This is a genomic window from Pseudoalteromonas sp. SWYJZ98 (genome assembly GCF_015864495.1).
GTDB lineage: Bacteria > Pseudomonadota > Gammaproteobacteria > Enterobacterales > Alteromonadaceae > Pseudoalteromonas > Pseudoalteromonas distincta.
The window spans coordinates 1-57,671 of the sequence record NZ_JADYXA010000018.1 but is presented as its reverse complement, the minus strand read 5'-3'; the positions used below and the strand labels follow the sequence as shown (position 1 = coordinate 57,671).

General features: G+C 38.7%; 41 protein-coding genes, 1 tRNA gene and 2 pseudogenes (1 of these 44 running past the window's edge). 11 read left to right on the top strand and 33 right to left on the bottom strand.

Going from position 1 to position 57,671, the window contains the following annotated elements:
* The 5 genes from I6F10_RS11945 to I6F10_RS11925 all read right to left on the bottom strand — a co-directional run.
* Window positions 1-277: the start of an exopolysaccharide biosynthesis polyprenyl glycosylphosphotransferase gene (locus I6F10_RS11945; protein ID WP_165744765.1), read on the bottom strand. It extends 728 nt beyond the left edge of the window; the window shows 277 of its 1,005 coding nt (coding positions 1-277); it begins with the start codon at window positions 275-277; its stop codon lies off the left edge, out of view.
* A 176-nt stretch (window positions 278-453) separates the two neighbouring features.
* Window positions 454-1,410: a Wzz/FepE/Etk N-terminal domain-containing protein gene (locus tag I6F10_RS11940; RefSeq protein WP_165744767.1), complete on the bottom strand. Its 957-nt coding sequence runs from the start codon at window positions 1,408-1,410 to the stop codon at window positions 454-456.
* 108 nt (window positions 1,411-1,518) lie between these two features.
* Window positions 1,519-4,197, bottom strand: coding sequence for an SLBB domain-containing protein (locus I6F10_RS11935; protein WP_197098885.1), 2,679 nt, complete (start codon window positions 4,195-4,197; stop codon window positions 1,519-1,521).
* A 122-nt stretch (window positions 4,198-4,319) separates the two neighbouring features.
* Window positions 4,320-5,102, bottom strand: a complete 783-nt coding sequence (locus tag I6F10_RS11930) for a DUF481 domain-containing protein (RefSeq protein ID WP_024596589.1) — start codon at window positions 5,100-5,102, stop codon at window positions 4,320-4,322.
* A 186-nt stretch (window positions 5,103-5,288) separates the two neighbouring features.
* Window positions 5,289-6,107, bottom strand: coding sequence for a mechanosensitive ion channel family protein (locus I6F10_RS11925; protein ID WP_197098884.1), 819 nt, complete (start codon window positions 6,105-6,107; stop codon window positions 5,289-5,291).
* Window positions 6,108-6,391: 284 nt separating this feature from the next.
* On the opposite strand from I6F10_RS11925, the gene I6F10_RS11920 reads away from it, so the two are divergent.
* The 7 genes from I6F10_RS11920 to I6F10_RS11890 all read left to right on the top strand — a co-directional run bounded on the left by I6F10_RS11920 (window position 6,392) and on the right by I6F10_RS11890 (window position 20,139).
* Window positions 6,392-6,467: transfer RNA gene (locus I6F10_RS11920), tRNA-His, on the top strand.
* Between the two features lie 322 nt (window positions 6,468-6,789).
* The gene (locus I6F10_RS11915; protein WP_197098883.1) at window positions 6,790-8,115 is read left to right on the top strand and encodes a surface lipoprotein assembly modifier; all 1,326 of its coding nucleotides are present in this window, start codon (window positions 6,790-6,792) and stop codon (window positions 8,113-8,115) included.
* 12 nt (window positions 8,116-8,127) lie between these two features.
* Window positions 8,128-9,249: a FecR family protein gene (locus tag I6F10_RS11910; RefSeq protein WP_197098882.1), complete on the top strand. Its 1,122-nt coding sequence runs from the start codon at window positions 8,128-8,130 to the stop codon at window positions 9,247-9,249.
* 39 nt (window positions 9,250-9,288) lie between these two features.
* Complete coding sequence (locus I6F10_RS11905) at window positions 9,289-15,417, top strand: beta strand repeat-containing protein (RefSeq protein WP_197098881.1); 6,129 nt, start codon at window positions 9,289-9,291, stop codon at window positions 15,415-15,417.
* A gap of 9 nt (window positions 15,418-15,426) precedes the next feature.
* Window positions 15,427-16,260, top strand: a complete 834-nt coding sequence (locus I6F10_RS11900; RefSeq protein WP_197098880.1) for an MBL fold metallo-hydrolase — start codon at window positions 15,427-15,429, stop codon at window positions 16,258-16,260.
* Between the two features lie 128 nt (window positions 16,261-16,388).
* Window positions 16,389-18,500 (top strand): CHASE2 domain-containing protein, encoded by a 2,112-nt coding sequence (locus I6F10_RS20465; protein WP_331461829.1) that lies wholly within the window; start codon window positions 16,389-16,391, stop codon window positions 18,498-18,500.
* The gene (locus I6F10_RS11890; protein ID WP_197098879.1) at window positions 18,472-20,139 is read left to right on the top strand and encodes an HD family phosphohydrolase; all 1,668 of its coding nucleotides are present in this window, start codon (window positions 18,472-18,474) and stop codon (window positions 20,137-20,139) included. Before I6F10_RS20465 ends, I6F10_RS11890 begins: the two co-directional genes overlap by 29 nt.
* A 289-nt stretch (window positions 20,140-20,428) precedes the next feature.
* Here I6F10_RS11890 and I6F10_RS11885 read toward each other — a convergent pair whose 3' ends face one another.
* The 13 genes from I6F10_RS11885 to I6F10_RS11825 all read right to left on the bottom strand — a co-directional run bounded on the left by I6F10_RS11885 (window position 20,429) and on the right by I6F10_RS11825 (window position 33,606).
* Window positions 20,429-21,856 (bottom strand): NAD-dependent succinate-semialdehyde dehydrogenase, encoded by a 1,428-nt coding sequence (locus I6F10_RS11885; protein ID WP_024597118.1) that lies wholly within the window; start codon window positions 21,854-21,856, stop codon window positions 20,429-20,431.
* A 247-nt stretch (window positions 21,857-22,103) separates the two neighbouring features.
* Complete coding sequence (fdx, locus tag I6F10_RS11880; RefSeq protein ID WP_002958430.1) at window positions 22,104-22,442, bottom strand: ISC system 2Fe-2S type ferredoxin; 339 nt, start codon at window positions 22,440-22,442, stop codon at window positions 22,104-22,106.
* Window positions 22,443-22,453: 11 nt separating this feature from the next.
* The gene (hscA, locus tag I6F10_RS11875) at window positions 22,454-24,316 is read right to left on the bottom strand and encodes a Fe-S protein assembly chaperone HscA (RefSeq protein ID WP_002958429.1); all 1,863 of its coding nucleotides are present in this window, start codon (window positions 24,314-24,316) and stop codon (window positions 22,454-22,456) included.
* 41 nt (window positions 24,317-24,357) lie between these two features.
* Entirely contained in the window at window positions 24,358-24,885 is a 528-nt protein-coding gene (gene hscB / locus I6F10_RS11870; protein ID WP_024597117.1) for a co-chaperone HscB, read from the bottom strand.
* 82 nt (window positions 24,886-24,967) lie between these two features.
* On the bottom strand, window positions 24,968-25,291 hold the full coding sequence (gene iscA, locus I6F10_RS11865; protein ID WP_002958427.1) for an iron-sulfur cluster assembly protein IscA: 324 nt from the start codon (window positions 25,289-25,291) through the stop codon (window positions 24,968-24,970).
* Window positions 25,292-25,303: 12 nt separating this feature from the next.
* Window positions 25,304-25,687: a Fe-S cluster assembly scaffold IscU gene (iscU, locus tag I6F10_RS11860; RefSeq protein WP_002958426.1), complete on the bottom strand. Its 384-nt coding sequence runs from the start codon at window positions 25,685-25,687 to the stop codon at window positions 25,304-25,306.
* A 41-nt stretch (window positions 25,688-25,728) separates the two neighbouring features.
* The gene (locus tag I6F10_RS11855) at window positions 25,729-26,946 is read right to left on the bottom strand and encodes an IscS subfamily cysteine desulfurase (RefSeq protein WP_002958425.1); all 1,218 of its coding nucleotides are present in this window, start codon (window positions 26,944-26,946) and stop codon (window positions 25,729-25,731) included.
* A gap of 24 nt (window positions 26,947-26,970) precedes the next feature.
* A complete protein-coding gene (iscR, locus tag I6F10_RS11850; RefSeq protein ID WP_002958424.1) occupies window positions 26,971-27,462 on the bottom strand; it encodes a Fe-S cluster assembly transcriptional regulator IscR in 492 nt (163 codons plus the stop codon).
* A gap of 237 nt (window positions 27,463-27,699) precedes the next feature.
* Window positions 27,700-28,425 carry a tRNA (cytosine(32)/uridine(32)-2'-O)-methyltransferase TrmJ gene (gene trmJ / locus I6F10_RS11845; protein ID WP_002958423.1) on the bottom strand — a complete coding sequence of 242 codons (726 nt, stop codon included), beginning with the start codon at window positions 28,423-28,425 and terminating at the stop codon, window positions 27,700-27,702.
* A gap of 249 nt (window positions 28,426-28,674) precedes the next feature.
* Window positions 28,675-29,430 carry a class I SAM-dependent methyltransferase gene (locus I6F10_RS11840; RefSeq protein WP_197098878.1) on the bottom strand — a complete coding sequence of 252 codons (756 nt, stop codon included), beginning with the start codon at window positions 29,428-29,430 and terminating at the stop codon, window positions 28,675-28,677.
* 57 nt (window positions 29,431-29,487) lie between these two features.
* Entirely contained in the window at window positions 29,488-30,666 is a 1,179-nt protein-coding gene (locus I6F10_RS11835; RefSeq protein ID WP_165735298.1) for a response regulator transcription factor, read from the bottom strand.
* Between the two features lie 139 nt (window positions 30,667-30,805).
* The gene (gene prlC, locus I6F10_RS11830; RefSeq protein ID WP_197098877.1) at window positions 30,806-32,845 is read right to left on the bottom strand and encodes an oligopeptidase A; all 2,040 of its coding nucleotides are present in this window, start codon (window positions 32,843-32,845) and stop codon (window positions 30,806-30,808) included.
* An 86-nt stretch (window positions 32,846-32,931) separates the two neighbouring features.
* Window positions 32,932-33,606, bottom strand: coding sequence for a DUF2461 domain-containing protein (locus I6F10_RS11825; RefSeq protein WP_024605447.1), 675 nt, complete (start codon window positions 33,604-33,606; stop codon window positions 32,932-32,934).
* Window positions 33,607-33,684: 78 nt separating this feature from the next.
* Between I6F10_RS11825 and gorA the strand changes: the two genes are divergently transcribed.
* The 3 genes from gorA to I6F10_RS11810 all read left to right on the top strand — a co-directional run bounded on the left by gorA (window position 33,685) and on the right by I6F10_RS11810 (window position 36,883).
* On the top strand, window positions 33,685-35,046 hold the full coding sequence (gene gorA, locus I6F10_RS11820; RefSeq protein ID WP_024605448.1) for a glutathione-disulfide reductase: 1,362 nt from the start codon (window positions 33,685-33,687) through the stop codon (window positions 35,044-35,046).
* 254 nt (window positions 35,047-35,300) lie between these two features.
* Window positions 35,301-35,939, top strand: coding sequence for a hypothetical protein (locus I6F10_RS11815; protein ID WP_231619945.1), 639 nt, complete (start codon window positions 35,301-35,303; stop codon window positions 35,937-35,939).
* A gap of 107 nt (window positions 35,940-36,046) precedes the next feature.
* Complete coding sequence (locus I6F10_RS11810) at window positions 36,047-36,883, top strand: mechanosensitive ion channel family protein (RefSeq protein ID WP_024597410.1); 837 nt, start codon at window positions 36,047-36,049, stop codon at window positions 36,881-36,883.
* Between the two features lie 153 nt (window positions 36,884-37,036).
* Here I6F10_RS11810 and tldD read toward each other — a convergent pair whose 3' ends face one another.
* The 12 genes and pseudogenes from tldD to I6F10_RS11755 all read right to left on the bottom strand — a co-directional run bounded on the left by tldD (window position 37,037) and on the right by I6F10_RS11755 (window position 52,746).
* Window positions 37,037-38,476, bottom strand: a complete 1,440-nt coding sequence (gene tldD / locus I6F10_RS11805; RefSeq protein ID WP_024597409.1) for a metalloprotease TldD — start codon at window positions 38,474-38,476, stop codon at window positions 37,037-37,039.
* The gene (locus I6F10_RS11800; protein ID WP_024597408.1) at window positions 38,473-39,312 is read right to left on the bottom strand and encodes a carbon-nitrogen hydrolase family protein; all 840 of its coding nucleotides are present in this window, start codon (window positions 39,310-39,312) and stop codon (window positions 38,473-38,475) included. Before I6F10_RS11800 ends, tldD begins: the two co-directional genes overlap by 4 nt.
* Window positions 39,309-43,166: a YhdP family protein gene (locus I6F10_RS11795; protein WP_197098876.1), complete on the bottom strand. Its 3,858-nt coding sequence runs from the start codon at window positions 43,164-43,166 to the stop codon at window positions 39,309-39,311. Before I6F10_RS11795 ends, I6F10_RS11800 begins: the two co-directional genes overlap by 4 nt.
* Complete coding sequence (rng, locus tag I6F10_RS11790) at window positions 43,166-44,638, bottom strand: ribonuclease G (RefSeq protein WP_182196160.1); 1,473 nt, start codon at window positions 44,636-44,638, stop codon at window positions 43,166-43,168. Before rng ends, I6F10_RS11795 begins: the two co-directional genes overlap by 1 nt.
* Before the next feature lies 1 nt (window position 44,639).
* Window positions 44,640-45,209, bottom strand: a complete 570-nt coding sequence (locus I6F10_RS11785) for a Maf family protein (protein ID WP_002958404.1) — start codon at window positions 45,207-45,209, stop codon at window positions 44,640-44,642.
* On the bottom strand, window positions 45,209-45,688 hold the full coding sequence (mreD, locus tag I6F10_RS11780) for a rod shape-determining protein MreD (protein ID WP_002958403.1): 480 nt from the start codon (window positions 45,686-45,688) through the stop codon (window positions 45,209-45,211). Before mreD ends, I6F10_RS11785 begins: the two co-directional genes overlap by 1 nt.
* A complete protein-coding gene (gene mreC / locus I6F10_RS11775) occupies window positions 45,681-46,523 on the bottom strand; it encodes a rod shape-determining protein MreC (protein ID WP_173400216.1) in 843 nt (280 codons plus the stop codon). Before mreC ends, mreD begins: the two co-directional genes overlap by 8 nt.
* Window positions 46,523-47,566, bottom strand: coding sequence for a rod shape-determining protein (locus tag I6F10_RS11770; RefSeq protein ID WP_002958401.1), 1,044 nt, complete (start codon window positions 47,564-47,566; stop codon window positions 46,523-46,525). The genes mreC and I6F10_RS11770 overlap by 1 nt, the downstream gene beginning before the upstream one ends.
* 133 nt (window positions 47,567-47,699) lie before the next feature.
* Window positions 47,700-49,748, bottom strand: coding sequence for an SUMF1/EgtB/PvdO family nonheme iron enzyme (locus tag I6F10_RS11765; protein WP_197098875.1), 2,049 nt, complete (start codon window positions 49,746-49,748; stop codon window positions 47,700-47,702).
* Between the two features lie 121 nt (window positions 49,749-49,869).
* Window positions 49,870-50,784, bottom strand: a pseudogene (locus I6F10_RS20245) (DUF6701 domain-containing protein).
* On the bottom strand, window positions 50,751-52,340 hold the full coding sequence (locus tag I6F10_RS20240) for a DUF6701 domain-containing protein (RefSeq protein WP_231619943.1): 1,590 nt from the start codon (window positions 52,338-52,340) through the stop codon (window positions 50,751-50,753). The pseudogene I6F10_RS20245 and the gene I6F10_RS20240 overlap by 34 nt, the downstream one beginning before the upstream one ends.
* The gene (locus I6F10_RS11755) at window positions 52,324-52,746 is read right to left on the bottom strand and encodes a hypothetical protein (RefSeq protein WP_197098874.1); all 423 of its coding nucleotides are present in this window, start codon (window positions 52,744-52,746) and stop codon (window positions 52,324-52,326) included. Before I6F10_RS11755 ends, I6F10_RS20240 begins: the two co-directional genes overlap by 17 nt.
* Window positions 52,747-52,822: 76 nt before the next feature.
* Between I6F10_RS11755 and I6F10_RS11750 the strand changes: the two genes are divergently transcribed.
* Window positions 52,823-53,731, top strand: a complete 909-nt coding sequence (locus I6F10_RS11750; RefSeq protein ID WP_165742880.1) for a 1-aminocyclopropane-1-carboxylate deaminase/D-cysteine desulfhydrase — start codon at window positions 52,823-52,825, stop codon at window positions 53,729-53,731.
* Between the two features lie 3 nt (window positions 53,732-53,734).
* Here the strand turns inward: I6F10_RS11750 and I6F10_RS11745 are convergent, their stop codons facing one another.
* The 3 genes and pseudogenes from I6F10_RS11745 to I6F10_RS11740 all read right to left on the bottom strand — a co-directional run bounded on the left by I6F10_RS11745 (window position 53,735) and on the right by I6F10_RS11740 (window position 57,550).
* Complete coding sequence (locus I6F10_RS11745; RefSeq protein ID WP_197098873.1) at window positions 53,735-55,423, bottom strand: EAL domain-containing protein; 1,689 nt, start codon at window positions 55,421-55,423, stop codon at window positions 53,735-53,737.
* A gap of 180 nt (window positions 55,424-55,603) precedes the next feature.
* Window positions 55,604-55,819 (bottom strand): annotated as a pseudogene (locus I6F10_RS20235) (NADPH-dependent FMN reductase); the annotation flags it as partial.
* Window positions 55,820-56,065: 246 nt separating this feature from the next.
* The gene (locus I6F10_RS11740) at window positions 56,066-57,550 is read right to left on the bottom strand and encodes a response regulator (protein WP_231619942.1); all 1,485 of its coding nucleotides are present in this window, start codon (window positions 57,548-57,550) and stop codon (window positions 56,066-56,068) included.
* Between the last annotated feature and the right edge of the window lie 121 nt (window positions 57,551-57,671).

Genomic DNA, 57,671 nt, shown 5'->3' with positions numbered 1-57,671 from the left:
TTCTCTGTTCCTTTGTCAAATAATCGCTTTGATAATGACAAACTATCTTTTTAGTAAAATCTTTAACACTGTAATCATTTATAATGATATCAAACGAATAATCTTCAATGATTCCACCTATTTTAGAAGCACACTCAGGAGGACAAAAAACGTAGATAACATCTTGTTTTAAAGCTTCTTTTTTAGATTTAAAGCTTTCAGTTATAAATATACCGTCTAACTGTTCAGAGTTACTTGCCACCTCATCAGCTTCTTCTATTTTGACCTTACTGGCCATTATAATTCTTCCCCATAGATAGAATTAAAACTTTGAATATAATTCATTATCAAAACCTCAGAAACAATCGTTATTAACTCGAAATTCCAGCCTTAAATTCCTTTTAAACACATTAAGCTGAAAGTGACACCACTACTAATAAACTAAGAAAAATAAATAAGATATAAATTAGTTAGTTATTTTTTAAAAAAATGTCTTATAAGTACTAATATAATACCTAGTAAACCACCTAATGTGACACCGAGCATCACAATAAGAGCCCTTTTCGGTTTACTTTTTTCCTCAGACACTAGTGCGGGATCAATCGTTTTAAAAACATACTCATCCCGTACATTTGCAAACATAATAGTTTTTGCTTGTTCTTCTACTAATTTATATAACACACTACGAATATCAGCTATTTTTGTTTCCTCTAATTGCTTAGTCAAAAACTCTGTACTTCTATTCGCTTCCAAAACATCTCGCTGTTTCATTTCATCGTTTAGATCTTGAATTAACCAATTAACCCATTGCTTAGCAATAAAAGGTGATACATGCTCTACTGATATTTTTACCATCCCAGTTTCTACATCAGTACTTGTTGAAACTATCTGTATAAACTCTTTATAAGCTTCTTGCATTGAAGGCTTTGGTTTACGAGGTGCCTTTACGGCTCGCAACCATTTTCCATTTTCATCGTCATAAAGTTCTTTATCGTATTCTATAGTATTACTACTTAGTTCCCATGATTTTACAGCCATCAAATCAGGTAATATTTCATGTCTTTTTATAAACTCACTAGTAAATATTCTTGACTTTAAAACCTCTAATGCAAGCTGTGTTTTATTTGCACTTTGACTACCTAAATTGACCCCTGCAAGGCTTGCTAAACCACCGAATTGACCAGCTATACCTGATAGCCCACCACTACTTTTAGTTTCGGCTGGAGCTAAAAGAGCCTCCGATTTATAAATATTTGGTTGTTGTATTGCATAATAAACAGAGCTTATAGCCATTAATACAGTAATAATTGCAACAGTCCATTTTCCTTTCCAAATAACATTAAAGACTTCACGTAAATCAATCTCATTATGATTTTTTTCATGCTTAGGAGGAGTAGTATCCAGCTCAATTGTTTTAATATCATTTGACATAAAAATTTTAAGACCTTTAATATAACTTATTCAAACTATTCGATAAACGATAGCGAGCAGGTTGAAATTATATAAGTCTTCATCACTGAAGACTTATTACTTAACTTTTTACAAACTACCAATCGCTGCAACTGCCACACCAAGCTGATAAAGAATCTGCGTTGCTGTGCTCCAAAGCGTTAGCTTGTCCATGTGTCCTGCGTCCATTGGTATTACTATTGTGTCGCCTGGTTCTAACTGGTCAGCATTATTTGCTGCAAACCAGCCACCTGTATTTGGTATTTTCACTGAACCATTGGCTTTAATAATGTAAATCCTGTCTTCAGCGGCACGCTCTTTAAGGCCACCACTCAAAGCAAGATAATCATCAACACTCACCCCAGTTTTATATAGGTGCGATGTTGAGTAATTAACTTCACCAATTACGCTAATTGAATCACGCTTGCTTGGTACATAAAGCGTATCACCATCTTGTAATACTAAGTTTTGTTGATTATTTACAATTAAAGGTAAATCAATTACTAAACGTCCTACGGCTTCAACACTCGCGAGGTCGTTTAACAGCTTGTTCATTTCTTCATATGAAAGTGTGCTACTGCTTACAGAGTTTTGGAAGCTCTTAGAAGCTATATCACGGCGAAGCTCTGTAGATAAACGTGCTAACTGCTTTTCCTCTTGCTCTTTAATCGACGTACGGGTAAATACAGCTGCTTTTTGCTCTGCAAATTTTGAAAAACCACCCGCGCGTTCAAGTAATTCAGTTAGCGTTTCACCTCGGCGTATCGTGTAAGTACCCGGAAATTTAAGCTCACCTTTTAATTCTACTTTTACATTTTCTTGCCAATTTGGAATAGCGAATACGTTTATGCTGTCTTTACTTTGTAATGTAATATTACTTTGAAGGTCGCCTTTCATGGCGCTTTCAAGATCAAATCGTAAGTGTTCTATTTTAGAACCATCACTCGCTACTATTCGCGTAATTTCAGCTTGTTTTATGTATGCTGACTCCAGCAAGCCACCTGCTGCTGTTATTAAATCACTTACCTCACCACCAATCATTAGTGGATAAATACCAGGGAAAGTAACGTTTCCGCTAATCTCAACTAATTGCATTGCTTGCTGCACTGATGCTTGCTGCTTAAATTTAGCAATAATTGGCGCTAATAAATTATGGCGGCTAAATAACGCGTAATCTTCAGGTTTGAGTTCTTGGTCTTCTTCTTCTTTTGCTTTGCGCTTAGAAATTTCACCAATAGTGAGTATTTTATTGTCTTCAAGAACAAGTTCTTCGTCTTCTTGATTAACGCCAATGTATTTTTCGAACTCTTTTTGTTCAAACTTATGCCATTGCTCTGCTTTTTGTTGCTGCTCTTGTTGCTCTTGACTAAGGGCCATATTTGCTAGAGTTGATTGCTCTAATTCTTTTTCTTCAAAACGGCTAAATACAACAATTTTGTCATTAGCTTGAAGTTGTAAGTTATTTTCAGGATTTTTAATAATCGCTTGAGCAACGTCAAATTGGTGTGCTTCTATATCGCCGTTTATATTTATTTCGCGGATTACGAGTCCATAGCTTAAATCGGCTTGCGGTAGTAAATCACCACGTACTGATTTAAGTACATCTGAAATGCGCTTGCCTTGATGCCACTGATAATTGCCTGGGCGCGCTACAGCACCAATTAAGCTAACTGAGTTTTGATATTGCGAGCTAACTGAATTAAAGCGAATACGGTCGCCATCTTGTGGAATATAGTTAATTTGCGATTTTGAAAAATCGACCGATAGCACTTCTTTGCGATCGAAGTTAAAGCGCTCTACAATTGCGCTTTTGGCATATGCATTTGGTTTAAGGCCTCCGGCCATTGCTAATAACTGCTTAGCAGACTCACCTTTTTTAAGTTCAAAGATAGCTGGGCGTTTAACCGCACCTTCAACTCTTACTTGAGCGCCAACTGATGGAATAAATACAGCATCGCCCGGCTTTAATACGATATCGTTACTGCTATCGCCATTAATAAGTAAGTCGTAAAGGTCAAAGTTTGCAACTACGTTGCCTGCTCGTTTAACTTGAATATTACGAAGAGAGCCAATGTCAGACACGCCACCGCTTACGAATAATGCGTGCGAAACGGTTGTTAATGATGAAACACTGTAGCTACCAGGCTTGTAAGCCTCTCCTAGCACTAAGATACGCATGCTACGAAGCTGACCAAGCGATACAAACGCTTTTACACCTATTACCTCTTGCTCTACTTTTACTTTTACTAATTCTTTAATTTCAGCAAAGGTCAAACCGGTCACTTCTACAGGGCTTAAATCTGGAATACTAATACGTCCTTCACGGTCAACTATAACTTCAAAACTGTCACTTTCTTTACCATAAAAGTTTATTTTTAATTGATCGCCAGGGCCCACAATATATGTATCTGGTACTGCGGCATTTTCGCTTGGCATAAATGTAGTTGGTTCACCTGCAAACAATTCGTAACCGTACGGCTTTAATTCGTCTGTTTTTGGTTTAAAGCGCTCTTCATCTGTAAGCTTTTCTTTTTCGGGTTCTGCGCGCTCACCAATACTATTTTGCTGCTGTGTATTATTTTGATTATTAGATTGGTTTGTACCAGTGATCGTTGATATATCAACACCATACTGTTTTGCGAGGGCTTCTTGTTGAGCTTTAGGTAACTTTTTAAATTGCTCAATTTGAGACGCTGTTGGCGTAAAAGCCAAAGTACTAAAACTACAAAGTAGAATAAAAGCACTAATAAATTGTGTAAAAACTTTCACGAGTAGGTATATCCCTAGGTCTACAACCAAAATTGGCCGCTATAATACCTTAATTTTAAGAAAATAAAAAAGGGACTTTCGTCCCTTTTGTCACTTTAATGTCATTAACTTAACTACATTGGTTAAAAACTGTAAACCAACGTGAATGACGTTTCTGTGTCAGTGCTTTCTTTATCGTCAGCAACATCTGAGTTGTTAGTGACATTAAAAGCGACTTTCATTTGTAACGAGCCGTTTATTTTTGCAAGTAATGCAGTTTCAGAGCGAGTTTTAGTGTTTGTATCACCGTACTCAACAGCAACTAATTGAGTAAAACGTGCATTCTCAGAAATTTGCCAGTTGTAATCTAACTTACCCAAGGCAATTACTTCGCCTTCAAATTCACCAGCAAGAGAGTTACCGTTGTCATCAACTTCAGTGCTGTCATCTGGGTATTCAAAGTATTTATAACCAGGACCAATTTCAGCACTTAGCCACATAGTTTTTTCGTTTAATAAACGTAAACCGTAACCTGCAGAAATTACTGACTCACTTCTATACGCTCCAAAATAATCTGAAACGTGTGAACCATAAATGAATAAATGAGAATGATCTTCATTTAATTTGTAATTACCTTGTGCAGAAATTGAATACTTCTCGTTAGTGCGCTGCTTGTTTTTGTCACCATTAGCATCTTCAACTTCATCTTCTTTGTAGATGCCGTCTAGCTTGTATTCGTTGTTCCAGTGTTCAAGGTTGTGCTGAACTTTAATGCCACCTTTAAGCGTGGTCGTTTCTGTATTACCACTTGTGACAATAGCACCTAGTTCACTGGTAACTTCCCATGTTCTTTGTTCTGCGTCTGCAGCAAATGCGTTTGTTGCAGCAGAAGCCGCAACTAAAACTGATAAAAGCTTTAATTTCATTAAAAAATAACCTTTGTATAAATGTACATCTATTTTATTAAAGCATTACTTGTTAGAGCAAGCTAAACAGCTAAGTAATAATGTAAAAAATTTTCATGCAGCAAATACCGCATAAAAATTTTATGTTTAATAGCTCTTTAGCACTATAACAATTAAAGATAACTTTAATTAAATAACTATTTAAAATTAGTCTTGCTTGTGAAAGTGAACATCCATTTGTGGAAATGGGATAGTAATATCTGCATCATCTAATGCGATTTTAATATTTTCCATTAATGACCAGTAAGTAGGCCAATAATCAGCAGCGTTAACCCAAGGACGAACAATAAAGTTAACACTTGAATCGCCTAACTCATTTACAGATACATTGTAAGCTGGATCTTTAAGTATGCGTGTTTCTGCATCTAATACAGATTTTAATACTTCTTTTGCGTGACGTAAATCAGCATCGTAGCCAACACCAATAACTAAATCGATACGACGAGTAGACTCTCGTGAGAAGTTAGTAATAGCACCAGACATTATTTGAGAGTTTGGTACGATAATTACTTTGTTATCTGGAGTACGTAGTTCAGTTGAGAATATTTCGATTTTTTTAATCGTACCCATTTTATTACCTGCTTCAACAAAGTCACCAGACTTAAATGGACGAAGTAAAATAATTAGTACGCCTGATGCGAAGTTAGATAATGAACCTTGTAATGCTAAACCAACAGCTAAACCGGCAGCACCTAAAATAGCAATGAACGAAGTTGTTTCAATGCCAATTTGCGAAAGTGCCATTAAAATAGTTACAGCAAATACAAGTGTGTACACAATACTTGAAACAAATGAAGCGACAGCTTTATCTACTTTCTTTTTAGCAAAACCTTTTTCAGTTAAGTTAGAACAAAACTTAGCAACACGACTACCAAGTAAAAAGATAACAAGCGCAACAACAGCTTGTATACCGTAGTGTAAAATTAGGCCTGAGTTATCGTTAAGCCAATTAAGTACTGAATCCATATTTACTCCAAATGTTTTTTATTAAGCGTTTTCGGGCATTATTATACATTAATTTACAATTTACTCTCATGAAACAATGAATTAATACTATTAAATGCAAGTATATTCTATTTTTTAGAGGCATTTATGCGATAAAACATAGCCTACTTTGAAAAAATATTAACGACTAAATACTAATTATATTTGCCTGATTTAAATTATTTTAATTTATTTCACTTTTGGGCTTCACAACAATTATTATTTTATGTATTATGCGCGCCACACCAAACAAGGTGTGTGTAGTGGCGGTTGTAGCTCAGTTGGTAGAGCCCCGGATTGTGATTCCGGTTGTCGCGGGTTCAAGCCCCGTCAATCGCCCCACTTTTTTATCTTAGTAATATCCTATCTTTATATTGAATAATCTCCCTTACTTATCTCTTTTAATATCCCGTACAGCAAACCAAAGCTTTATCACCTGAATTAATTAATATTTTAAACTAAAACAGTTTTTCAGCAACCTTCCCTATTTAAATTAGTTTAGCGCGAAGATTTATTAAACAAGTATCCAGCCTGCAATTAAATTACATTTATTTAACCAATGTGATTGTACTGGCTGTACTTCAATACAAAAAGTGCTAGGTTTCTAGTACTAACATCATTTTATTACAAAACATCAAACTTCTACTGGGATATAAAATTAAGCATGATTAAACAGGTTTTAGGAAATTTACTGTGTAGTTGTTTAGCTGTAATGAGCTTTAACTCATTGGCTCAAAGCAATGATGAATACAATAAGCTATTGATTGAGCTTCAAAAATTAGTTTCTGAAAAAAAATACACTCAGGCTTATCAAAAAAGTAATAGCGAATACCAGTACCTAGGCGAACCCGTATACGACTTTTTATTAGGGGTCAGTGCACTTAAAACAGGCCATGCGGCGCCAGCTGTATTTGCCTTTGAACGCGTGGTTGAAAATAATCCTAGATGGTATGAAGCTCGCTTGTACTTAGTTCGCGCTTATTTAACAGTTAATAATTTACCTGCTGCCGATACTCAAGCTTTAATACTAATCAACTCACCTGACACACCTAATAATATAAAGTCTTCAGCACAGTCATTGCTAGAAACTGCAGCACTTAAGCAACAAGAGGCTGGACGCTCTTATAAACAAAATATTGAGCTTGCCCTTGGCGTAGATGGCAACGTAAACGCAGGTACTGCAGAAAATACGATTATAATTCCTAATATTGGTGAGTTTTTGTTATCGCCAGAAAGTAAAAGTACGCAGGACAACTATGCACGACTTAATTACAGAGGAAAGTACTCTCACCCTATTGATCAAAAAAGCTTAATCACTTTAAGTATTGATACCGGGTGGTACAAGTTTGAAGAACTCAGTCAATACGATCGTATAAATGCGCACATTAATGCCGCCTATCAATATAAACAAAATGACATAAGTTGGTTTGCACGAGTTGCTACCACTCCGTTGATGCTTGATGGCGAACTTTATCGTACTGAATCAGCTTTAACGGCCGGAGCTAATTTTACGCTAAATAAACAAGTTAATTTATTTAGCTCTTTGACTGCAGGTGTTTTAAACAATAGATTTGATGAAAAGCTCGATAATTCATTTTATGCGGTAAATACAGGTGCTAGCTATGCAGCTAAAAATTGGTTTCAAAGCTTAAGCATTAACGCTAAAAGCGAGGAAGCTGACATTACTGAGGGTGAATTTAATAGCCGTAATATTACGAGCTTGTACTACCAAGTGAACACTCAGTTGGCTCAACATTGGCAGTTGTTATCTCTTGCTGGATACCAATGGATTAATTATAAAGATGATCACCCTTTATTTTTACAAGAACGTGCCGATAACCTCTTTATGTTCTCAACTTCTGTTCGCTACTTAGTTAATCGCGATTTAGCCATACAGTTGGCTGCCAACTATCAAGATAAATCCAGTAATATTTCTTTATTCGAATATGACCGTTTAGATATAAATTTAAGCGCTTCTTACTCATTTTAATTTAAGGTATTTATGAAACATTTACTCCCTGTAATTACCACTTTACTTTGTGTAAGTTTTTATACACAAGCAAACGACCCTGCTGGTAAAACTATTTTAGCACGAGGCTCTGTACTCGCGGTTGATGGAAGCAATGAACAACAACGACAGTTGCAGCGCAGAGATACTGTTTTTGGCGTAGATCGCATTATGACTGGAGAGAAAAGCAAAGCGCAATTTTCGATGTTGGATGGTGGTTTAATAGCCTTAAAAGAAAACTCAGAATTAAATATTGCTAACTACGAATTTAATGACAATACCCAACAAGGCTCTGCTTCTATTGAGTTACTTAAAGGCGGTTTGCGCTCTATTTCCGGCGTAATTAAAAAAAATGGCGGCTCTTATAGTGTAAAAACTCCCGTAGGCTCTATTGGTATACGCGGAACGCATTTTGAAGTTCAACTGGTTAAAGGCGATGTATTTTTAGCGGTATGGGATGGCGCAATAGATTTAACGTTAGAAAATAATAACGTGGTTTCTTTGGGTGATAACGAGGCATTTTCGTTTGCACAAATTACAGCCACTGGTGAAGTCTTTAAAACAACACGTGCGGCACGCGTGTTTGATCAAAATATAGTAGCAATTGATCCTAAAAACGACAACGAAGAAGAAACTGAGCAAGCATCGGTAACTGAAGTTGAAGTAAATGCTTTTGAAGCTGATACAGGTGTTATGGATATATATTCTGAACAACAATTTCAAACTGTTAGCAGCGCATCTTTAGTCGATCAAATAGCTCAGCGCCAAGGTGTATTTAACTATGAGGTATCAAGCTTTAATGTAAATTCGAGTGTGGGTGCTGTTACTGACTTTGCTATGACTATGGCAGTTGATTTTGATAATGGCACCGTGCCTGATGGCGAAATTAGTTTTAATGACGCCGGTGGAAATTGGTATGCAGCTTACAGCGGCTTAATAAATTTAAGCGAACTTGAGCTGGCCGTTACATTTGCATCCCATGGTAACAATAAAGCCGAGGGCGATGTTGATGCAATATTTTTGAATGACTTAGACAATATTACTGGCAACTTTAATCTTAATGAAATAAATAATCCTGATGTAAATGCTAGCGGTTCTTTTAAATTAGAACCATAAACACATTGGATACAAAGCTTTTATTATGGAGTATTTAAAATGACAGCAAAAAATATATTTTTGCTTGGTTCTGTGGTGTTTTTGTTAAGTGCCTGTGGAGGCTCAGAAGAAAGCCCCACTCAAGAGGCAATACAATCACCTACGGCTGAAGTAATACCGCCAACGGTGACTAGCTATATAAATTTGGCTGGTGTTATAGCGAGTAATCAAACCAAGAGTACAAAAGTTTTAGGTGCTGTCACTTCAAGTAGAGGGGTTGTTGGAGCAAGTTTAGCTAATACTCGCGCTAATATTGTTTTTTCACAAACAAACGACACCGTACAAGGTAATGTTTCTTTTTTACTTGAAGCTTCGGATACTGATGGCATTGCTGAAGTTAATTTAGTACTCCCTAGCGTTAATAAAAGCATATCACTTTGTTCTTCTGATTGTGGTGTTGACTACGAAAAGTCAATTATAGGCCTCAGCCCTGCGCTTTATGGCGCAACTCCAGGGGAAATACGCCTTGAAATATGGATAACTGACACTTTAAATAATCAAGCACTTGCTGATGCAATCACTTTTAACTGGCAACCATATCAAATTGAAGGTGTTACAGCACAACGAGACGAAGATAATATTAATCTTTCGTGGCAAGCCAACCCCGAACTTAATCGTTACAACGTTTATATTGCAACTCAAGCTGGAGTCTCATCTACTAATATTAATGAATTAGAGAATGGGCAACAATTTTTAAGTATTCAAGATACTGCATTAAGCATTACCGAGTCACTTACTAATAAAAGTTACCAAGTACTTATTACCGGTGTTGATGGCAGTGGTGAAAGTGGTTTTGCTAATATAATAAACATAGCGCCAGTGGGTGGAGAGCTTGCATTTGCACCAGAGGCAAATGCCGATCAGTTTCAGATAAGTGAAGATCAAACTCTGCAAGGTAACGTGCTAACAAATGATACGAATCAATACAGTGGCGATTTACGTGTAAATGCAGATGCATTAATTCTACCGCAGCATGGCACTCTTAATATAAATGAAAATGGGGATTTTACTTATATCCCTATTGCAAACTTTAATGGTGAAGATGCCTTTAGCTATCAAGTTGCTAACGAGCTAGGTATGACAGACACCGCAGTTGTAGAGATAACCATTTTAGCTGTTAACGACGCTCCTATAGCGCTTGATAATACTTACAGCGTTACAAACAATGGAACCTTAGTTGTCCTATCGCCAGGCTTACTTATAAACGATAGCGATATAGACTTAGATGACTTAACTGTTGATACAACGCCGGTTAGCGAACCAACAAGAGGACAATTAACCCTTTTTGATAATGGTGGCTTTGAATACCAAGGCGAGCAAAATATGCAAGGCCAAGACAGCTTTCAGTATAGAGTTGTTGATGCTCAAGGTGCTCAGGCTATTGCAAATGTAACTATTGTAAGCTCAAACACTAACGTAGCCCCTGTAACAAAAAATGATAGCTATAGTTTAAGCGAAGATGAAACACTTGTGGTTACAGCAGCCAATGGTGTGCTTAGTAACGATACTGACCCAAATAATGACAGTTTTTCAGTTGATGAAACGTTTATGGTGGCACCCACACATGGCCAACTATTATTAGCAACTGATGGCAGCTTTAGTTATGTGCCGGATGCTAATTTTAATGGTGTTGATCAATTTCAATACCAAGCTATAGACTCATTAGGTGCAACCTCTACAGCCACAGTAACTTTAGTAATAAACAGCGAACCCGATAACCCTGTTGCACAAAATGATGCCTATCAATTTAGCAAAAATAAACTATTTGAAGTAACAGTACAAAATGGCTTGTTAATTAACGACTTTAATATTGAGGCTGGTGATTTATCGGTTAATACCACGGCAATTAATACAACTCAAAATGGCGAACTAACATTAAATGCTGATGGCTCGTTTACCTATCAGCCAGACTTAGGTTTTATTGGTGTAGATAGCTTTACCTATTCAATTTCAAATGAGCAAGGTTTAACTGCAACAGCTCAAGTAACCTTAAGTGAAAGCGGCGTTAATACTTTCCCAGAAGCCAATGACGATCAATATACGTTAGACGAAGACAGCTCTGCATCTTTATTAGATGTGCTAGCTAACGACACTGATGCAGATGGCGATACAATTACTATTTCTAATATAGAAAATACTGCTGGTGAAGCGACTATTGTCGCCGGAAAAATACAGTTTACTCCACCAGCAAATTTTTCAGGTGAGATAGTACTGACTTACACCATTACCGATGGTTATAGCACTGGTAATGAAGGTATAAACGACAGAACAGCAAGTGTGACGATTACTGTTACACCCGTTAATGATGCCCCTACTGCAAATGCTGACTCAGCAACGATGAACGAAGATGCTCCTGCGTTATTAGTTAACGTATTAGCTAACGACTCCGACATTGACGGCGATACTCTTGTGATAATAGCCGCTACTGCAGATAGAGGTTCTGCATCTGTTGTTGATAATAAAATCCAATATACGCCTGCTCCTAATACAAACGGAACAGCAATTATTAACTACACAATAAGTGATGGTAACGGCGGTACTGCAACTACTAACTTAACAATTACTATTATTCCCGTAAACGATGCTCCAATAGCAAACGCAGACTCAGCTACGATAGATGAAGATGCAGCGCCAATACTAATAAACGTATTAGCCAATGACTCAGACGTGGATGGCGACAGCCTTACCATAAGCGCAGCATCAGCTAATATTGGCTCTGTATCAGTGGTTGGCAATCAAATTCAATATACACCGGCAGCCGACTACAACGGCTTAGCAACAGTTACTTATACTGTAAGCGATAGCAACGGCGGTGCCAGTACAACAACGTTAACTATCACTATTACCCCCGTAAACGATGCTCCAATAGCAAACGCCGATTCGGCTACCATGGCTGAAGATGCAGCGCCAATACTAATAAACGTATTAGCCAATGACTCAGATGTAGATGGCGACAGCCTCACAATTAGTGCAACCTCAGCTGACATTGGCTCGGTCTCAGTAGTTGGCAATCAAATTCAATACACCCCTGCACCCAATGCAAATGGACTCGCAACTGTTGTTTATACGGCAATTGATAGCAACGGTGGTGCCAGTACAGCAACACTATCTATTACTATTACTCCCGTAAACGATGAACCCATTGCAAATGCCGACACGGCGACTATGGATGAAGATGCTGCGCCGCTACTCATTGATGTGCTGGTTAATGATACAGACGCGGATAGTGATAGCCTAAGCATAACAGCAGCGTCAGTCGATAGCGGTTCAGTATCCGTTGTCGATAACAAACTACAGTACACACCGGCTGCAAATACCAACGGTATTGTTGTTGTCAGTTATACTGTAAATGATGGGAATAACGCTACAGATACTGGTAGTTTATCAATTACGATTACTCCAATTAACGATGCTCCAGTTGCGTCAAACCAAGGTTTTAATATTAGCGAAAACGCAACCGATGGTGACACTATTGGGACTGTTAGTGCCTCAGACATTGAGAACCAAAATTTAAGTTACACCCTGCTCAGTGGTGCCCCCATATTCGAAATAAATAATGATTCTGGCTTATTAACTGTAAAAGGTGAAAGCCCGTTTGATTTTGAAACAACTCCTCAGTACATATTGAGCCTAGCTATTACTGACGATGGTACGCCTAACGAAACAACTACTATTGATATAATAATTGATGTCACTGATGATGCGGAGCCTCTAGTTCCTGTTGAAGATGAAACATTTGGTCGCCCTATAACAGGTGAACTTGAGCTTTCGGGTGTTTTTTCAAGTGGTGAATTTAATGACAGTATTGAGCTAAATAATAACCTTTACTTTGTAGGTTTTAGTAATAACAGCGACAAAGATATTGTTATTGCATCCTATACAACGAGTGGTGTGATAAATACAGCATTTAACAGTGATGGCGTTAAGGTATTAGATTTAGAAAATGATGAAGAAGCAACTGCTATTATCTCTGATGGTACAAGCCTCTTTGTTGCTTACACTAGTTTTGATGGCACAAATACCGAAGCATGTTTGTTGAAAATGAATACCGCTGGCGTATTAAGTAATAACTCTGGAGATAATAATTCAGGTATTCACTGTACCGCATTAGCAAGCACTCTCGTTATTAATGACCTTGAGTTTAGCGACAATAAAATTCAAGCTGTTGGTAAGTCATTTAATGGTAACGACGACGATAGCTTATGGATAAAATACGATATATCTACACTCGCTTATGAAGCCGGAAGCCCTAAAATAGTCGATGTGAGCGGTGCTAATAGAGATGACGAAGCGTTTGCTATTAAAAACTTTAATAGCTCTGATCTTATGGTTGCCGGCAGTGTAACAAGTGCAACTGGCGATAAAGACGTACTTATTCGTTATTTAATTTCTGATGGTGAAAACAACGGAAGTTTTAATGGTAGCGCAGCATTATCGTTCGACTTGTCTGAGAATAATAAAGATGACGAATTATTTGCAATTGGCGGCGCTAAAAACACCGAATTTACAGCTTTTGCAGGTGGTTACATAACTCGTAACAGTGGTGAAAAAGAAGCCGTGGTTTTGGCTATTGATAAAACGGGTACTCTTATAACGAGTTTTGGTGATGCAGGTACTGCTATTTACGATATTGATGGTAACGGTGGTGCAGGTAATGGTGGCGCGAACGTAACAGGCGTAAAATACGAGCCAATTAAAAATGGAATTACTTTATCTGGCACTACCGGTGTTTCAGCTAACGAAAAGTTATTTTCTGCCCGTATTTTAACTTCAGACGGCTCACTTGATAGTACTTATGGTGCATCAGGTATTAATATCATTTCAGATATCAATGGAAAACAATTTGCCAAATCAGCAACTATAGATGCTAATGATACTGTATGGATATCGGGTGTTGTTGACGACTCAACCACCAAACCATTTGTTGCTGCAGTTGACGAGCAAGCCACATTATTTACCAACTTTGCAGACGTTGGTTATCTTGCTTTTGATACTATAAGCGCAGAATCTGACGATCAATCAATGCACGTTTTACAACTTAGCAATGACCCTCATGCCGGTAAGTATATTCTTGCATCAACGGCTAAATCGGACTCAATTACTAAGTTAGTATTAACACGCTTTACGAGTGCGGGTGCTATCGATACTAGCTTTAGCGAAAGTGGCCATAAAGAAATTGCCATAGATTTAAGCGCATCTAATATAGCGTTGGTTGAACACAATAGCGGAAGCTTATTTATTGCGGGATCTAAAAGCAAAACTGACGGTGAAGAGGGCTTTATAGCTAAAGTTGATCAAAATGGTAATTTAGATACCTCATTCGCCAGTGATGGTATTTACTATACTACTATTTCAGGTGCTGAAAAGCTTAACTTAACTGATTTAGCACTTCATGATGGCGACATTGTTGCAGTTGGCTCTGTAGTTATAGCTGATACCCCTAGCTCGTTTATCATGATGCTAGATTCTGACGGTACACTTGACGATAACTTTGGTAGTAATGGAACAATTATAGGAATACCTTTTGAATATTATGAAAGTGTTTTTATTAATGATGATAATATTTTTATTGGTGGTAAATCTGTATCAGGTGCCAGTTCAGAATTAGTAGCATTAAAGCTCGACTCCGACGGCGAGCAAACCTACAAATACACAGGTGAAACAACCACTGATACCAAGAATAAAATGGTAAAAGTTTTAGTCGACGAATCAAATAAATTATATTTAATTGCAAACGTTGTAGATACACCTAATAAAGCCAGTATTACGCGATTACTTGCATCCGGAGTAATTGATGACAGCTATCCGTTAGGCCAATACGCGTTAGCTTCAACGGGAGATACCGAAGTAAAAAGTGCCGTTTTTGATAGCAACAACAATATTGTTTTAGTTGGTATGGGCAATAATAAAGGTATGTTGGCACGTATTTTAGCTGATGGCACAATTGACGATACGTTTGGGCCGAATAGCAGTGGGTTTTACGAAGCAAGCCAATGTACCAGTACACATGTATTTACTTCAATCATCTTACAAAATGACACCCAAGTAGTTGTAAGCAGCACCTGTAATGACACTAACTCTAACAATGTTAGTATTTCTAAATTCAATTTTGTAGAAGATGGAGCTTAGCCTTAAATTATGAAAGTTGAATTTTTTGGTGTTAGAGGCTCAATGGCTTCAGCAGGAAGTAATACACACATTTTTGGAGGAAATACCTCATGTGTGTACATCGAACAAAATAATGGCAAAGATCTCATTTTAGACTCTGGTACCGGTATTGTAGAACTCGGTATGCGTTTACTAGAAACACAAAGTCCTATCAATATTTTGCTAACGCATAACCATTGGGACCATATTCAAGGGTTTCCTTTTTTTAAACCTATTTACCAACCCAACCGTGATATAACTATTACTGTGGGTAACGTTGATGATAAAAAAAGCCAAGATGCCATATTAAAGCAAATGAGTGGTTCGTACTTTCCGGTGTGTTATCAAGATTTACCTGCCAGCATTACGCTTAATACTGATTTATCGTCTCAAAAGCAATTTACACTTAATGGTTTTTTGGTTTCGACTGCTCCACTAAATCACCCTGGTGGTGGTACTGCTTATTGTATTAAAGCAGATGAAAAAAAGGTGGCTTACGTTACCGACAATGAGCTAAATCCGCCAGAAAAAGCAAACACAAGTATTAGCGAATGGGTCAACTTTATTGAAGGCGCTGATTTACTAATTCATGATGCTCAATTTATAGATGCAGACTTGCCTCTTAAACATGGTTGGGGGCATAGCACCATAGATCAGGTGGCTGAGCTTGCTATAAAAGCGAGTATTAAAAATGTGGTTATTATTAGCCACGATCCATCAAGAACCGATGAACAGTTATTAGCTATAGAAAAATATTTACACACGCAGTACGCTCAACAGGTAAAAATAGAATGCGGCCGAGAAGGACGAGTTTTTGATTTTTAGTCTATCAAGGAGCGTTACTCATTAGCTCCTTAAAACCAATTACTTCAAAGCACTTTTTCATTGGCGCTGTTATTACATTATTAATTGCATCAATAGAGCTATTTTCAACTGGGTCGCTTGCAAAGTTAGTGAACCGCGTAGAAGGTATAATATACGACTCTCGTTTATTACTAACGCTTTCAGAGACGCCTAGGCGTATTGATGAAACCGTTGTAATAATTGATATCGATGAAAAGAGCATGCAAGAACAAGGACGCTTTCCTTGGAGTCGATCAAAAGTAGCTGACCTTGTTACAAAGCTTACTGATGCAGGTGTTATTGTTATTGCATTCGATATATTTTTTTCTGAACAGGAAGAAAACCCTGTTACAAAAATTATGTCTGAAATTCCTGATTTATCAAAAAAGTACACCATCCCCTTTGCTGAAATTACTAAACAAGTCGATGCAGACACAAAACTAGCAAGCGCATTATCTAAAAATGATACTGTTCTTGGTTTTTTATTGATTGATGAACAACTCACTAATCAAAACTTGCCAGCTAAAAGCAGTGTTATATGGGCAAATGCGGATCATACTAATTCACAAATAAACCAGCTTCCTGGTGCTATTGTAAATATTCCACAGTTACAAAATGCTACAACGGGTACCGGTTTTATCAATGCACATAGCGATGAAGATGGTTTTATACGTAAAGCAGCTCTTATAAATCGAGTTGGCAATAAGCTCTACCCTTCTTTAGCACTTGAAGTTGCTCGACTTTATACTCTTGCTGAAAACATAGAAACCCGTTCCAATATATTAGATGGTATAACATTATTCGAAGGTATAAAGTTTCAAGATAAGTGGATTCAAACTGATGAATATGGGCAAATATTAATTCCTTACAAAGGGCGTGCACATAGCTTCCCTTATTATTCGGCTACCGATATTTTAACCAAAAAAATTGGTTTAGAGGAATTAGAAGGCACTGTAGCCTTTATTGGCACATCGGCAATTGGACTCGCTGATTTAAGATCAACACCTGTTGGTTTACAGTATCCCGGTGTTGAGGTACATGCCAATATATTTGAAGGGTTAATGCACCCAGAGCTACTGCCATCTAAACCTAATTGGTCACTGGGAGCAAGCTTACTCATCATTGCATTAACGGGTAGCGTACTGTCGTTTTTTAGCCACGGTAAGAGCGCACGTTTTATTATAATTTTGTCTCTTACAGTCAAAAGTGTCGTTATATTTTTAAACGTTTATTTATGGTCAGTGCAAAAAATTAGTTTACCTTTATTAATGCCCCTTTTACTCATCATTATATTAGCGGGTTATTACATCATTGTTGGTTCTATCGCTGAAATGAAGCATAGCCGAAAAATAAAATCTATGTTTGACCAATATATGCCTCCTGAGCGTATAAACCAGATGATACTACAGGGTAAAAGTTTATCTCAAAAAAGTGAGCGAAAAAATATGACGGTGTTGTTTGCCGACATTCGTAGTTTCACTTCACTATCAGAAAGTATGTCGCCTCATCAGTTAAGTGAATATTTAAACGAATATCTTACGGCTATTACCAAAATCATATTTGATCATAACGGGACTATTGATAAGTACGTAGGCGATATGGTGATGGCATTTTGGAATGCTCCACTAAAAGATGAAAACCACGCTCGCCATGGTGTTGAAGCCGCAATGGGTATGATTAACGGGTTAACGCAAATAAATCAGTTATTTGCAGAAAACAATCAGCCTGCAATAAAAATTGGTATCGGTTTAAGTACTGGCGATATGAATGTAGGTGATATGGGTTCGGTTTACCGTAAAGCCTATACAGTTCTTGGTGATACTGTTAATTTAGGTGCTAGAGTAGAAAGCTTGACCAAATTTTATGGCGTAGCTATTCTTGTTACAGAAGAAACGATGAACGAATGCCCTCATATTTCATTTCGTTTAATAGATAAAGTACAAGTTGTCGGAAAAACAACGGCTATACGGTTGTTTGAGCCTATAAATTTTACAGATAAGCTCGATGAAGAACAGTTAAATGAAGTTAAAAAATCACAGCAGGCCATGACGCTTTTTTATAATAAAAACTGGCCACAAGCGCTTAGCTTATTTAAAGAACTACACAGCACGACCGTATTTAGCTCTGACGTTTATACCATTTTTATCGAACGTATTAAGGGCACTGATTTGCAAACACTAGCTAAGGATTGGAATGGTGCCTTCAAACATACTAAAAAGTAGTAAACATATGCGACAGCACATTAAAGACAAAACAAACCTTCAGCATTTTATCGATATTAGTATTAGGCTAACAACAGAAAAAAACTCGTCTAAGTTACTTGATGAAATACTGCAAGTTGTGATGTCGATAGCAAATTCTGATGCTGGCAGCATTTACTCTATTACCCCAAACAAACAACTCAAGTTTGAAACGGTAATAAATAAGTCATTAAATCTTTATTTAGGTGTAGGTGGCACTTTAGGGAGCCCTGTAGATTTTCCTAATATAGATCTTTTTATTGATGGCAAACCAAACGAAACAGCTATTGTTGCCCACTCTGCAAATTCCGGCGAAGTGATTAACATTCCTGACGTGTATGATGCCCTGCCCTTTGATATGAGCGCAGCTCGCAAAATGGATGCCCGCACGGGTTACCGCTCTGAGTCCATGCTAACAATTCCTTTAAAAGATCATGAAGATGACATTATTGGTGTAATCCAGCTTATAAATGTAAAAGATGCGCAAAATAAAAATATCCCTTTTAGTGAAGAGCTTGTCACTCTAATTCGATCTTTTGCCTCTTTAGGCGCTATTTCACTAACTAACTCGACACTAATTAAGGGAATGGAAGATCTTTTTTCGACCTTTGCTGAAACAATTGCGATGGCAATAGATGAAAAGTCTCCTCATACCGGTGGCCATTGTAAACGAGTGCCAGCACTCACGTTAATGCTAGCTGATGCCGTTAATGATATAAATAAAGGCCCTTTGGCTTCATTTTCTATGAGTGAAGCTGACCGACATGAGCTTGATATAGCAGGCTGGTTACATGACTGTGGGAAAATCGCGACTCCCGATCACATTATGGAAAAGTCGACAAAACTAGAAACTATTTTTGATCGAATAAAATATGTAGATGCTAAATTTGAAATAATTAGCCGAGATTTAAAAATAGCGTATCAGCAAAAAATCATCTGTGCGATGAAGCTGCAAAAACCTATCGAAGTTCAACAATTTGAACGCCTACTTGATACCGAGCTTAAACAGTTGGCATTAGACCGTGCATTATTACAGCGTGTGAATGTAGGGGGCGAGTTTTTAGGTGATGCAGAACTTGAGCACATTGAACGCATTGCAAACAAATACCAACTCGTTATAAATGATATTAATACACCATTGCTCTCAGCTGATGAAGTTGAAAACTTAACAATACGAAGAGGCACGCTAACCGAAGCCGAACGTGAAGTAATGAAACGTCATATGGATGTAACTAAAAATATTTTAGATGCCCTGCCGTTCCCTAAACACTTAAGCAATGTGACTGAATATGCTTTAGGTCATCATGAAAAACTTGACGGTACTGGTTATCCAAGAGGTTTAACCAAAGAGCAAATGTCGGTGCCTGCAAGGTTAATGGCTATTACGGATATTTTTGAAGCGCTATCTGCGGTAGACAGGCCCTACAAAAAAGCAAAACCGGTCAGTGAGTGTTTATTTATTTTAGGCTCAATGGTTGCTAAAAACCATCTTGATGCTGACATTTTTGCTATTTTTATTGAGTCGCAAGTCTATAAAAATTATATCAATGAATATGCTAACCCAGAGCAGCTAGATGAGGTAGATTTTGATAACTTACCCGGTTACACACCTATAAGTTAGCACCTATAAAGCCATGCCTTTATTCAAAATACGCTTATTACAGCCTATACTTATCCAAACAAAAAAATGCCACCTTACGGTGGCATTTACACACGGGGTTATTTCTACTTATAGAAATCCTTTTACTTTTTATTTGTTTTTTTATGTTGTTTTATTAACAAAAAATATGGCTCCAAAGGTAGCATTTAGTGCTCTGTGTAGCAACAGTAAAAGATAAAGTTCATATATCTGCCATATTAACGTCATAAAAAAGCGCGAAGTAAATTCGCGCTCGTATACTTAACGGGCGTTATATTTTAATACACACGTATTTTTCTTCTAGGTACTCATCCAGCCCTTGATGCCCACCTTCTCGGCCCAAACCAGATTGTTTAACGCCACCGAAAGGCGCTACTGGGTTTGATATAACACCTTCATTTACACCTACCATACCAAATTCAAGCCCTTCACTAATTCGGTAAATTTGCTTAATATTTTGGCTGTAAAAGTAGGCTGCTAGACCAAATGGTACATCGTTAGCAAGTGCAAGCACTTCACTTTCTTCATCAAAAGGAATAACCGTTAATACTGGACCAAATACTTCTTCGTGGTAAATATCCATCTCTGTCGTTACGTTGTTTACTATTAATGGGTTTTGAAAGCTGCCACCTAAGTCACTATTATCGCCAATCAACGTAGCACCTTTATCGAGTGCGTCTTGTACTAACTGTTGTACTTTCTCTTTGGCTTTAGGGTAAATGAGTGGGCCAATATCAACATCGTCTTCAAAACCATTTGCCACTTTTAACGCTGCAACCTTAGGCGTGATTTTTGACAGTACTTTGTCGAGAATATTACGCTGTATAAAGATACGGTTTGCAGCAACACATGCCTGCCCACTATTTCTAAATTTAGCCGCCATTAGCCCTTCTACAGCTTCATCTAAATCTGCATTATCAAAAATGATAAAAGGCGCATTGCCGCCAAGCTCCATCGAGGTGCGTTTAATTGTGTCTGCACATTGCGACAGCAACTGCTTACCTACACCGGTAGAGCCGGTAAATGTAAACTTACGCACGATTTCTGAGTCAGTCAGCATTTTACCTACTGTTTTGGCATCTTGTGAAACCAGTACATTAAATGCACCTTTAACAAAACCAGCTTGATCGGCCAGATAAGCAAGTGCGATAGCGCATAGTGGCGTATGTTCAGAAGGTTTAAGTATAAAGCTACAGCCCGCAGCGTAAGCTGGAGCTACTTTACGAGTAACCATAGCAATAGGAAAGTTCCACGGTGTAATCCCAGCTACAACACCGACAGGCTGCTTAAAGCTAGTTAAACGATGCGAGTCATCTGTTGGCGGAATTACATCTCCGTAACTACGTTTGGCTTCTTCTGCAAACCATTTGATAAAACCTGCACCGTAGTTAATTTCGCCAAGGGATTCTTTGAGCGGCTTGCCTTGCTCTTTGGTCATAAGCTCTGCAAGTGTTTGTTTGTGTTTTATAACTAGCTCATACCAGCGCATCAAGGTTTCGCTTCGCTCAGTGGCATTTGTCGTTTTTAACTTAACAAAAGCCCCTTGAGCTGCGGTTATTGCGCTATTTACACCCTGCTCGTCAATATCGCTTACTTCAACAATACTTTTTTCGGTAGCGGGATCGTTAACGCTAAAGCGCGTATCGGTTTTATAAAATTCGCCGTTAATAAATGAGTCTGAGAAAATAAGATTACTCAAAATAAACCTCCAAAATAGATTTTAGGGATTGGGTTGAACTCGTAGCAGCGGGTTTACCCCGCGTTTATATAATCTGAAAAAATACGTGATCATTTTGATGTTCAAGTTTGAGATTAGAAAAATTTAACTTAAAACGTTTGAGATTTAAAAACGCGACATAAAGTCGCTGCTACGTATTTATAAATGCTTTCTTGAAACAAAAAAGCCGCTGTATCAAACAGCGGCTTTTAATATATATCGTTAAAAACTAGTGCTCTTCATTAACGATATTGAGATTGTACTTAGGTATTTCAACCACTAGGTCTTCATCTCTTATAATTGCTTGGCAACCAAGGCGTGACTCAGGCTCTAAGCCCCATGCTTTATCTAGCATGTCGTCTTCTAGCTCATCACTTTCTTCAAGTGAGTCAAATCCTTCACGAATCACTAAGTGACACGTAGTACATGCACAAGACTTTTCACAAGCATGCGCAATGCTAATACCATTTTTAAGCGCAGCGTCGAGTACCGTTTGACCTGTAGGAGCTTCAATTGCAGCGCCGTCAGGACATAATTCAGGATGTGGAAGAAAAACAATTTGTGGCATTCTAATCTCTCTTAAATGTTGTCTACTGACTGCCCTGTAAGGGCCTTTTTAATTGATGCATCCATTCTACGCGATGCAAAGTCGCTACTCGCATTATCGACTTTTTCGATAGCTGCTTTAATTTCGCCAGGCTCTTGTGCATTTTCGCGCACTTTTACCAGTTCTGCAATTTCAGCGCGTAAGTTAGCTAGTTGCATATCGTCAAGTAATGCACCATCGGCTTCAAGTGATGCGTTAAGCGCTTCTATTACGCGCAACGCTTCTACTTGTTGCTCTTTAAGCATACGCGCTTGCATGTCGCCTTTAGCGTTGCTCATTGATTCTTTTAGCATGTTAGCTACTTGGTCATCAGATAAACCAAACGAAGGCTTAACTTGAATCTCAGCTTGTACACCTGTTGATTTTTCCATAGCTGAAACACTTAATAGGCCATCAGCATCAACTTTAAAGGTTACACGAATATGCGCAGCGCCTGCCGCCATTGGTGGAATACCTTTTAAGCTAAACTTAGCAAGCGATCGACAATCATCAACAAGCTCACGCTCACCTTGCAGCACATGTAATGACATGGCTGTTTGACCGTCTTTAAACGTTGTAAATTCTTGTGCGCGTGCTACCGGAATCGTTGTATTACGCGGAATGATTTTTTCAACCAAACCACCCATAGTTTCAAGGCCTAGCGATAACGGTAATACATCAAGCAATAACATGTCAGAATCGGGCTTATTGCCAATTAACACGTCGGCTTGAAGCGCGGCACCTAAGGCTACAACACGATCAGGATCGATTGAAGTTAGCGGCTCTTTATCAAAAAAGCTTTGTACTTGGCTACGTACCAATGGCATACGGGTTGAACCACCTACCATAATAACTTGCAGCACTTCTTCGTTTTCAATGCCAGCATCTTTTACAGCACGACGACACGAGCGCAGCGTTTTTTTAATTAGTGGCATAGCCATTTCATCAAACGTTTCGCGCGTTACTTCAACGGTGTATTTTTGATCGTCAAACTCAAGGCCCACGTTTACTTTAGCGTATTGGCTTAATGCTTCTTTACACGCTTTTGCTTTATTGATAAATAAACGTAAAACTGAAGGTGATAATGCTGACACACCTGTTTGCTGCTTAAAGTAATCAACAAGGAGCGAATCAAAGTCATCGCCGCCGAGGCTAGAGTCGCCACCGGTTGCCATTACTTCAAACACACCTTGGTGTAATCTAAGTACTGATATATCGAACGTACCACCGCCTAAATCGTAAACAGCAATAATACCTTCTTGACCTGAATCTAAACCATAAGCAACCGCTGCTGCTGTTGGTTCATTTAATAAACGTAGTACGTTAATACCAGCAAGCTCTGCGGCATCTTTAGTACTTTGGCGCTGTGCGTCATCAAAGTAGGCCGGTACTGTAATTACAGCCCCTAAAATTTCTTGGTTGCCAAAACTTTGCTCAGCTCGTGCTTTTAATGCAGCTAAAATATGGCTTGATGCCTTAATTGGACTAATTTTACCTGCCGCAGTTTCTATTGCTAGCGCACCATTGTGCTCACAAAATTCATACGGTAGTTGCCCATAACTTTGCTCTATTTCAGCCTGAGTTTTACCTAAAAAACGCTTAACCGAAATAAGTGTGTTAGCAGGATCTTGCGTTGCTGCTTGTGCAGCTTCTGCGCCAACAGTAATACCGCCTGCTTGATAACGAACAACCGACGGTAACATAGCCGCACCAAGATCATCAGTTAACGTGCGGGCTTCGCCACTTTGCACTGTTGCAACTAATGAATTAGTTGTACCAAGGTCAATACCAATTGCTAGTTTATGTTCGTGTGGTGCCGCGCTTTGCCCCGGCTCAGCAATTTGCAATAATGCCATAATGCTCTTTAAACTCGTGTTGCTCGCTTTGCAGCAAGTAATTAATCGTCAAATAAACTGTCTTCGATACGCTCTAGTTCTTCACGTAACTTATAAACAAACTTCAGTTTACGAATATTATCTGCGGCAAGTTGATATTGCTGCTCATCGTTACTTGCTAATTGCTCAGCAAGTTGTGCACTGTATTGCGCATTTAATTGCTTAATTTGTTTTTCAAAATTTACAATGGCGGTATCAGGATCGCTAGCTGATGTTAGCTCTTCAAGTTCTTCGCGAAGTTCCATTTGCTGCATTAAAAACATTGGATCTTGCAAGGTTTGCTGCTCTGCACGAATATCAACGCCTAGCTCACTCAACATATATTCGGCACGTTTTACTGGGTGCTTTAATGTTTGTAGCGCATCGTTAATTTCGGCGGTGCTTTGCACAGCCATTAACTTATCGCGGCTGCTCGCATTCGCGTGGCGATCAGGATGTACAGTACGCTGTAATTCCAAGTAGTGCTTGTTAACCGTTGCTAAATCAATATTGTAATCAACGGGGACTGCAAATAATTCAAAGTAACGCATAACTTCAACCAATAATATTCAGAAATAACAAAGCCCTACATTAACTGGCAGGGCTTATTTATACTACAAAGATATTTAAAGCTTAAACGGTAAAGCTTTCGCCACAACCACACTCATCTGCTTGATTAGGGTTATTAAATTTAAACCCTTCATTTAAGCCTTCTTTAGTGTAGTCGAGCTCTGTGCCATCGATGTAAACTAAGCTTTTAGCATCAACAATTAATGTGACACCTTTAGCCGCAAAAGTTTCATCGTCTTCGTTTAAATCGTCAACAAACTCAAGTACATAAGCAAGACCTGAACAGCCCGTCGTTTTAATGCCAACGCGCAGGCCTAAACCTTTACCGCGGTTTGCTAAAAATGATTGTACGCGGTTTGCTGCCGCATCTGTCAATGTCACTGCCATGAGTTTCTCTTCTTACTTCGCTTGTTTGCTTTTGTAGTCTGCAATTGCTGCTTGAATTGCGTCTTCAGCTAAAATTGAACAGTGAATTTTCACTGGTGGCAACTCAAGCTCTGCACTGATATCAGTGTTTTTAATTGTCGCTGCTTCGTCTAGCGTTTTGCCTTTAACCCACTCTGTTACAAGTGAAGAAGAAGCAATTGCGCTACCACAACCGTAGGTTTTGAATTTTGCATCTTCAATAACGCCAGTGGCAGATACTTTAATTTGCAGTTTCATTACGTCACCACATGCTGGTGCGCCTACCATACCCGTTGCCACTGACGGATCGTTCTTATCTAGAGTACCTACGTTACGTGGGTTTTCTACGTGGTCGATTACTTTATCACTATAAGCCATTATTCTATCCTCATTACCTGCTAGGGTATGTGCTCACACTATTAGTGGTGAGCCCATTCAACTGAATCTAAATCAATACCTTCTTGATGCATCTCCCAAAGTGGAGACATCTCACGTAGGCGACCGATAGAGTTTTTCATTAATTCGACGGTGTAATCAATCTCTTCTTCGGTAGTAAAGCGACCAATACTAAAACGAATTGAGCTATGTGCTAATTCGTCGTTACGGCCAAGTGCACGTAATACATAAGAAGGCTCTAAGCTTGCAGATGTACAGGCTGAACCTGACGATACTGCAATGTCTTTTACTGCCATAAGTAACGACTCACCTTCAACAAAGTTAAAGCTGATGTTTACAATACCCGGTACTGATTGGTCTTGTGTGCCGTTAAAGTATACTTCGTCCATATCAGCCATAATGCCGTCGATTAAACGATTACGTAAGGCGCTGATGTGTGCGTGATCTTTTTCGAAATCTTGCTTAGCAATTTTAAACGCAGTACCCATACCCACTAATTGGTGAGTTGCTAGTGTACCAGAGCGCATACCGCGTTCATGTCCGCCACCGTGCATTTGCGCTTCAAGGCGAGCACGTGGTTTACGACGAACGTAAAGTGCACCAACACCTTTAGGGCCATACACTTTATGTGCAGAGAACGACATAAAATCAACTTTAAGCTGTTGCACGTCGATTAATACTTTACCTGCGCTTTGCGCTGCATCTACGTGGAACATAATTTTACGTTCACGACACATTTCGCCAATAGTCGCGATATCTTGAATTACACCTAGCTCGTTATTAACGTGCATGATGCTTACAAGTACTGTGTCGTCACGCATTGTGTCGGCAAGTTTTTGTAAATCAAGTAGGCCGTTTTCTTCAACGTCCATGTAAGTTACTTCAAAACCTTGGCGCTCAAGCTCACGACATGTGTCGATTACAGCTTTATGCTCAGTTTTAGCGGTAATAACGTGCTTACCTTTTTTCTTATAAAACTGTGCTGCACCTTTAATAGCAAGGTTATTTGATTCTGTTGCACCCGATGTGAAAACAATTTCACGTGGGTCTGCATTAATTAAATCAGCAATATCTGTACGCGCTTGGTCAACAGCTTCTTCTGCTTGCCAACCAAAACGGTGTGAGCGTGACGCAGGATTACCAAACTTACCGTCCATTGTCAGGCATTGCATCATTTCTTTAGCAACACGTTCGTCAACAGGCGTGGTCGCTGCGTAATCTAAATAAATCGGTAACTTCATTTCTCTCTCCGCTGCAGGTCAACCTTAAAGTTGACAGCTTACTTGAATGTTTTCCAACTGCTTAATTGCATTATTAATACTGTTATCTTGGCGCGATGCTATTTCTTTCACATCTGATTTTTCCACCAATTCAGCAAGGGTAATATTATTCAAAAATTCTTCTATGCGTGCGCTTAAGTCTGACCACAAATTATGTGTTAAACAACGCATACCACTCTGACAGCCGGTATCGGCACCTTGGCAACGTGTTGCATCGACCGATTCGTCTACGGCGCTAATAATATCGCCAACAGAGATAACGCCCGCTTCACGCCCTAGTAAATAACCACCACCAGGTCCACGAACAGAACTTACTAGGCCATTTTTACGTAAACGAGCAAATAATTGTTCAAGGTAAGACAAAGAAATTTCTTGTCTTTGTGAAATATCAGCAAGGGCTACAGGACCTACACCTGTGTGTAGTGCAACATCCAGCATAGCTGTAACGGCATATCTGCCTTTTGATGTTAACTTCATAACGCCCCCTGCACAAAAGAGTGCAAATTTTAATTACCAGAGTAAATTAGTCAAGTATTATCACTTGATAAAAATTTGATTTATAAACTCTTACTTTTTAAATTGTAGAGTTAACAAACTTTCAATACTTGACCTCTTTGGTCAAGTATTACAGCCATTGTAATTACCTGAGTATTTTAGTCAAGTATTAGCTAGTTATTTACCCATTGGTTTTTATAACTAATAGCTATACCTAAGTTACTTAGGGATAGACTTATTAATTGAGGTAAGAATACCGCGTAAAATATTCATTTCGGCATCTTCTGGGTGAGCTCGGTTAAATAAACGACGTAATTTAGTCATAACTAAACCAGGGTGCTGTTTGATAATAAAACCGGTTTTGAAAAGCGTCTCTTCAAGGTGCTCATAAAACAGTTCTGTTTGTTTTGAGCTTGGGTAAACGGCATCGTCTTCTTCAACCTTTTTAGGTTGTTGATTTAAAAACGCCATACGTGTTTCGTAACTAAGTGTTTGTACGGCCATAGCTAAATTAAGCGAGCTATACTCTGGATTAGCAGGAATACATACGTGGTAATTACAAAGCTGTAACTCTTCATTAGTTAAGCCACTGTTTTCACGACCAAATACTAGCGCTACAGGACCATTTACAGCTTCAGCAACGAGTTTTTCACCACATTCACGTGGTTCAACCATTGGCCACGAAAGCGTACGAGAACGCGCACTTGTGCCAATTGTTAATGTACAGTCAGCGATAGCTTCTTCAACAGTACCTACAATAACTGCATTGCCTAAGACATCAGTTGCGCCTGCAGCTAAAGCACTTGCTTGGCTGTCTATTTCACAAGCAGGATCAACTAAATAAAGCTTTGATAAACCCATGGTTTTCATGGCGCGAGCCGCCGAACCAATATTGCCCGAATGTGACGTGTTAACTAAAACAATGCGAATATCATCTAAGATCATTACTGTGCTACTTTGCTATGCCAAAAAATTGCGCAAATTCTAACATGAAAATGTAATAAGATCCTAGATTCAAAAGGCTAGATCCTATGATCAAACCCAATATAACGATTCTTACATGGATAAGTTGTCGCTGCAAATAAAGTATGGTTTCAGCGACATAAGTTGTCGCTGCAAGCAAACTATGGTTTCAGCGACATAAGTGTCGCTGCAAGCAAGGTATATATCTATACCACCAATTTGTTTTGATGTTTAAACCATTGCCGCCTTTACATAAACATCAAAACGGTTCTTTTTGGTTTTAATTTGCATACTTGGGGTTTTTTCGTTTAAGAATGGCGCATAATCGGGGCGTTTTACAACGACACGCTTACTGGCAAGTGGATAGGCAAAATCAAGTAGGTTGTCAGCGTCGTTGTCTGCACCAACAAGCTCTTGGAATACGCGCATTTCTTTTTTAACTAATGCAGATTTTTCGCGATGCGGGAACATGGGATCTAAATAAACAACATCAGGCATGCTTTCGCATTGAGAGAGCAAAGTATGACTTGAGCCAAATATTAGGCTCATGTTTTCTTTCATCCACACACCAATTTCAATATCGCTATAGGCTCGCTTTAAACCATCGTATAAAAGTGCAGCTACAACCGGGTGACGTTCATGTAATATAACTTTGCACCCTAGCGAGGCAAGTACAAAACCATCTCGCCCTAAACCAGCGGTAGCATCAAGTACAACAGGCGTTGCGCCTTTATTTAAACCCACCGCTTTGGCAATTGCTTGCCCTTTACCACCGCCAAACTTACGCCTATGGGCGGCAGCACCGGTTACAAAATCAACGTTAATTGCACCCAGTTTAGGCTCGTCGGTTTTAAATAGACTTAACCCTTTATCATCGTAATGTAAGCTAAAGCCACTGCAATTTTGCGCCCATTGGGCTAAACCAAAGCGTGTTTCTAATTCATTTAAATAAGGGCGTAACTCTTTAAAAGCACACTGAATAACCACAATAAACTCCGACGATAAAATACGCCTGTAGTATATCAACCGCTTTACTTTAAAGCACTAAAATAGCTCTATATCACTATGATGATTCGTATTGACCTTTGCGGCTTCCGCTTTAGTACGTAAATTAGATATAAGTTCATTGCGGCTTTCGGCAACTTGTTTAAGCTGATATTTGATAAAGGCTAAATCACTATTAGCCGATACAAATAACTGCATTGTTTGATCCAATTGAGATATATATAAAGTGAGATCCGCAGGATTTGCTTGTGTTTGTTGTAGCTTAATAGCGCAGTCAAGTTCATGTAGCTGCTCTATAAACTCTTTAGTACTTTTGTTTTGCTCTACATTTTGAGTAGTTAACTGCTTAACAATATCTTGAAGGGCTGTACTTATTTGAGCTGCCTGCTCATAACTGCTTTCGCTTCTTTCCATGGTAACAACCTTCTCGTTGGTTACTTCTAATATATGCGGGAACAGATCTTTGTAGCGCCCATACAAAGCATCGTTATCAACTGGCATATTTTTTATCAAAAGGGACACTTTGGGATAATTAATGATAGTGCTGCTACCAATATCAACAAATCGTTGAGCATTTCGATGTTGCTCAAGCAGCTCTTGTTCTAACGGGCAAACACCACTTTGCTGGCTGTAAAAAATACCTTTTCCTTGATACCAAAACACCACCACAACATCTAAATTTAAAGGAGCAAAAAAGGTAAAAAAGTATTCACTCAACGATTGAAAGTTATTAGCGTGATAACTTTGTCCAACGTAGCGCATTATACGCCCCATATCGCCTGACTCTGTCATCGCTATTTCCGCTGTTTTATTCGCTTTTGCTATATCCAGTTTTAGCTTTGCACATTTTTGCCTATATTCGTAAAGCACTTTTATACGCGCTATTAACTCTTCTGCGTTAAAGGGTTTAGTGATGTAATCAGATGCGCCGACGCTATAACCTTTTACCCGATCGCTTAGCTCTATTTTAGATGAGAGAAACATAACGGGAATATCCTGAGTATTTTGACTTTGCTTTATTGTTTTACATACGTCATAACCTGACATACCTGGCATTTCAATATCGAGTAAAATAATATCTGGGTTGTATTTATTGGTTAGCCTTAATCCTTCATCGCCATCTTTTGCATGAATTATTTTACAAAACCCTGCTAAAGACTCTTCAATTATATGATGAACATACTTGTCGTCATCAATTGCCAATACCAACTTTGCCATGCCTTAGTCCATTTTATTAGGTGTGCTAAAAGCATAGTACGGTAGGATGAAATTACTAAAAATTATTAGATAATAATTTTAAAATAATAAAAAAGCGCCATTAAGGCGCTTTAATTTGGTTTGTGCTAAATATTAATTTTTAAACAGCAATACCGCTATGGCGTAGTAACGCGTCGACATTTGGCTCACGACCACGGAACTTTTTAAATAATTCCATTGGCTCTTCACTGCCGCCTTTTTCTAAAATATTTTGCATGAAGGCTTGCCCTGTTTCAGCGTTAAAAATACCTTCTTCTTCAAATTTAGAAAATGCATCAGCAGAAAGTACTTCAGCCCATTTATACGAGTAGTAACCTGCACTATAACCACCTGCAAAAATGTGGCTAAAGCCATGCTGAAAACGGTTAAATTCAGGTGGATTAACGACTGAGGTACGGCTGCGCACGTCGTTTAGTACGGCTTGAATTTGACACTCTTCACCCGCTTTATAATCATTGTGGATTTTAAAGTCGAATAACGAGAACTCAATTTGACGTAGCATTTGCATGCCTGAGTTATAGTTTTTAGCCGCTAGTAGCTTATCAAGTAGCTCTTTAGGTAACGGCTCGCCCGTTTCATAATGGCCTGAAATAAAGCTCAATGCTTCTTCTTCATAACACCAGTTTTCTAAAAACTGACTAGGAAGCTCTACCGCATCCCACGCTACACCATTAATACCCGCAACAGGAGCAGCATCAACTTGTGTAAGCATATGGTGAATACCATGACCAAACTCGTGGAATAAGGTTGTCACCTCGTCATGAGTAAACAATGCAGGTTTATCGCCAACCGCTTTATTAAAGTTACACACTAAATAAGCCACTGGAGTTTGTAGTTCGCCGTTAGCACGTACTTTACGACCCATACAGTCGTCCATCCACGCCCCGCCGCGTTTACGGTCGCGTGCATATAAATCGAGATAAAAACGTCCGCGTAGAGTATTGCTACTATCTACAATTTCAAAAAAACGTACATCTTTGTGATAAGTATCAAAGTCAGTAACTTCTTTTACGCTAATACCAAATAAGCGGTTAACGGTTTCGAATAAGCCACTTAATACTTTATTTGCTGGGAAGTAAGGACGCAGTACTTCATCTGAAATAGCGTATTTTTCTTGCTTAAGTTTTTCGCTGTAGTAACCAAAATCCCATGCCTGTAATTCAGAAATACCATGTTTTTGCTCAGCATAGGCTTTTAACTCTGCCACTTCTTGCTCTGCTTGTGGTTTTGATTTAGCCGCTAAATCTTCTAAAAACGAGAATACTTGCGCCGGTGTTTCGGCCATTTTAGTTGCCAGTGACTTTTCAGCGTAGCTGTTGAATCCTAGTAACTGTGCAAGTTCATGACGAAGCGCAAGCTCCTCTCTCATAATATCTGAGTTATCAAACTCACCGGCGTTAGGGCCTTGATCTGATGCGCGCGTAGAAAACGCAGTGTAGGTTTCCCTGCGTAGTTCGCGGTTATCTGCGTAAGCCATTATGGGTAAATATGATGGAAAATCGAGTGTAAATAACCAGCCATCTAATTCTTTACTTTTTGCGGTATCGGCTGCAAGTGCAAGAGCTGATTCTGGCAAGCCAGCTAAGTCGCTCTCATCAGTAATATGCTTGTGCCACGCTAAAGTCGCATCCATTACATTGTTGCCAAATTTTGAGGCAAGCTCAGATAAGCGTGCGCTTATTTCGCCGTAGCGTTTTTGTTGTTCTGGCGCTAAAGCAATACCCGATAATTTAAAATCACGCAGCGCATTAGTAATTGTTTTTTGCTGTGCTGTAGTCAGCGTTTTAAATTCGTCGCTGTTATAAAGCGTATTATACGCGTTGTATAAACCTTGATGCTGACCTACAAATGTTGAATATTCAGATATTAACGGTAAGCACTGCTCGTAAGCTTCACGTAATTCGTCGTTATTCATTACTGAATTTAAATGCGATACAGGGGAAAACATGCGCGATAATTTATCGTCAGCTTCTTCAAGGGGTAATACTAAGTCATCCCACGTGTACGAACCTTTAGCTAACACGTCATCAATGGCTTTACGACAAAGCTCAATACCGTCTTTTAGTGCGGGTACTACATACTCAGGCTTTATTTTTGAAAATGGTGGTAAGCCTTCAAGGCCAATTAGTGGGTTGCTCATAAATACTCTCTTTGCGTTAATGCATTACGTTTTAAATTGGGTCTAAAAGTAAAAAAACAACTCAGCCGCTTTTAAGTTGTTTAATTTTAATAAGGTTGCTCCAGAGAAAAACACAAATAACCCATTAATGAGTCGGCCACTTTATAACGCTCTAGTACCGTATCAACTAAATTATTGCTACATACTTGCTTTTGAGTCAGCGGGCTAATAGCTATAAAGTCTTTTCGCTTGAGCTCATTTATTAATGGGTGCTCTTTTTCAAAACCTCTTGGTGGGCGTTTTAGCGACTCTCCTGACATTTCAAAAATAGATTTAAATTGCTCATTATAAATTGCTTTTTTATAGCTATTTGGGTTTTCATCTATGCAGGTTCTAATTGCGTTAAGCGCCTTTGATTCTGGTCGCCAAATACCAGCACCTATAAAGCATTCGTCATTTGCTAAGTGAAAATAAAAACCCGGGGCGTGTACGTTTTTTCCCATAAAATGGCGAAATTGAATCCCTACATTAATTTTATATGGGGTTTTATCTTTACTAAAACGCGCATCCTTATGGATTCTCATTAAACTACCGCCCACTTTTTTATCTGATGCGACAAAATGGCTAGAAACCTCAGCAAGTGGTGCTTGCATTTGCCTAATGAAATCTAAAGCGGGCTCTCTTACGTATTCCTCATACTGTGATTTATGGTCGTTAAACCAGTCTCTATTATTGTTTTGATCAAGCTGAGCAAGAAATTCGAATGTTTTTTTACTAAACATAGGTCACCTAAACACTCTTTATTTTTAAAACTTAATGTTATGCTAATGCGCATAAAACTCAACGCCTAAGGACATAAAATGACACAACACTTTGATTATATTGCAATCGGTGGTGGCAGTGGTGGTATTGCCTCTGCAAATAGAGCGGCAATGCGTGGCGCTAAAGTAGCACTTATAGAAGCAAAACACATGGGCGGCACGTGTGTAAACGTAGGCTGCGTACCTAAAAAAGTAATGTGGCACGGTGCTCAGGTTGCCGAAGCTATTAATTTATACGCCCCAGATTACGGCTTTAATGTTGAAGTTAAAGGCTTTGATTGGAGCAAGTTAGTAGAAAGCCGCGAAGCCTACATAGGCCGAATTCATAAAGGTTATGACAGTGGCCTTGCTAGCAATGGCGTTACTGTAATTAAAGGCTTTGCTAAATTTGTCGATAATAAAACAGTTGAAGTAAACGGCGAGCATTACACAGCCGATCACATATTAATTGCAGTAGGTGGGCGCCCAAGCATTCCGCATATTGAAGGTGCTGAGCACGGTATCGATTCTAATGGCTTTTTTGAATTAAAAGAGCAACCTAAACGCGTTGCAGTAATAGGCGCAGGTTATATAGCTGTAGAACTTGCTGGTGTATTACATGGTTTAGGTACTGAGACGCATTTATTTGTTCGTAAGCATTCTCCGCTTCGTAACTTTGACCCGTACATTGTAGATACGCTTGTTGATGTTATGGCTGCTGAAGGCCCTACTCTTCATACAGAGTCTGTACCCCATAAATTAGTTAAAGAAGACGATGGCTCAGTAACGCTTCATTTAGATAACGGCAAAACTCACAACGTTGATCAAGTTATTTGGGCTATTGGCCGCGAGCCAACAACCAATGCTATTAACGTTGCTGCAGCTGGCGTAGAAGTAAACAGCAGTGGTTTTGTAAAAGTTGATGAGTTTCAAAATACCACAGCTAAAAACGTTTATGCTGTTGGTGATATTATCGAAAACGGTATTGAACTTACACCTGTAGCAGTTAAAGCAGGGCGTACTTTATCAGAGCGTTTATTTAATAAAGAACTACCTGATGATTTAAAAATGGATTACAGCCTAGTTCCTACTGTTGTATTTAGTCATCCACCGATTGGTACTATTGGTTTAACTGAGCAAGAAGCTATTTCTCAGTATGGCGAAGAAAACGTTAAAATTTATCAATCTGGTTTTACGGCTATGTACACAGCGGTAACTAAACATCGCCAGCCTTGTAAAATGAAACTTGTATGTGCCGGCCCAGACGAAAAAGTAGTTGGCCTACATGGGATTGGTTTTGCGGTTGATGAAATGATTCAAGGTTTTGCAGTTGCCATGAAAATGGGCGCAACTAAAGCTGATTTTGATGCCGTTGTTGCTATTCACCCGACTGGCTCGGAAGAATTTGTAACGATGCGCTAGGCGCTAAACTCTAAGTTCTTAATTATAAAAAGCCCTTGCTAAGTAATTAGTAAGGGCTTTTTAATGTTTGTTATATTTTGCACAACAAACCAGTTAAAACGTCACATTACAAACATCTATTCAACATTAAAAAAACAACTAAGCCATTATTTTAACAGCAAAAATTTTAGACCGATAAAAAGATTAAAAGTTTAAATTTTGTTTTGGCTTTAAAACATTTTAACGATTAGAATCCCGCGCATTTATAGTTTCTCTTGGTTATTTATGTTTTTACTGCGATCTTTTATTTATTATGCCTAGCGGGTGTTGCTCATTTAATTCAACTTGAAGGGTTTGAATTAAAACAGGATGCACTTTACAGTGAAGAAACTCTTACCGAACATATGCAAGATGTTTTAACTTTTTTAAGCTGTATTTTATTTTTTTACGCTTCGCGAATTAACTTTCAACTCAAAATACCGGCTGTATTACTAGCTGCATTATCGGCAATGATGTTTGTAAGAGAGTTTGATACCTACCTCGACTTATACTTTTTTGATGGCGCTTGGCAAAGTATCGTCTATTCAATTTTAGCTGGCGTGTTTGTTTATTTAATAACAAACAGAGGAAGTATTTTTAACGCTTTAAAAGCCTATAGCCTCACTCCTAGTTATGGAATTTGCTTATCAGGCATGGTTACTTTACTCGCATTTTCGCGAATGATGGGCAAAGGCGCATTTTGGCATTCAGTAATGGGTGATGACTATGTACGTGCGGTAAAAAACATTGTTGAGGAAGGTATAGAAACGCTTGGCTATACTTTGATTTTTATTTCAGCCATTGAGCTTGTACTCATATGCCGAAAAAGAATGGCTAAAAATCACAAGCATTGCACTGAGCAAGTAACTCAATAACGTAGCTACATTTTTTATTGGTTACTTTTTTACACTAAATTTGCTAATTGGTTTAATAAATCAATATACTGAGCCTGTTTTTATCAACTCACGTTTAATTGGATACCATGACTAAAGATATATTGCTGCATCCGTTTCTTCTTTCAATTGTAATGATCACAATTGCATTTGTACTAAAAGTGCTTGTTGATAAGCTAGCTAAAAGTCGCGCAGAAAAAAAAGAAAAAGACATCCGTTACATCGCACACAATATTAAGCACTTTATTAATTTTGTAATGATGATATCGCTGCTATTTGTGTGGTCTACTGAAATTCAAAACTTTGCACTTTCTATTGCTGCTTTTGCCGTGGCGATTGTACTTGCAACGCGTGAGTTTATTCAGTGTGTAATAGGCTTTTTTTACCTCGTAACAACTCGCCCGTTTAGAGTGGGTGATTGGATACAAGTAGGTGATTACTTTGGTGAAGTAGCTGAAACGGATTGGATAAAAACAACCATGCATGAAATTGATATACATACTTATCAATTTTCTAGAAAAACCATATACATACCTAATAATAAGCTGATTACCAGCTCTATTAAAAACTTAAACTTTGTAAAACGCTTTGTTACACATCATTTTATTATTGTCCGAAGAGAGAGCTTTAACCCTTACCCTATTCACGACACACTCACTGAGCAAGCTAAGCTGTACTGCGAAGAGTTTCAAGAAGTAGCAAGCCGTTATAATTCGATGATTGAGCGTAAACTTGATGCAAAAATATCTGGCCCAGAACCAGTAATTCACTTTGGTACAACCGATTTAGGTGAATTTAAAGCAAGCTTTACCTTGTTTTGCCCGACAGAAAAAGCGCTTGAGATAGAGCACAAATTAACAGAGTGCTTTTTTGCGTTATGGTACAAAGAGGCTGAAAAAAATAAAGAAGGTGAAGGAGAGGCATAAACCTCGCCTACACAAAGTAAAAATACAAATCGTAGGTGCGAATTTATTTCGCGCTCTATTTCTAAGTCTGTATTTAAAAAGCGAGGTGTAAAACCTCACCTACAATAAACATCAAGCACGTAGGTGCGAATTCACTTCGCGCTTGAGTAATATTTAAGCTGTACCACCGACCGTTAACTGATCAATTTTAAGGCTTGGTTGGCCTACGCCTACCGGTACGCTTTGACCATCTTTACCACAAACACCAACACCTTTATCAAGTGCTAAGTCGTTACCAACCATAGATATTTGCTGCATTACTTCTGGTCCATTACCAATAAGCGTTGCGCCTTTAATTGGTTGGGTAATTTTACCATTTTCGATTAAATACGCTTCTGATGCGCTAAATACAAACTTACCTGAGGTTATATCAACTTGTCCGCCGCCAAAGTTAGGCGCGAATACCCCTTTTTTAACTGAGCTTATAATATCGGCTTGGCTGTGCTCACCACCTAACATGTAGGTGTTAGTCATGCGAGGCATTGGTAAATGTGCATACGACTCACGTCGTGCGTTACCGGTAGGATTTACACCCATTAAACGCGCGTTTAGCTTATCTTGCATATAGCCTTTTAAAATACCGTTTTCGATAAGTACGTTGTAAGCGGCTGGTGTGCCTTCATCATCAACATTAAGTGACCCACGGCGATCAGCCATGGTGCCATCATCAACAACCGTACACAGCTCAGATGCTACTTTTTGGCCCACTTTACCACTAAACGCAGACGCGCCTTTGCGGTTAAAGTCGCCTTCAAGTCCATGCCCTACTGCTTCGTGTAAAAGCACGCCAGGCCAACCATTACCAAGTACAACTTCCATCGTGCCTGCAGGTGCATCAATAGCTTCAAGGTTTACTTTAGCTTGGCGTACAGCTTCTTCAGCAAATTCCATCCAACGTGGTTTACCATCAACAAGCTCTTTAAAGTAACCATAATCTAAACGTGCACCACCACCTGCGCCACCGCGTTCACGGCGACCATTTTTTTCAAGCAGCACTGAGCAGTTTAAACGAATAAGCGGGCGAATATCGGTGGCAAACGTACCATCACTTGCTGCGATTAATACTTCTTCGTATACCGCCGACATTGAACTAATTACTTGCTCTGCATCGGGTGCTAGTTCACGAATATAGTTTTCAAGTTCGCGTAATAAACTCACCTTGTCGGTATCGCTCATACTCGAAATTGGCTGATGTGCTGCAAACTGCTCTTTAGCTTTAACATCACTAAATACTTTAATCGCTCTATCTTCGCCAGCATCTGCGATGCTACGAGCCGCTGTAGCCGCTTTATTAAGTGCTTCAAGATTTATTGCATCAGAGTAAGAAAAACCTGTTTTTTCGCCGCTTACAGCACGTACACCAACGCCACGTTCAACGTTATAAGAGCCTTCTTTAACTAAGCCGTCTTCAAGCACCCATGATTCGTGGTGGCTTGATTGAAAATATAAATCGGCGTAATCCACTTTATGCTGATGTATGTAAGCGAGCGTTTTTTCGAGCTCTTCTCTATTTAGCTGGCTGTCTTGTAGTAAATGCTGTTCAACCGAATTCATAATAAATGCTCTCTAAATCGTTGATGAGACTGCACGGGCATATCTCGTCTAATTTTTTGTAACTGGTCTAAATCTGCGTTGCAGCTTATAAAACCGGTGCCTGTTGGCAATTCACTCAGGGTATTGCCCCAAGGTGAAATAATAATACTGTGGCCATATGTTTGTCGGCCATTTTCATGTGTACCGTACTGAGCAGCTGCAACTACATAACATTGTGTTTCTATTGCGCGAGCTGCTAATAGCGGTTGCCAATGCGCTTGCCCTGTAGGGACTGTAAATGCACTGGGTACTAAAATAATATCGGCGCCTTGGCGTACTAGTTCGTTAAATAAGCCACTAAAGCGCAGATCATAACATACTGTTAAGCCAATTTTACCAAAGGGAGAATCAACAACCACTACATCGCGACCTGCTTGGGTAAAATCTGACTCTCGATAGCTACCTGTTTTATCATCAACGGTTACATCAAATAAATGTATTTTGTTATACGTTGCAACCAGCTCGCCTTGATTATTATATAAGTGCGATGCTGCGTAATACTTATGTTCGTTAAATGGCTCAGGCATTGTGCCTGCATTTAACCAAATATTATGGTGTTGGCACAATTCACTAAGTTGTAATTTGTATTGATCAACTTGCTTAGCAACACGTAACGTATCGTTACCACTTTTACTAAACACTAAAAAAGCTTCTGGCAAGCAAACAAGTAATGGTCTTGTTGCTGGCAGAGTTTTAAGTGCGCGCTTTAAGCTTGCTATGTTGTCATCAGGGTTTAGCCCTGAACACATTTGTAGGGCAACTATTGTGGGTGTGCTTATGCTTGCTGTTTTGTTCATTGCGTTACTGTTACTTGTGCATCTTTAAGTTTTAAATCGACTGATGCTTGTGGCTGATTTTGCGCAGCTTGAGGTAGTGTAACTTCACGACTTTTTCTGTCGAGTTCTTGAACAATAGGATCGTTCATTTTACCCGTTACTTTAAAATTGATCTCTGAGATGACGCGCGCAGAATGAATAACTTTATCAAGTGCTAAAGCAGCAAGCCCTGTTACTGGATTAACCATCCATGCCACTATAACCGGAATGCTTGAGGTTACTTGTGGCGCTACAGCAAGGTCGTAATCTATATCTAGCGTATTTAAATTTGCGTAGCCTTTAATAGTTAAATCGGCAGGCACACCATCCATTTTAGTATCTTTAGTGTAAGCGATACCGTTTTCTAACTGCATAGAGCCTTGCATGCTGTTATAAAAAAAGCCCTTTGAAAATACATCTCTAAAATCAAGTTTCAGTTTACGTACGAGTGAATCAAGGCTCAACAGCGAAAATACGCGTGCACCACCATCACTGATTTCAGTTAAGTGACCTTCCCCTAAATCCCAAGTAACTTCACCACTTAAAGTTTTCACATCAAAGTCATAAGGTGCAGCTTGCCAAGTAAGATCATAATTTAGATCAGCTTTAGAATCCTTAATTGCAGAGGTAATATCAAACTCGCCAAACAACGCGCCTATATCATCACTTTTAAGCTCACCACTTAGCGTTGTTAAGCCATTTTGCCATAGCCCTTTAGTGCGCAATACATGATCTCCTTTATCGATTACAAGTTCTGATATCGATAAGCGCTCGCCATCACCTAATAATGACGCACTCACTTTATCAAGCTGATAGCGATCAATTTTGCAGTCACTACATTCAAACTCAATGGCAGGTATTTTGGTAAGCCAGCTCAAGTCTTCCTCAGGAAGTACATCTGTTATTTCAATTAATTGTTCGCTAGGCTGTGCAAAATTAAGCCTTAAGTAATCGGCATTAATTCGTATAGGCATGCTCGGTTGTGATGTAGGAATAAAAACGCCCGCTCTAAGTTCTTTAGCATTTAGCTTTAGGTATAAATCGTCTTTTGATGGTGCTAAACGCATTTCAAAATCATTAAAGATGATGTTACTCGCATCAAGCATACCTATATTTGCGACCACCTCATTAAGCGGTGGCATAATCCCTTTTGATTTTTTATCTGGGTTTGATTTACCTGCTTTAATTATTTGATCTATCAGATCAAACCAAGGCACTAATTCACTCTGCTCAAGATTTATATTTACGCTTAAGTCTTTTTGGTTTAATCCTAAGTCTTGTTTTCCGAGCACAAAATGGACATTACTAAACTGTGATTTTCCATTTTCTAAAATAGCATTAAAGTAAAACTGTTGATTAGCGTTTGCTGTAATGAGATTAGAAATATCATCACCTTGAACTACTGCATCAAGCGCCCACATTTGTTCGCTATTTTTATTATAAGGTGCGGGTAAGTTACTCGTTAAGCCAAGTAGTTCTGAGTTTACCTGTGCACGGTAATTAAAGCCTTGTTCGGTAAAATTAAGTACTAAACCAATATCAACATCGCTTTGCCCGCTTAAATAATTTTTTAATATACCTTGTCCACTGTCAATTAATGTATCGGCGTCAATTTTGGCGTTTATATCTATGTTTGCTTGGTAATTTTTAGCATCACTTTTGCTGCTGTAATTAATATTTAGCGGCATGCCCAACCACTTCGCAGTCGCATTTTTAAGTGTGATGTTGTCGTTTTTAAAATTAAGCTCGCCAGTTAAGTTTTTAAGCTCAATACCTGGCGTTGCTATAAATACTGGCAAGTCATTTAAATTAACTTTGCCGCTAACACTGGCTCCGCCTTTAAACTTAGAGCCTACTAAAAGCTCAATACTGGCATCGGCTTCGCCTTTGCCCTGTACAACTTTAAAAATTTCAGCAAGAGGTTTGGCAATAGGTGTCGCTGCGAAAAAGTCATGTAACTTTTTCATTTGTGCTTTTTTATCAATTTGCACAATAAGTTCATCTGCATTCATTAAATCTGCAATGCTCACCTGTACACTATTACCAATATCTAAATTAACCAACTTGCCTTGCTGGCTATATATGTCCATTCGCTCATTAGCAAAATGTAGCTGTACATCAGCATTAGTGACCGCTGGCCAATCAGGGTCAAACTCATAGGTTGCATTGTCTATTTGTGCTAATACATCAAACTGACCACTACCATCAGTAAATGGGAAACCAGACAAAGGCCCTGCAAATAAGACTTGTGCTTTAGATACTTCTCCGCCTTTAATTGCACCATTTAAATAGCTAACGAGCTCAGGGCTCATTGCTTTTAATGGGAAATAATGACCTGCAATTTTGGCCTCTGGGGCGAAGGCTTCAGCGTAAAGATCTAATCGAGGATCATCTGTTAGACTAATTTGTAATTCTGCAGCAAGAGTGACTTCATCATTATCAAACCATATATTGTCACTACTTATATGCCAGCCATCATCTCGCTTAGCTAAATCTAGCTCTACATTTAGCTGATTATAATTTATGTCGTTACTAAAGCTTTCGCCTGTAACTAATGTGCCGTTTTCACCAAATAAATTTATTCGACCACTACTTTGATTAAGTAAACCACTTACTCTAAGTCCTTGTGCTGCAGGTACCGACCTTAATTCTTGCCAACCAATATTGTCAGCCTCAAACCATAATTGCCATTGCTGTGCATTAGAAAAATTTAAATAAGCTTGATCTATTTGCCCGCTAGGTTGGCGCTCTAAAAATGGTTCAAGTGCATTAAAATTACTTAGCCCAGCTAGGTTACTCAGTAATTCAAAATCAACTTGATGGAGCCACACTTTATTTTGCGACCCTAGTTGAGCTTCAAACTCTAAACTTGGCCATGCTTTATCGTTACTATTAAATGTTAAACCGGTGCTTTTTAAGTGCCAGCTATTTTGTTCTGGATATAAATGGAATCCACCTTCACTCAGGCTGACTTGTTGGCTTTGCTCTTCTCGCTGCCAACGCACAAAGCTTGGTAGCCACTGCATTTTTATATCGCTTACAAGGCCTTTATCTAGTTTTAGCCACGCTTGTAAATTAATATCGCTATGCAGTTGTTGCTTTTGCGTATTTATATATTGTGCTAACCAGTTAGATACATCGACCTTATTAGCCTGCACATAAATGTCGCCCGCAACTTGCTCTAGGGTATCGCCAGTAAGTGCAATGCGCGCATCAAAGTCACCAACCGAAATACCCGGCAGTGCTAAGCTCCCACTACCAAGATGCTGCTCATCTTCATTTTGCCAAACAATATTTTTGAGAAGTAACTTACGTTCTTTACCATCTTCTAGAACAAAGTTAATACTGGAATTTTCTATTGCAAAATGACCCGTTTTACCCAAAAACAGTTCTTCTATTAGCTCTTTTTGCTCAAAAGAGACTTCGTCGTTGTCAGCGGTTTTAAATAAGTTGGTGATATTTACACTGGTATGAAACCCATTAATAACAAAATAATTAGATCTAAGTTGCAGTGCTTTTAAGCTTTCCCATAAGTTTAGCTCTAAGCTGGTTTTAGCAATGGTGAGTGATATTGGCGCGGTTTCGTTATCTTTAAACGATAAATTCTCTAGTACTAATGCAGGACCACTGCCCTGCCAACTAGCTGATATTTCACCGATAGATAAGCTTATTTCAAACTTTTCGTGTAAATAGCTTTCTATGTCACCTTTGTACTCGTTTGCATACGGGAGGGTATATTTTAAAATTGAAACAATAACGGCCAGTAATACCAAAATTATGGCGCAGGTCTGCCATAACTTTCTAAAACAAAAAAAACAGACCGCTTTTGCTTTCATTACATCATTACCACATCAAACTGTTCTTGGCTGTATAAGCTCTCTGTTTGAATATTGACTTGCTTACCAATAAATAGTTCAAGCTCGGCAAGGTTATGATACTCATCGTTTAGTAGGGCTTCGCTCACAGCAGGCGCTGCATATACCATAAACTTATCGGCAGCGTATGCTCGGTTAACACGCACTATTTCACGTAGTATTTCGTAGCAAACCGTTTCAACTGTTTTTTGCGAACCACGACCAGAACACGCAGGGCATACATCACATAAAATATGCTCTAAGCTTTCGCGTGTACGTTTACGAGTCATTTCAACAAGCCCAAGCGCTGAAAGCCCATTAATATTCGTTTTAGTGCGATCTTTTGCAAGGGCTGCTTCAAGTGAATGAAGCACCCGTCGCTTATGATCTTCACTTACCATATCGATAAAGTCGATAATGATAATACCGCCTAAGTTACGCAGCCTGAGCTGGCGGGCAATTGCAGAGGTTGCTTCTACGTTGGTATTAAAAATGGTTTCTTCTAAATTACGATGCCCTACAAATGCGCCAGTATTAACATCAACAGTCGTCATTGCTTCTGTTTGGTCAATAATTATATAACCACCCGATTTTAGCGTAACTTTACGGTGTAGTGCTTTTTGAATTTCGTTTTCAACGTCAAACAAGTCAAATATAGGCCGCTCGCCTGGGTAGTATTCAAGCACTTGAGAAAGCTGTGGAACAAACTCTTCAGTAAATAACTTTAGCTCTTCATGAGTAAGTTTAGAGTCAACGCGAATGCGCTCCATATCTTCGCCTACGTAGTCACGTAGGGTTCTAAAGGCAAGCGTTAAGTCTTCATGTAGAATACTGGCTTTACTGGTTTTTTTGCGACGAGCTGTAATTTTTTCCCATAGTTTTCTTAAAAAACCGGCATCGTGTCGTAATTCTGCTTCGCTAGCGCCTTCGGCTGCTGTGCGAACAATAAAACTGCCATTTTCATCGCCATATTCTGCGACTATTTTTTTAAGGCGCGAGCGCTCTTCTTCAGTTTCAATACGCTGACTAACCCCTACGTGGGTCGCATCTGGCATAAACACTAAATAACGAGAAGGAATAGTAATATCAGTGGTAAGTCTTGCGCCTTTAGTGCCTAGCGGATCTTTTACCACTTGCACCATAATGTACTGGCCTTGACGAACTAACTCTCTAATATCTTGTACTTTTTTTATTGGTACGTCGTCTACGCCTTCAACAATAGAGGCACTATTTACAATATCGGATGCATGCAAAAATGCAGCTTTTTCAAGGCCGATATCAACAAAAGCAGCCTGCATACCCGGAAGTACACGGCTTATTTTTCCTAAGTAAATATTGCCTACAATACCTAGATTACCGATTCGCTCTAGCTGTATTTCTTGCAGTACACCGTTTTCTATTAGGGCAACACGGCTTTCGCTCGGTGTGACATTGATCAGTAATTCTGTACTCATGTTACCTTCTTAAGAATGTTTTTAATAATTGTTCGGTTTCATATAAAGGTAAGCCTACAACAGAAAAATAGCTACCCGCAATGTGTGTTACAAAGCGGCCGCCTAAACCTTGGATACCGTAGCCACCGGCTTTATCTTGTGGCTCACCTGACTCCCAATAAGCATTAATTTCTTCATCTGTTAAGGTTTTAAAAGTAACATCTGTGCTTACAACACAGCTAAGCACATCATTTTGCGTCGCAAATGCAACTGCGGTAAGAACTTGATGCGTGTTACCCGATAGGCGTTTTAACGTGTGTGTAAAATCGTTTTTATCGCGAGGTTTACCCAATGACTCGTTGTCTATAACAACCACGGTATCACTACCAAGTACAGGGCGATCGGTATATCCAAGCTCTACACCGCTTTGGGCTTTCAAGCGCGCTAAACGCTCAACAAGTGCTCTAGGTTGCTCGTTTGGAAGTGGGCTTTCATCTGCATCAACACTAAACTGTGTAAATTCGACACCTAATTGGCTTAATAACTCTTTACGACGGGGAGAGGCTGATGCCAAATATACTGCGGTAGTCATTACCTGATCCTAAAATGTCTGCGATATTTACGAAGTAGTAAAAAGACCCAAAACCAGCTAACCATTCCGGTTGCTACTGGCCATAAGTACTGTGGATTAAAATAAACCCCTAACAAAAAGTGATTTAGCCAAAACTGCATTAAGTGATACAGCGTTAAAAATAAACCAATTAGTAGGCTTTGTTGCCAAAGCGAAAAGTTACGAATTTTTTGAAAGTTGCTCGCGGTTACAAAAATACATACCGAGAATGTAAGCGAGTTCACGCCCAGCGGTGAGCCAGACGCTAAATCGATTAATAAACCAACAACCCAAGCAGTACCAATATTTAAACGATGCGGTACTGCAAGTGACCAATACATAAGTACAAGTAAAACCCAGTCAGGTCTAAATGGCTCAAACGAAAATGGAAGTGGCATTAGTGCCATTATTAACGCAAAAAAGATGCTTAGCGCAATTAACAATGAATAACGGTTAATCATCGCTGATTTGCTCCTGTTGATTACGCCATAAAATAACCAGCAAACGAATGCGATCTAGTTGCGCAATAGGTTCTGCAAAAACTTGTGCAAACGGTCGCCCTTCATCACGATTTATTTCGGTTACTACTGCCACCGGGTATCCTTCAGGAAATGTCCCCCCTAAACCCGATGTAACAAGTACATCGCCAATTCGCACATCTAAACTGTGTGGAACGTGAGAGAGCTTAACGACGTTAATTTTACCTATGCCTTCAACAACCGTTCGTACATCGTTACGAAGTATACGCACAGGTGTGGCATGTGTGGTGTCGGTCATTAGTAGCACGCGTGAAGTTGTTGAACCAACCTTTGTAAGCTGCCCTACTACACCCATTTCATCAATTACAGCTTGGCCTTCACTAAGCCCGTCAGTTGTACCACGGTTAATAACAACCTGATGACTATACGGGTTTGAATGTACAGAGAGTACCTGAGCAATTATTTTACGATTTGATTGCTTTGCAGATGAGCCTAATAAGGCACGCAGTTTTTGATTTTCTCTGGCTAGAAATTGATACTGCTGAAGTTGCTCGCTTTGTAGCATTTGCTTTTTTTTCAGCGCTTCGTTTTCAGTAAGAAGTTGATCCCGCGTATGCAGGCTTTTAGCACTTAAGCTAAATAATTCGTAGGGTAAATTAGCAACATAGATTAGTGGGCTAACTAGAGTATTAAGGCTGGTACGAACAACGGTACCACCTTGCGTATATCTGTCTCCAACTATGAGTACGATACTCAAAAGCACTGCGACAAAAAGTCGCAGTTGCAAAGAGACTGTGCGTCCAAACATTAATTTCATTAGTCGTAACTAAAAACGTCACCACCATGAACATCGATCATTTCTAATGCTTTACCACCACCACGCGCAACACACGTAAGTGGATCATCAGCTACAACAACCGGAATACCCGTTTCTTCCATTAATAAACGGTCTAAATCTTTTAACAATGCACCACCGCCAGTAAGTACCATGCCGTGCGCAGAGATATCTGATGCCAGCTCTGGTGGTGATTGCTCAAGCGCAACCATTACTGCACTCACAATACCCATTAACGGCTCTTGTAAAGCTTCTAGGATTTCGTGTGAGTTAAGCGTGAATGAACGCGGAACACCTTCGGCAAGGTTACGACCACGCACTTCAATTTCGATTGGCTCATCAGTTTTGAACGCAGAGCCAATTTGATGCTTAATATTTTCAGCTGTCGCTTCACCAATTAAGCTACCAAAGTTACGACGTACATAATTAATAATAGCTTCGTCAAACTTATCGCCACCAATACGAACAGACGATGAGTAAACAACACCGTTAAGTGAAATAATAGCCACTTCAGTTGTACCACCACCAATATCAACAACCATAGAACCTGTTGCTTCTGATACTGGTAAACCTGCGCCAATAGCTGCTGCCATTGGTTCTTCAATTAAGTAAACTTCACGAGCACCAGCACCCATTGCAGATTCACGTATTGCACGTTTTTCTACTTGAGTAGCACCACACGGTACACAAATTAGTACACGCGGACTTGGGCGCATAAAGTTATTGTTATGCACTTGCTTAATGAAGTGTTGTAACATTTTTTCAGTTACATAAAAATCAGCAATTACACCGTCTTTCATTGGACGGATTGCTTTAATATTTCCCGGTGTACGGCCTAGCATTTGTTTTGCTTCTGTACCTACAGATGCAACACTTTTAGGTCCACCAGCGCGTTCTTGGCGAATAGCAACAACAGAAGGTTCGTTTAATACAATACCTTCTTCTTTTACATAAATTAGGGTATTGGCTGTACCCAAGTCGATCGATAGATCGTTAGAAAAAATACCACGGAGTTTTTTAAACATGAGGCTGGATGACCTTTGAAATACGTTCTTATATTAGCTGCCTCACTTTAACATGCTCAACTATATGAGCAATATAAAGCGCAGCGCCTTTGTGAATTTGTGAAAAAAGGAAGCAAAGCTTCCTTAATTGAGTTTATCGTTCGCGAACTAAGCGAAAACCAATGTAGTTAGATCTAAAATCAGGCGCTAAAATTAAACGCGTAGATGCACGAGCAAGGCTTGGTGCAAAGTTCCACGCTCCGCCTCTTACTGCTACATCAGACTCACCTGATTCTTTATCGGTCCATTCCCATACATTGCCTACGGTATCGTATAATCCAAATGCATTTGGAGAAAAAGAACCTACTGGTGATGCACGTCTATTTGACCATTCACTACCACACCAACCACAGTTAGCTAGGTTTTTACCAATTTCGTTACCCCAAGGGTATTCTGTTTCGGTTCCTGCACGTGCTGCGTATTCCCACTCAACTTCGTTAGGTAAACGAAATTGCTGCCCTGTTTGACCCGATAACCACTCAGCGTAAGCTTTTGCATCGTTATAAGTTAAACATACAGCAGGAAAGTCACTGCCTTGCTCAAAACCAGGATTACGCCAATTTAAATTTGCTTCCCATACTGGTTCGCCATTTAAATAATACGCACATCCTTTATTTTTTTCCGCTTGAGTTTTATAACCTGTATTTGCTACAAATTTTTCGTAGGCACCTACGGTTACTTCTTTACTTTGCATAGCGAAAGAATTTGCTATTACTTTTTCAATTACTGGACGTTCATTAGCTAAACCATTGCCATTGATATCGCCCATTTTAAATTTGCCTGCAGGAATAACGACAACCGGCGTTTCAACGTTTGCATTTAATACATTAACGTTTTCACTAACCTGGCGTGTTGTTACTTCTGGTTGCTCTCGAGTATAGGTCGGTGCAGCAATCGACTTAGGCTTTTTTACCAAATTTGCATTAATTGTTTGTGCTTTATTCAAATCAACACGAACTTGATAAGGCTTATAGCCAAGTTTACGTATTTCAATGTTGTGAATACCCGACGGTAAACGTGTGATCAAGCGTGTTGAGCCAAAGCTTACACCATCGATAAACACTTCATCGTCGTATACGTTTGATCGTAATGTTAGCTCTATTGATTGATCCTTCTTCTTATTAAGGATAGAAGGGTAATCTTTTTTCACCGATGCAGGTTTAACTGAATAATCACGTACTGGCTGCTTTTCTAAACGAGAAACCGACACCGTGTTGCTATTATCCGCGCTATTACTGAATGTTAACTGACTATCAGTAAATGTATTGTTATACGCGGGTTGATAAGCAGCAGTAAGTGGCGTGCCGTACTCAGAACAATAACGGTTATCAATGCTTAATAAGCTACATAAACGGCTACTGTTTACTTCGCCGCGCATGGTTACGCTTAAGTTAACGTTGTAGTTACCTTGGCCGCTAAATGCACTGTTAACTACATGGCTACTTAATATTTGTACTTGAGCGCCCGCCAAATTACGTTTTGGCTCAACAATACGCTCTTCTGTTAGATTTGCAAAAATTTGATCAACAAAGCGTTTAGTTGCTTTTTGCAGCCCCATTTGCTGACCGCGTTGCTCACACGCTGCTAGCGTTTCTGTTCGCTTACAGTTAATCGTATGGTTAACTTCAAGCGTGCCTTCACGTGTAAACTCGTTACGTAAACGCTCTACTCTGGCTGTAGTTAACTGCTCTTTTAAGCTCTCTAAAGTATTTAAAAGCGTATGTTTAGCAACACGAATTTGCTCTATATCTTTACGGTGGGATGCAATTGCCGCCAACTGCATAGAAATATCATCTTTGTTTTGCTTATGATCAATCACCGCTTTTTGATAGCGTGATTGAGCCGCACTAATATTAATAGTGGGATCGTCAATTAAACGACGGTACATTTCGTTCATCGCATCGAGCGCTTGGTTTTTTTCTTTATCTAGCTCTGTAGAACGAGAACGAAGTAGCTCTAGTTGATTTTGTAACTGACTTTCTTCTTTAAGATGTTTTTCAAGTATTCTTGTCGAGTTATCGTATTCTGTCTGTTTAACACTAATCTCTGACTCAATTCCAGTTACTGTAGCTGTGTCTTGTGCAAATGCACTACTAGCTAACAAACTAGCTGAAATTAACAGAGATAAAGGAGTAATTCGCATATATTCCAGTCCCAAAAAGCGGCAATTATTTGGTCGTTATTATTTTTTATAATTAAAGCCTTATGCTATGTACTTGCAGCACAAAACACAAGCTTTGTTCAATTATTATCTTAGTTTACAACTATTCGCGTGTTTCACGCCAGTAAATAACCCGATCATTTCCTCTAAAGCGTCCAAATTGTAAAATAGTACGAGGATCAAGCTATGTTCCATCGCCCTGCCAATCCCACTTTAACCAATCATAAGTATTATATTCTAAGGTAAATTCACCCAAACCATTTGGCTGTGCATAAATACCGTTATCTGGCGGATATACTCCCGCTTCTAGCTGGCCAGATACACCAGTCCCATATTTATAGGTTAATTGTGGGCTGCTAGGTGATATTTGAGTAATTTGGGTATGATCAAATACACTACAGTTATCTTCAGCGTTATTTACAAATCCACTGCCGTTGTAATACTGAGCCTGCATAGGAATAAGTAAAGGGTCGAGATCGGAGCCTGCGTTATTACCAAGTACTAAACGTCCAAACCTAAACTCTATTGGTAATGTATTTAGTCGTACACTATTACAGCCACCCGAACATGCTGTTTGTGTATTAGGTTTATCATTTGCATCAATGAGCGTTGCTCCTTCTATGTTAGAAAGCGTTGTCATTAAACTGACCATAGCGAACGGTCCGTCTGCTTGCCCTACACCTAATCTTTGAAGTGTGGTGTTTATTTGACTCATTTGCCATTGGCCGTCGCTTATATCTCCCCAGTTATTATTCCCTAGGTTTACTAAGCGGCTAGCAAAATTAGTTGCGGGTACATAGTTAGCTACTTCATTATTTTCGGCATTAATGACTACACTCGATTTATCAAAGCCCTCTTTATAATTAGCCATTAGCTCACCATTTTGATTTAGTGCTTGTACTGTAAAGCCAAGTTCAAAAGGTTGATCAAGGTAAGTTAAATTACTGCCGTATTGCGTGCATTGTGCGGCAGCTTGAACCCCCACTACCTGAAACTGCGAAGGTGCAAAACGGCCAATGTTATATAATTCACCTTTAACATCTCCCGCGCCAAAGTAACGGCATCTTGAAGGCCTGCTGTTAAATCAATGATGCCAACTTGGTCGTAATTATACTGCGATATAGATTCACTCAAACTACCAGTGTCACTAAAGGCAACAGTGCTCATCGCTTCAAGCGTACCTTGAATGCCTGGCGTAGGCGCTTTAAGTAATGCCTCTACAAGTGGTTGCTCTATAATAAAGTGCTTAGCAATGGTGTTATTTATTATATTGCTGTAGTTATCTGGGTAACCATCGTTGTTAGTGTCTTGCCCTGTTTGCCATTGCACCGCATTCATTTTTAAATCGAATGCTTCGCCAGTTAATCTAAATAAACTTCCATCAGCGTCTGCTGCATAACCATCACTTGCAATTTCCATCGCTAACCCAAATGGCTTTACAACATACTCATTTGAACTCCCCGTTAGATTTACTGATAAATTAGTGACTGGGTCTAAAATTAAATTGGTATTTACATTTAAACTCAATTTTCCTGCATCGAGATAATTTATAACAATCGGGGCTTTAGACTCACTATCAAAGTTTAGCGTGAACGATTTAGCTGCTTGCTCGACCGCAAAGGTATTATTGTTGTTACTAAGTGAAACCGTATCAGAGCAACTTGCACCCGCACTGCATGTATAGGATAAATCTAAGCTTACATCGCCACCTGCAGGAAATGCAGCTTCGCATACGCCCGCAGTGGTATTTGTTTTTACCGCTTGAATAGATAGCGCTTTTGCATTAAATCCAGTATTTGAAGGCTTTGCTGATAACTGAGTAGGAATTGTAGTATTTCCATCTGTATCATTATTAAAAATAAATCCAGCATCAGAAAACGTAACTTTACAGCCGCTCAAACCAACATTATTACCACCGATGTAACAACGAAGAGGTGCCGAAGGATCTGCAGTGTTATACCCAAATGTGACGCTACCAGTTGTACGTTTGGCAAACTCAACAGTTGTTGAGCCTGTAAAATTAATATTCTCCCCCGTAACCCAACTTTGTTGTCCACTATTATCTGGAGAAAGGTTTAAACTAGACGGCTCAGCAAATAGTAAATCGCAGGCGTCATTTGCGCAGGCTGTGAGTGTCATCTCTTTAGCTTCACACGTTAGACCTTTGTTATCGCTGATTGTTAAACGATAATGATCTAGGGTTTCTGGTGTATAAATACCACAAAAACCAGGGATACTCTCTGGTACTGGTAGAGCGTCAAACGTTGAGCTCCCTTCGGTAATAATTTGAGTAGCCGATGTAATTGCCCCCTGATACGTTACATTTTGTGCGATTCTTACCTCACCAGTGGCAACAATATAGGCCGCAATATTGGCATCGGCTGCAATAGCAACCGCACCATCCACATAAATAGCCAAGTACGCGCCAGTTTCGACCACTATATTTGTTTTACCTATATTCAAAAATGAAGTTGATAGAAGTGAGGTTGTGTCTTTTAAAAAAATACGTGTAGGCGCTGTCACTCTGTATTGTGTTTCCAGCATACTTAACTGCAACTCATCGTAATAATACATTCATTTTGCTGCTTTGCATTGTGAGTGTTATTGGGTAATCAATAAAATCAGCCACAATATTTTCAGGGGCTATATCAACTAAATCTTTTGTAGTCCAAGGGAGTGACTGAATTATTTCTTCATCGCTGAGATTTGGTTTATCCATTTGCACTATTTGATAAAAATAGTGCGGTATAACTAAATTAACGGCACAAATATCAGTAGAAACCTCATTTGTACAAGCAACAATTGCAGCGGTATAATCAGTTTGCTCAGACACATTAACACTGTGAGAACTGTGAACCATCCATCGGTCGCTTTGTTTTTTTAAACATACTGCGTTAACAGTATCTGCGTAAGTTGCAACACCAATAGCTGTATTTGGATCTAAACTACGATTTAACCACGAAAACAGCTTTTCTTTCATATAGCTACTAATGTTAATTATGTATGAAATAAGTGTCGTACATTTTAACTACTTTGCCAAATTGAAAACCAAAAAAATGCATGAAACATTCAAAATAGATGAAAATAACCAAATACAACAAATAGATAGCTCGTTTCTAAAAAAGAGAAATATTTATTTAGGTATAAAACGTGATGATTTGCTTCATCCGTTAATAAGTGGCAATAAATGGCGTAAATTAAAATATAATTTAGCGTACATGCAAAAGATAAATAAGACAGAACTTCTGACTTTTGGTGGTGCATTTTCAAACCATATTCACGCCTGCGCAGCTGCGGGAAAAGAATTTAATATAAAAACTCACGCGATTATCCGCGGACCAGAACTTGATAACAACAATCCAACAATTCAGTTTGCAAAACATTGTGGTATGAACCTACATGTTGTTAATCGTATAGAATATCGAAAACGTCACGACACCGAATACCTTAATGCTCTGCAAGAGCGTTTTCCAAACGCTTATATCATCCCTGAAGGTGGTACAAATGAACATGCTTTATTAGGGTGTAAAGAATTAGTACAAAGCTTACCCGAACATAGCTACTTAGTTTGTCCTACAGGTAGTGGTGGCACGCTTGCTGGACTAATAGAAGGCAGTGCTTCAACAACACAAGTTATTGGTATAGCGGTATTAAAACAAGCTGAATATTTAAATGAAGAAATAAAAAAGCTGAGCGCTAAAGCTAATAACCAAACTAACTGGCAATTACTCACAGAGTTTCATGATGGGGGTTATGGTAAGTTTTCACCTGAGTTATGGCAGTTTTGCCAAGATATGAGTCACACTTATAATCTGCCACTTGAGCCTATTTATAGCGGAAAAATGATGTATGCATTGTGGCAGCTTATTGAGCAAGATTATTTCCCATCTGGGAGTAAAATTATTGCTGTTCATACCGGCGGGCTTCAAGGATTAAATGGGCTTAAATATAGAGGGTTAATCTAGATCTTAATTAAATACCGCTTGCGTAAACTCTTGAAGCGGCTCTGAAAAGTAAAAACCTTGAGCTCCTACCACTCCCAATTTGGTAAGCGTAAGTAGCTCTTTTTGAGTCTCTACGCCCACCGCGTATACGGGTAGATTTAAAAGACTAGCGGCTTCGACTATCCTTTTTATTTTCTTTTGATTTTGAGTTTTTTCATCTAATAAATGAACCAGTTCGTATGATAACTTAAGCCCACATACTTGGTTATAATCAACTAGCATGGCTACTTTCTCACTGCTTTTTACATTATCAATCACAATGTGTGAATGCCCTTTTTTAATAATATTAAGTGCATTAGTTATCGACTCTCTGTGAGTAAAAAATTCTGCCTCACTTATTTCAAATTGTAATTTAGTATTTAACTTAAGCCCTGCCATTTGATTGGCTAACCACTCCCAAAATACAGTATTAAACCAATTTTTAGGGTGTAGATTTACACTAACAGTTAAAGCCGAAGACTCACTGAGCATTAGCTTTTTGACTTGTGTTATTACAGCTTTATCTAATATTAAAGCGTCTTGATCACTATAAACCTGCTTAATAAAATAACGAGCGGCCAGTAAACCAAGGTGGCTATGCCTAACCCGAATAAGAGCTTCATGCTGCAGGATATCTCCACTAGAGAGTTCAAATACAGGCTGAAAGAATAATATAAATTTATTCTTTTTAATGTTTTCTATAACCTGTTTGCTAGAGAGGTGTTTTTCTTGGCTGTGATTTAACGTTAAACGGTGGCAATGCTGCAATAGGCTGCTTTGTGATAGCGCGAGTGCTGATTTTGCTAGCTTATAAACCGCCACTTGATCAGCGCCTAATTGATAATCACACGCACCTATTTTAATATTTTTATGAGTAATATTTTTTTGATGATTTTGACATATTAAAAACACATTTTTATGGAGCTTTTCAACGTAGCTATTCAACTCGCTAATAGAAATGTTTGGTAAGGTAACCGCTAAGTAATTAGAGTTTAGTACTTTTACCGACACATCCTTAAGTTCGGCTAATTTTTTAGTAATTAAGACTTTAAAATTGGCTTCTATATCCGTTTTTTTATCAAAGCTACAATCACACTCAATAAGTAAAAATAAGTTATGTGATGCAGTATTAACTCCATACAAAGAACTTAAATCACATTTTTTTGCCTGTTCGATTAGTTGAGTATTTTTATGCCTTTGTTGAATAATTTTAGTCGGCTGTATAACTGTATTCTTAAGCATTACTTTACGGTTTACTTTTAACAGGCTCCACCAGCGATAAGACCAATTAGCAGCGCCTAATATAATCAGATTTAAAAATATAAATAAGTAGCTTTGTGTTACCCACACTGGATAGTGATAAAGGCTCAAACTTAACGTTTTAAAAGTAAAAACTTCGCGTTCTAAATTTACTAAGTTCCTAAAGTGATCTGAAGAATTTTGCACCCCCAGCTTAAAGCCTTCATTTTTAGCTAATGCGACTAACACTTCATTATTTATAGAGGGGGATAAATTTAATTCGTAAACACGCTTAACGAACTGCTGTCCAGAACCATGTGCTTTTTGATGTAATGCATCATTTAAAATGAAATTAAAACTAATAAGTATCACCAGAAACAGAACAAAAGAGATACCTTTGAAGTACTTTAAAAGCCAGAGTTTACTCTTTTGCATAGCCTGCCACTCGTTATATTAATAACTAAAGTGTTGTTCAATATCTATAGAAGCACAAGGTTGCAAACTAAGTTTAAACTTTTATTAATAGCACTAAACAAAAAACACTCAAATAAACGAGAGCTTACAAAAATAAACAGCTATGCCCTTTATTCTGTAAATAGATGAAAGCCATCGACAAAGCATTAAATCTCGTAACTCTTGTACTTTAGGGTGTGATTCATCTTCACTATCAGTTTGAGGTAAACCTTCAGGATTAAAAATTTTAACCTCAGCACCAAAGTACGTTAATAAACGTGCACTCTCCTCTATTACCAACTTGCTATAAGAACGCGCTCTTAATGATCCATATCACAATAAAATTTTAGGTTTGTGCTCAGAAAAACTAACGTTAAAATTTTAGTATGTGGAACAACGCTGTGTGTTTTATTTGTATTTGGTAACCCATTAACTTCTGACATTTATAACTCAACCTTTGCCAAGTGAATATACGAAAAATCGAATATATGAAATTTCACATACAAACACGTTAATCAAATTCTATTTTATAAATTTTTTAAGTTATTAAAAAATCGGCTCAAGCCAATGGAAGGGATTACGGTAGGTATTTGATAAAAATATTAAATTATATGTATAGCGCAACTATTTATTTAAACAGCGAATTATAGTTTCACGTAGTTTTTGTGTTTTAATGGGTTTTGCAACATGAGCATTCATGCCAATAGATAAGTATCGTGTAATATCATCTTTCATAACATTAGCTGTTAAGGCAATTATTGGAATATTTGCGATAGTTTCATCACTATCATTACGAATAATTTGAGTCGCCTCAACACCGTCCATGATAGGCGTATGAATATCCATTAAAATTATATCAAACGACTCTAATTTTACTGTTTGGATGCACTCTAATCCATTATCAACTAAGTAAACCTGAGCGCCGCTATTTTCTAGTATGTTGGTAACTATTAGTCGATTGATTGAATTATCTTCCACAACTAATACTCTAATACCCGCCAGCGACTGTTCACTCACAGTATTTACTTTAGGCACTTCATTAAAAAAACCTAACACTCTACTGCTCACCTCCTTATACAAGACACTCGAATAAACAGGTTTTTGCAAAATTGTGTTTATATTTATTTTGTTAGCCACATCATTAAGTAAAACCTCATGATCCCTTGTAAGTACAATTATATTATTGCAAAGCTGGGGATTAATATTATAAATACGCGTTAAAAATGTTTCACTACTCATCGCTGGCATTATCCAATCGACAATAATGACTTTAAATTTTTCTTTATTCTGTTCAATAATATCAATAGCTTGCTTAGCAGACGAGCACGCAGTACATACTAAACCCATAGCTGTAAGCTGATTTTCAATTACTTTAAGGTCATCTTCATTATCATCTATAATTAATACATCAAACGGATCAGTAAAGATTAGGTTAGCCGTATCATCAATCAACGCTTGGTTGTTCAATTTAACTTCCACCGAAGCAACAAACTCACTACCCACACCTTGAGTGCTGTGTACCGTTATATCACCACCCATCAATTGGCATAAACGCTTACTAATTGTTAAACCTAACCCTGTACCACCAAACTTCCTAGTTGTAGAACTATCTGCCTGAGTAAATGATTCAAATAAATTGCTAAGATTATCCTCAGCGATGCCAATACCTGAGTCTTTAACTGTAAAATATAAGCAAACACTTTGCGGATCGTCTAATAACTTTCTTGACTCAATTAAAACCGATACAGTGCCGTGAGGGGTGAATTTAATTGCGTTAGAGCATAAATTTAACAGCACCTGATTTATTCGCACTACATCGCCGATTAAGTCCAGTTTAACTGCCTCATCAATGCTAATATCAAATGTGACCCCTTTACTTTGGGCCAATTCATTGAAGGTTGCTTTGATATAATCAACAACCGAATTTACGGAAAAAGGAAATTCTTCAAGGTTAACATTTCCAGACTCAATTTTTGAAAAGTTTAAAATATCGTTAATAACCACCAGGAGTTGATCTGAGGAATATTTAATTTTATCTAAATAATGCTCATACTCATCAGGTAAACCTTTTTCGAGCAAAATATTAGTCAAACCAATAATCCCACTCATAGCTGTCTCTTGATCACAAGTCTGACTCAAGAGATTTTGCTAAATCGTAGCCTTCAAGGATGGCTTGTAATTTAAGCCATCCTTGCCATAACACTTTCACAGATGCACGCCCTGTGCGCTT

What these genes read in the sequence shown, in the direction of transcription:
- I6F10_RS11940 (WP_165744767.1), bottom strand. Translation starts at nt 1,410, where the DNA reads ATGTCAAATGATATTAAAACAATTGAGCTGGATACTACTCCTCCTAAG.
- I6F10_RS11930 (WP_024596589.1), bottom strand. Translation starts at nt 5,102, where the DNA reads ATGAAATTAAAGCTTTTATCAGTTTTAGTTGCGGCTTCTGCTGCAACA.
- I6F10_RS11925 (WP_197098884.1), bottom strand. Translation starts at nt 6,107, where the DNA reads ATGGATTCAGTACTTAATTGGCTTAACGATAACTCAGGCCTAATTTTA.
- I6F10_RS11915 (WP_197098883.1), top strand. Translation starts at nt 6,790, where the DNA reads ATGATTAAACAGGTTTTAGGAAATTTACTGTGTAGTTGTTTAGCTGTA.
- I6F10_RS11910 (WP_197098882.1), top strand. Translation starts at nt 8,128, where the DNA reads ATGAAACATTTACTCCCTGTAATTACCACTTTACTTTGTGTAAGTTTT.
- I6F10_RS11905 (WP_197098881.1), top strand. Translation starts at nt 9,289, where the DNA reads ATGACAGCAAAAAATATATTTTTGCTTGGTTCTGTGGTGTTTTTGTTA.
- I6F10_RS11900 (WP_197098880.1), top strand. Translation starts at nt 15,427, where the DNA reads ATGAAAGTTGAATTTTTTGGTGTTAGAGGCTCAATGGCTTCAGCAGGA.
- I6F10_RS11890 (WP_197098879.1), top strand. Translation starts at nt 18,472, where the DNA reads ATGGTGCCTTCAAACATACTAAAAAGTAGTAAACATATGCGACAGCAC.
- fdx (WP_002958430.1), bottom strand. Translation starts at nt 22,442, where the DNA reads ATGCCACAAATTGTTTTTCTTCCACATCCTGAATTATGTCCTGACGGC.
- hscA (WP_002958429.1), bottom strand. Translation starts at nt 24,316, where the DNA reads ATGGCATTATTGCAAATTGCTGAGCCGGGGCAAAGCGCGGCACCACAC.
- hscB (WP_024597117.1), bottom strand. Translation starts at nt 24,885, where the DNA reads ATGCGTTACTTTGAATTATTTGCAGTCCCCGTTGATTACAATATTGAT.
- iscA (WP_002958427.1), bottom strand. Translation starts at nt 25,291, where the DNA reads ATGGCAGTGACATTGACAGATGCGGCAGCAAACCGCGTACAATCATTT.
- iscU (WP_002958426.1), bottom strand. Translation starts at nt 25,687, where the DNA reads ATGGCTTATAGTGATAAAGTAATCGACCACGTAGAAAACCCACGTAAC.
- I6F10_RS11855 (WP_002958425.1), bottom strand. Translation starts at nt 26,946, where the DNA reads ATGAAGTTACCGATTTATTTAGATTACGCAGCGACCACGCCTGTTGAC.
- iscR (WP_002958424.1), bottom strand. Translation starts at nt 27,462, where the DNA reads ATGAAGTTAACATCAAAAGGCAGATATGCCGTTACAGCTATGCTGGAT.
- trmJ (WP_002958423.1), bottom strand. Translation starts at nt 28,425, where the DNA reads ATGATCTTAGATGATATTCGCATTGTTTTAGTTAACACGTCACATTCG.
- I6F10_RS11835 (WP_165735298.1), bottom strand. Translation starts at nt 30,666, where the DNA reads ATGGCAAAGTTGGTATTGGCAATTGATGACGACAAGTATGTTCATCAT.
- prlC (WP_197098877.1), bottom strand. Translation starts at nt 32,845, where the DNA reads ATGAGCAACCCACTAATTGGCCTTGAAGGCTTACCACCATTTTCAAAA.
- I6F10_RS11825 (WP_024605447.1), bottom strand. Translation starts at nt 33,606, where the DNA reads ATGTTTAGTAAAAAAACATTCGAATTTCTTGCTCAGCTTGATCAAAAC.
- gorA (WP_024605448.1), top strand. Translation starts at nt 33,685, where the DNA reads ATGACACAACACTTTGATTATATTGCAATCGGTGGTGGCAGTGGTGGT.
- I6F10_RS11810 (WP_024597410.1), top strand. Translation starts at nt 36,047, where the DNA reads ATGACTAAAGATATATTGCTGCATCCGTTTCTTCTTTCAATTGTAATG.
- tldD (WP_024597409.1), bottom strand. Translation starts at nt 38,476, where the DNA reads ATGAATTCGGTTGAACAGCATTTACTACAAGACAGCCAGCTAAATAGA.
- I6F10_RS11800 (WP_024597408.1), bottom strand. Translation starts at nt 39,312, where the DNA reads ATGAACAAAACAGCAAGCATAAGCACACCCACAATAGTTGCCCTACAA.
- I6F10_RS11795 (WP_197098876.1), bottom strand. Translation starts at nt 43,166, where the DNA reads ATGAAAGCAAAAGCGGTCTGTTTTTTTTGTTTTAGAAAGTTATGGCAG.
- rng (WP_182196160.1), bottom strand. Translation starts at nt 44,638, where the DNA reads ATGAGTACAGAATTACTGATCAATGTCACACCGAGCGAAAGCCGTGTT.
- I6F10_RS11785 (WP_002958404.1), bottom strand. Translation starts at nt 45,209, where the DNA reads ATGACTACCGCAGTATATTTGGCATCAGCCTCTCCCCGTCGTAAAGAG.
- mreD (WP_002958403.1), bottom strand. Translation starts at nt 45,688, where the DNA reads ATGATTAACCGTTATTCATTGTTAATTGCGCTAAGCATCTTTTTTGCG.
- mreC (WP_173400216.1), bottom strand. Translation starts at nt 46,523, where the DNA reads ATGAAATTAATGTTTGGACGCACAGTCTCTTTGCAACTGCGACTTTTT.
- I6F10_RS11770 (WP_002958401.1), bottom strand. Translation starts at nt 47,566, where the DNA reads ATGTTTAAAAAACTCCGTGGTATTTTTTCTAACGATCTATCGATCGAC.
- I6F10_RS11765 (WP_197098875.1), bottom strand. Translation starts at nt 49,748, where the DNA reads ATGCGAATTACTCCTTTATCTCTGTTAATTTCAGCTAGTTTGTTAGCT.
- I6F10_RS20240 (WP_231619943.1), bottom strand. Translation starts at nt 52,340, where the DNA reads ATGTATTATTACGATGAGTTGCAGTTAAGTATGCTGGAAACACAATAC.
- I6F10_RS11755 (WP_197098874.1), bottom strand. Translation starts at nt 52,746, where the DNA reads ATGAAAGAAAAGCTGTTTTCGTGGTTAAATCGTAGTTTAGATCCAAAT.
- I6F10_RS11750 (WP_165742880.1), top strand. Translation starts at nt 52,823, where the DNA reads ATGCATGAAACATTCAAAATAGATGAAAATAACCAAATACAACAAATA.
- I6F10_RS11745 (WP_197098873.1), bottom strand. Translation starts at nt 55,423, where the DNA reads ATGCAAAAGAGTAAACTCTGGCTTTTAAAGTACTTCAAAGGTATCTCT.
- I6F10_RS11740 (WP_231619942.1), bottom strand. Translation starts at nt 57,550, where the DNA reads ATGAGTGGGATTATTGGTTTGACTAATATTTTGCTCGAAAAAGGTTTA.